This is a genomic window from Paenibacillus sp. FW101-FHT12H11, from assembly GCF_058790355.1.
Genome location: NZ_JBYTCO010000005.1, coordinates 537,814 through 595,484 on the forward strand (window position 1 = coordinate 537,814; position 57,671 = coordinate 595,484).

A 57,671-nucleotide genomic window follows, 5' to 3' on the forward strand; every position below is an offset into this window, starting at 1 on the left:
TGAGAATGACTCAGCCGGTTATCGTCAATAAGCAAATGAGGGCCTCGATCCATTAGAATCGCTGGCAAGTCGCCGAAAAGAGGGTCTGAACCAGCTTTTTTCCCTACAAAAGCTTCATACCAAGCCGTTGTATCCTCGATATCATCGGTATGCGCCAAGATACGACTAATTTTTCGTAAATAGGCATTTGCTGGCCTTGCCGGTTTTGGACCTAAATCACGATTCGCTTTACAAACCATATGAGAGTTTATATTAAAAACGGATATATACTCATCAGTAAAAGCTTCTGTTAATACCGTATGCGGTCTATTCTCACAAAATTGATGGGCAGCATGGATATCATGAGCATCGAACATCACTGTCGGTGGAGACCCCCAGGTATTTTTGTCCAGAATGATTTCCATTTCCTCCATAGCAAAAATATAAATACCATGGGTGTCCTGATCAGGCTGAGGCACGATCGGGCGCTGAAACAAATTCGCATACCATTCAATAGCGCGTTTAAGATCATGAACGGGAACAAATACGGCTGGCATAAAAGCATTAATCGGATGTGACATCTTCGTTTTCCTCCTTAGTTAGTCGTTCAACTTAAAGACACAGCGACTGTGTAATTTCTATCACGCTCATTCCACAATTGATGCAATTATATGAATACCTTCTTTTTCGGCCTCCCAAGCGAACCGTAATTCATCTCTAATCTTGCTCATTCGGCCTGCATGACTGCCTCCATATCCGAATGGAAAACTCGGATACAAGCGAGTAAACGATTCACTGACTTTCGTATAGCACGCTGCCGCTTCAGCAAGCCGCTGCTTGCGCCAGACATTGTTGCTGCTGTTATTCGACAGCTCCAGCAAATATTTAGCCGCATGCAGCCGAGCTTCGACTAGAATCGCCACTTGATAGGCATGTCCCTGCAAATCAAGTGAACCATCCTCTACTGCCTCCAGCCAGAGGCGGTAACCGTCAAGGCCGAAGGCGTAGCCAGCCAGAGGAGGCTCTTTCCCTCTTGCATGTTCAATAATCGCTCGCAATGTGGCGTCCACTGTCTGAGAAGGCGCCACTTTCCCGCGAATACCAAGCACGAACAATGGCGGTTGATCAGCCTTTCGTCCCAACTGGTCATAACGGACAATACGTTCAACTCCATTATGACCCAGATACAGGATTTTCTGCTCGCTGTCATCGTAGCCGTAGATAAACCCAAACTCATTGCTTTGCATGTTCCAAATAATCGCAGGAACATCCTGATCGATAGAGCCATGAAGAATGGATAAGATATGAACTTGTTGTTCGGGTGTTAACGTCTTTCGTTGAGGACGTCCAAAACAGGTTCCGCGAATGCCCAGCCGCTCCAGAATGCGATAGGCGGTGTAACTCCAGTCAAACGTTGAAATTCCTTGCGAATGACAGCTTGTCGCCACATTCAATCGAAACGCATCCCCTGAGATCCCCATCAGCTCCGTATGAGAAATGTGTTCCTCACCTACCGTTCGAAGCGCTTCACCAATCATAACCGATAGAAAGGCATAAGGCCGTGAAAACAACGGAAGCGGCAGCATTCTGGCGGATCTGTGACCATTCTGCTTCCGTCCCTCCAGATAACGCTCGATTTCTTTGCGGAATCGCTCTTCATTGGCTTTCACCCGAGCACGAGACAGCAAATTGTAAATATTGCTGGGTTTCATCCCGAAGCGGGCAGCCAGTTCTTCCGTCGTCGCATCCTCAAATGCATTCGCACTTAATACCTCGCGTGCCTGCTCAGAAAGCAGGCGCATGGAACTGCGAATCAGGTCTTCGCCTTCTTCTCGCTCCTGCCAGGCTTCTGGACTGAACGCTTCGCCCCCGCTAAACGCTTCCCAACCTGTTTCCGGTATTTCTTCCGTAACATATTCGCTCCGGTTAGCGGCTCCACGAATCGAATTCATCGCGATTCGGCGTACCATAATCCGAAACCACGCACCGAATTTCTCATCGTCTTTCAGAGCGTGTATGTTATCTTTTACTTTGAGAAAAGCTTCCTGGACCACGTCTTCGGCGAGAAAAGCATCGCGAACGACGGCTTGCGCCCAAGATAAGGCAGCTGAACGATATGCGCTGAGCAGCAGCTCAAAAGCAATCGGGTCTCCCTCTTTGACGCGGCATATAAGATCGGGCAATTCATTATGCTCCCCCACTGGCAACCTCCTGCCGTGTTTATTTCCCGTCTATATTCGCTAATAAAGACCGATTTTCCTACCTGTTCGCACGATAGCTGGATAGATTCCAGGATGGCCAAGTTTTGTTCTTTTGATCACTCATCACACGATCTATGGTTTGTTGAACAGAACTTAGTTCGGGATGTTTAACCTTCAGTTCCTTCAAAGCGGGAACCACGTCGGTAGAAAGTCTTCCCAAATAATCAAGATCGATGACACCTGTTTTTTCGTAACGCTCCATGTTGTTAATGGCAATCCGGTGGTCGAGATTCATGTAGTTCATCACCAAATAGGCAAGTATGGCCGTCGTTATGTAGGCTCTGGACATCGACATCTGTTCTATCCAAATCCGGAAAAAAGCTAGGATAAACAAAATGCCAAGGAAGATCATAAACCCATGCACAAGCAGTCTCGTTTGTGTAAAGCCATAAGCTTCTTCATAGAGCGAAAGCCTTCCATAAGCGGAGATTAGCATGACAATCGTGCAGGTTACCAGCAGAGTAAGCAGCACTTTTCGGATTTTTTCTCCCAATGGATTGCTTGAACGTATCCAATGTAAACCAGGGAATAGCAGCGATACATTAATCAGTGCAACAACAACCAGCTCGGCGAAGCCTCTGCGCGCATATTCCGCATACGCCACACCGGATGGCAGCAGGCCATCTGCAGCCCCGAATAAATAGGAAAACTGGATAATCGCAAATAGCACATAAACAACATTCACACATATAAGCAGCGTTCCTGCTGTAATTGGGTCAAGCTGCGCTTTGCTCCGGACGATGACTTCTGTAGCCGCAGCTGTTTCATCTTTCTGATTGTCGAATGGGTGCGATGCTTCGATAACTTTTGGGAAAAGCAGTCCCCACATGTAACAAAAAGTGTAAAGGGTAATCACGACCGCAAGAAGGATTCGTCCTACACTTCCCCCTATGGACAAGCCGCTGAACCATGTTGGAATCTCCGCGATCCAGGAAAAGAATATCTGGTCAGCTGATGCTAACAACAGGGTGACGATAAACAGGATTGGTGCTGCCAGCAGCAGACCAGCCAAAACTTTTACGACTTTTCCCCAAGTCGAATCTTTACGGTTCCCTCCGCCTGGCAGCCATGCTTTCAACATCCCGAATGGCACAGGAAGATATGTAATCGGGCTGCTGATAACATGCCTAACCATGTCTTGCAGAAATGTGGCATGGTACCACGCATGTTTGCTGTTCCTTGACAATACGACCGTTTGCATCACGATACAAAGCGGCAGGGCGATCATATTTAGCAGATGAAAAAAGTTGTTTGCGAACAAGCCATAGGTCAACGCCAACAAGCCGACCGGCACCATAAGCAGCCATCCTGCTGTACTCTGCCCTTTCCACGGCTCGAATCCGCCTAATCGGCCTTTTATTGAATAAAAATAAAGTCCATAGAAGCCGGCAACGCTTAAAAAAACAGAAATGCCCGCTGGGCGGCCAATAAATAAATATTGTACCAGCAGTCCGAATAAACAAGCGTACGCTAACATGTAGCTATATTTTCTTTGCCATGGAGCTGGATCTCTCATTGAACTTTCTCTCCTTTAGTCACAGCGGAATAGAATTGCAAGGAATTGATAATTCCTGCCTTTTATTGTAACCTTTAAAACAAGAACAAAAAGTGTAAGTTTATTTTTAGTTATTTCATATTTTATGACGGAGGCACTTAATGAAAATTCGCAAGCATTATTTGACACTTCGACATGCCTTTCCACAGCTTCAGGAAGAGTCTCCTCTTGAGACAACGCTCGAAGAGCTTGCTGCACAGTTGGATTGCACGCATCGCAATATGGTGCTTCTTCTTAAGCGAATGCAGCAAGAACAGTGGCTCACCTGGCAGCCCAAAAAGGGCCGCGGCAATCGCTCGACCCTCATTTTTCATATGCGCAAAGAACAATTGCTTTTGGAAGAAGCGAAACAGCTCGTGGAAAAGCAAGATTTGCAATCTGCACTTGAGCTGCTGCAATCGACCGAACATTCTTCTCACTTACGAGAGCAGTTCCAAGATTGGTTATCTGGTCAATTCGGGTTTCGTTCCGAGCTTCAGGGTGATCGTCGGTCGGACGTTCTGCGCTTTCCTCTGACTCAAACCATTCATGCGTTAGATCCCGCTGCCATCCACTACGCCGGAGAATCCCATCTGGTGAATCAGCTCTTCGATGGACTCGTCCTCATGGATTCGAAGGGTGAGCACATCGTGCCTCATCTGGCGCATGCATGGGAGGTTGATGAAACAAGAACCGTTTGGACGTTTTACCTCCGAAAAGGAGTCCGCTTTCACCATGGACGTGAAATGTCCGCAAGTGACGTCAAGTATGCGCTCGAGAGGCTTCAGCGCCTAGCGCCACGCGGGTTGTACAGTTGGGCCTATGCGGGAATCAAGGAGATCGTCTGCCCAAATGAGACGACCGTAGTTATCCGATTAGTAGAACGCAACGAATTGTTTCTGGGTTTTTTGAGCACGAATCGTGCTGCGATTGTTCCAGAAGATGTGTGTGATGCAGCCGGCGGTTGGATGGGCACGAACCCTGTCGGGACAGGTCCTTTTCGATTGGCGGGACATGAGCACGGCATTTGGATTCTGGAGGCATTTCCTGCCTATTTTCAAGGCCGGGGCTTTTTGGATCGTGTCGAGGTGTGGACGCTGCCAGAGAATGAACATTTGTCTGACTCTACTCAGAAGCAGCCTTTCCAAGTCATGCATAATGTACGAATTTCGGACATGGATGCTCAGCGCTGGCAGCAGGTGCGGCAATCGGGCATGACAACCAAATTCATGACCGTGAATGAGAAAAAAGTAGGTCCCTTACGAAATCCACGGATTCGCCAAGCTCTCAGTCTGGCCTTAGATCGAGCTTACTTATTAGAGCAGCTATCCGGGGATGTCATAGAAGAAGCAAACTCTTTCTTCCCGAATCTAGCGACAGAGGTACAAGAAGAACCCCCTGCTCCCTTGCCTTATCCATCGCCATCAACAACCTTTGAGCAGCTGCTTCACTCTGCCGGTTATCCAGGGGAGACGCTAACGCTTGCTACGATTCCGCAATACGAGCAGGATGCGCTTCTATTGCAGAACATGTACGCTTTATCCGGCATCAAGCTCCAAATCATGCTTATTCCTGCCGAGCAATTCAATGGCGAACTGCGCATGTCGGCTGATCTTGTTCTTTTCGCCATTATGATAGACGAGCACCGCGAACTGCGGCTTTACGATATGTACAAAAGCATGCAGCAGCATGCGGCGCTTGAGGTACAGCGCTTGCTTGATGACAGCTTGCAGCTGCTGCGTAATGAAATCGACCCGATACGCAGAAAAACGCTGCTCGAGCAGTTAGAAACACAGCTCAAGCAGCGTTACAGCTTGCTTTTTCTATATCGGAAACATCTCAAAACCGCTTACCACCCGTCGATTCGCGGCATTTCGTTCGATTCCCTCGGGTGGGTGCGATTTCGCGACATTTGGTTCACGTAACCCTATAAACTATATTTCAATGCTACGCCAGCAGGCAGCACACGTTCAATATGTTCACGAAGCGTTTCGTTCGTGTGCATTTCCTCGCTAAAGATCGCGATAATTCCGCTATCTTCCCGCGTACGGATCAAGCGGCCGATCCCCTGTCTCAGTCTTAACAACATGTAGGGAATGTCCACTTCCTCATAAGCATTCGCGGCTGCTTCCCGTTTGGCCATAAACACAGGGTCTTGCGGTGGGAACGGAAGCGCCCAAATCATCACATTCGACAGTGAAGGTCCTGGCACATCAAGTCCTTCCCATAAACTTACCGCAGCAAGCACGCTATGCTCGTCGCCTTGGAAAGACGCGATCAGATGGCTGATTTCTTGATCGCCTTCAAATAGAAAACGCAGCTTCTCACATTCGCTCCGCTTCAAAATCTCTTGCTTAAACCGTCGAAGCTCTTCGTGGGTCGGGAATAGAATTAGCGCCCGGCCCTCCGTTCTTTGCAACAGCTCGACGGCTGCTTCCATTTTTTCCCGGAAAGTGCCGCCAGAAGCCCATTTGGGTGCGAGCACTTCCATACGTTCTGCATAATCATACGGCGAGTCCACGGAGAACGATAAATACTTGTCCAATCCCAAGCTATCCGCCACATAATCAAACGTTCCCTCTACGGATAACGTAGCCGAGGAGAAAACGATTGGCATTTTAGCTGAAAACACTTGCTCTCTAAGCACTTCTTTCACTGTTCTTGGCATGACCACTAAGCTTAATCCCGTAATACTTTCCGTTGCCCAACAGATGAAAGCTTGATCATGACGGAATAACGCCAGCGCCTTCTGCATCATTTCCAAATGCTCTTCGACAATTTTGAGCTGATAATCATTCAAAGTGAACATTTCGCTCTCGAAGACAAGCTCTTCTTCAATCTGTGATAAAATATCACACAATCGGTGAATCTCACGCAGCAATTGATCATTCATCACAATCTGTTTACGGTCCGAGCCCGGGATTGGTCGGCAGCAGCTTTCCAGCACTTCGAACATGTATTCGCTTTGCTCAATCGCCTGGTCAATACAGACGGCTAACGTCTCGCGTACTTCCCCTTTTAACAACCGGACTACCAATTCTTCAAAAACCGTATGCTTTAATTTGTACGTCAAAGCTTTCTGCGCAGCCGACTCCATCAAATGTCCTTCATCGAAAACAACCGCGCAATGCTCCGGCAATAGAGGCAACTGACCTTCCCGTTTCCGCCCCTCATACGTCCAAACGTGTTCCATATAAAAATCATGAGAACAAATAATGAGATCAGCGGATTTCCGGTACGACTCTCGGGATAAGGTTTGACCGCAGCGGTGCCGTTTATCGCAGACGAAACAATCCTGATAAGCATCCCAACTGACACGTTCCCACTGCACATCGTTCAAATTTGGGTAGTCTTTCCGATCTCCGTATGCATAAAAGGATTGCAGAGCCTCACGCGTATGGACAAAGTCAGGCAAACCGGCATGCAGATCTCGGTATAAGCTTATATCTTCGTGTCCAAATCGGGCTTCATCCAGCTTCTGAAGACACAGATACTGATCAGGTGATTTGGCAAGCCGCGCATCAATGACGAGATCCAAGTGCCGCATTAATTTATCAATATCGCCGCCTGGCTTTACCAATTGCTCAATTAATGATTCGTCCGCACACGCGATGATGGCCGGTTTGTTCGCGAGTCTCGAATAACAAATCGCATATAACAAGTAAACAAGCGTTTTCCCTGTTCCTACACCGGCTTCTGCAAAAATAGTCTGTTTCTCCGCAAAAGCCCGCTCCAGTTGGAACGCCATGTAGATCTGCTCATCGCGCACTTCAAAGCCTGATTCGGGTAAAACTTCATAGAATAAATCAGCAATCCAGTCAGACACCTGCTGCATGAATGGCTGTGAATGATCATAATCGAATGGATACCGTCCCACGTTACAAGCCCCCAAAAATAGAAATCTAATCAAACTTGTATTATCTCACTAACTAGATACAAAAGCAAAGAAAGATAGAAAAAAGCTTCATTCACTCCGCTTTAACCGTGGAGATGAAGAAGCTTCCCATCTGTGATCAACTTCATTTTACATGCTGAAACGTTCCCGATATCCGCATTTGCGGCATAATTCTTCTACGACTTCCCGCCTGGAAAAGCCTTCGAACAAACGGTTCGCCCGCTCCCCTTCAACAATCTCCGAAAACGGCGTATGGTTGATATTTCCCAAATTGATAACGCCTTCCCCATCGAGACAGCAAGGAATTACCGTACCGTCAACCAGGATGCCTGCTTGATTCCGCAGGGCATGGCAGAAGCCTGGACCTTCAATCTCTTGCGCTTTCAAATCCGGCCATTGAAACTCATGATCTTGGTTCAGATATACACGTTCTGCGAGTTTCACACCGCTTCCACGCACAAATTCCTCGTCAATTTTGTAATCCAGCTCAAACTCTCTCTCCAGCATTTCCAATACTTCACGATTCCGCTGCCGCTCCTGATTCGTTTGATTATCCATTGTTAAGTTCCACAACCGGAAAGAGATAATGACATTAGACTTTGCTACAATTTCCTTGGCGAATCGTAAGATGCTCATCACATAGCCTTCTTTATCCTCCGAGCCTTCGTGGCCGTCAAAACTGTGCAAAGAGAAATTCATTTGGCGAAGGGCCGGTTTGTCCAGCAGCTTATGCCTGTTTTTATTAATCAACGTTCCGTTGGTCGTAATATTGACTTTAAAGCCTTTCTCATGGCTCAAATCAAGCAGTTCGTCAATCTTGGGATGCAGCAAAGGTTCTCCTTTGACATGCAAATAAATGTGATCCGTATGCGGCTTGATTTGATCAAGAATGTTCGTAAACGTATCTATCTTAATGAAATTAGCCTGCCGCTTCGTTTGCGGGCAAAACGTACAAGCCAGGTTGCATACACTTGTAATCTCAATATAAAACTTTTTAAACTTCTTCATGCCATGGCTCCGTTTCTAGCTGCGCTACTATGATAATAGCTATTATAACAAGCTGCTCTCCTGAAAGAAAGGAATTGAAAGAATTAGAAAATCCATTTCACAATCCATCCGATAAAATAGGCCGAAGGGATAAGAAAGACTTGCGCCAACAAAGTGCCTAGAAAACGGGATGTCATGAGCAGTGCATAAATTTTGCCCAGCTGACTGCGTTGTGACTCGTCCTGTAGCGCTTTATCGGTAATGAGCCCTAACTGTGGATCGATGAAAATGGTAAGCAGGATCGTGGCGATCCCGTTGATGAGACCTGATGCCTGGGAGGCCGTCGTTGCATACTGAGGTAACAAATGCGCCGCATACAAAGAGGACAGCACCCCCACAGAATAGAAAGCAGTTACCAGGATATTAATGACTAAAAATCTTTTGGACACGCCTAAATACCGGAACTGGCTAAGCTTGAACTTTGGTTTTTTCAAGTAATTTTTGGTGTTCTTCAACTGTTCTATCTTCACGCTTGAAATGAGTTTCGGGATAGAGCCTGCCACTTCCAAACGGGCAATAACCCGTACACTGAGGTTGATAAAAGAAGGAAATAAAGCAATCGCGATAAGCGTGCCTATGGACGATGCGAACAAAGAAATTCGCAAGTATCTTTCTAAATCAAACGTGGGTACAGCCTTGGCATAGTCGACGAAATTTGCCGTCATGGGCGCTTGAATTAAATTGGCTGTACGGGAAACGAGCACGACGATACCAACTAGCGAAAGCGCTACAGCCAGCTTGTTCACCTTCACCCCGGCAAATCGTATGGAATAGGATAACGTTTCAGCGGTATGAATGATCATCGTTAATATGAATACCAAAATGAGTGTATTCGTCATCGTCATTTGATCTTTAACTCCATCAGCCGGTTCAGCACGGCCTCCCAACGCACCTTCATTTCCTCTCTGCGCTGCATGCTCTCGAGTTTTTCTTGATGAAAACTAATCGTCGTTCTACCGGGAGAAGCGGCGGGCAGCAGCCGAATTTGCAACGTTGATGCTTCCGCCCAACTCGCAGGCTGCCAAGAGAGCCTAAGCTGTTCATTAGGTTTGACCACACGAAGAACCCCGTTAATTCCTTCTTTTGTGCAGAATGTGTGCCCTTTTTCGAAAAGGATCGTCGGAGTCTCCCCTAACCAAAGCTTGCGGCCTTGCGGCGAAGTCAATAGTTCCCATACCTTCTCTTGGCTTAAAGTAATCGTCCTTCTGACACCAATCTGAAAGCCTGCAGCCGCCGTAAGTCCTACCATATTCTCTGAATTCATTAGCTTTCCCCCTTCGCTATTTCAATCCAGCTTGCAACTGTTCCACATATTCCTTCAGCTCTATCAAATCCCTAATCGTATATTCTCGCTCAAAATCACCTGCGAAATGGCTGTCTTCTTTCCATATTCCTCTCATGCCCGCTCTTCGGCTAGCCCAAACATCATTTTCGGGATGATCACCGACATAAGCTGCTTCACCAGGCTGTGCTCCCAATCGATCTAACGCTCTATGAAAAATCTCAGGATCCGGCTTGCGCAGCCCTTCTATTTCGGATACCAATATCGTATCAAAATAAGTCAAAATCCTTAACGCTTCTATATTTTTCATCTGGAAAGTTCCGTAACCATTGGTAATCAGGCCAAGCTTAAAACCGCTTTTTTTCAAGTAGGTCAAAAGTTCATGAAGATTCGGAAACCCAACACAGTGCAAACTGAAGTGATGCATGTAATCCTCTAGCAGGTCCTCCCACTGTAAAGCAAGTTCGAATTCATGTATGAGCTGCTGATACACTTTATCTTTCCATACGTAACCTCTCTGATCTAGGGTCACAAACCTTTTTACATAAACGGATTTATCTATGTGCTGAAGCTCAACCATCCGTTGGTGCTGATTTTCAACAAAAGCTTTCAAAGATGTATCTCGATCCAGCAGCGTTCCGTCAAGATCAAAAATAATGGCTTTTAACACGGGAGCCCTCACACCTTTCTAGCTAAAAAAAGAATCTGGATATCGGAGCTCTCCGCTCCAATCCTTTAGATAACCTTCTATGATCTCACATACCATAAACACTTCATTTGGCACCTGAAACTGCTTTAACTCAAATCCAAGTGTCCTAGCAGGTACAAATCCGAATTTTTGATAATAGCTGGGGTGACCAATCAGGAATATAGCGCCGTATCCGAAATCTTTCGTTTTCCGGATGCCTTCCAGGATAAGTTGTGCGCCTACGCCTTGTTTTTGAAAGTCCGGCTTCACGGCAATTGGCGCTAATGCGATGACCTCGTGTTCTTTGTCCTCATCCACTACACGGGCTTTACTTAGCAAAATATGACCAACAATCTGATGATTCATCTCCGCCACAATCGACAATTCCGGTATAAAACCCTGGGAAGCCCGGATACGCTCAACCAGTTGAGCTTCATCTTCTCTATGTCCAAAAGCCTCCACATTCAACTGATAGACCGCTTGATGATCTTTCATTTCTTCTGATCTGATTCTCATGATCGAACCTCCCCTCAAAATCAAATATTCGTTTATCTATTAGGATTTCCCTTTAAATGTTTGTAAAAAAATAGCTAAACGAGGTTGCTTGCGATTGTAAAAGCATCCTATGTTGTACTATGTACAACCAATTGGCACTCTTAGGCCTCAACACGCCTCTATATTGTACTTTGTACAACGAATTACGCGTTAAACCGCTTACATCACATCTTTTCGCAACAAATGATTGTATATATTGCAACGAGAGGCATCATTCGCGATCAGAACACGCTGTTATGTTGTATAAAATGCAACGGATGACTCCGAATTTGATGCCGGACGCCCTTTCTTTCATCCATCCTCATACCAATCCCATCACTCCTTACCTTTCCCATAAATTTTACTGGAAAATGTGATGCTAATTTGTTCATTTCTGATGCTCATAAGCCAATAGATGGAAATGATCCTGCTATTTAACAATCATCAATAAAAAAGAGAGCCCCAAGGCTCCCTTTTCAAATCATCCCTCTGATTGCCGCTCATCCCCGTACCAAAGTTCTCGGAACGTCGTACTGCGCTGCAGCAGCTCCTCCGACGTACCTTCGGCTTCGATGCGCCCCTCCTTCATCACAATGATGTGATCGGCGCGCGTCAACGCCGTTTTGCGGTGCGAGACGACCAGACAGGTCGCATCGCTGCGACGCTGGAACATCCGCTCCCAGAGCTTCTGTTCGGTCTCCACGTCGAGCGCGCTCGACAGGTCGTCGAAGACGTACAGCTCGGCGTCGCGCACGAGCATGCGCGCTGCGGCCGTCCGCTGCGCCTGGCCGCCGGAGAGTTTCACTCCGCGCGGGCCGATGACGGTGTCCAGCCCGCCGGGCAGCTGCGCGACGTCGTACTCCAGCACCGCCGCGTGCAGCGCCTGGGGCAAGCTGTCACTTTGCTCCGCTTGCCCGAGCAAAATATTGTTGCGCAGCGTATCGCTGTACAACCGCGGCACTTGCGCGGTGTAGGCGCTCCGCGGCGGGGTGAAGAAGGTGCCCGGGTCTTCGACGGGCACTCCGTTCCACGCGATCGTCCCTTTCCCTTTGGGCAGAAGCCCAAGGAGGGAACGCACCAGCGTGGTTTTGCCAGAGCCGATCGCTCCCGTTACAACGGTGAACGATCCTCTTCGCAAGCTGAAGTGAATGTCCGAGATGCCCCTGCCGGTATCGGCATAGGCATAGCTCAATCCATTCACATCAAGCCGCTGCAGCGCAGCTCCGCTCTCTAGCAATGCATTCCCGTTCTGCTTCTCATCGCTTTTGCTCCAGAGCACTGCACTCTCGTTCTGCTTCTCACCACTCGCGCCCCCGGGCGTTTCACGCTCGCTCTGCCTCTCTACGCGCTTGTCCCCAAGCGCCACACCCTCTCTCTGCTTCCCTCTATCTTCGCTTTTCTCCGCTCTGCCCGGCTTCAAATGCAGCGAATTAACCATCGTCAGAACCTTCGCCGAAGCTCCTTGCAGTAGAAACGTTAACCGTTCCAGCGACACGCTCATCTGCTTAAAATACGTAATGAATTTCCCCACATTCGTAATAAATTGCGTCACGAAGGTCAAATAGTAGACGAACAGCGCAAAGTCCCCGACGGTAAAGGTGCCAGCTCTCATTTTTGTACCAGCTAGCAGAAGAATAAGACCAGTACCCAAGTTTACGGAATTGGAAAAAACGGAATCCAGAAGCTCCGTCATGAGACGGTCTTTGAGCATCGCTTTTCGGCGATTGTCGCCAAAGCTGCGGAAACGCTCAATGACGCGATCCTCGGCTCCCGCCACTTGGATAGCTTGCACGTTACCGAACATTTCGCTGATTTCCCCAGTCACTTTGGAAGTCGCTTCTCTGCTGGCCGCGCGGTATTTCTGCAGGCGAACCGTCGCCAGCTGCGCAGCCGTAATGACAAGCACAATCGGCAGAAACACAAGCATCGTCATTTGAGCATCAATACGTATCAGAATATAACCGGACACAATGGCAAAACAAGTCAAACCAAAGACATCAACAGACCAACTTACCGCCTCTTCCGATTGATCTACATCGTCACGGAAATGACTAATCGCTTCCCCCGGGGAAACCGGAATCGCTTGTGCCCCAGGCTGCTTCAAAACATGCTCAAGCAAATTTCGTCTCAACAGCATCCCCATCCGAAACCGGAAATGAACATCCGTTATAAACCCAATAATAATGAGGCATATACGTCCTAGAGCCGCAGCAATGAGCAGTGCGATCAAGCCCCAGACGCCATAGCCCAGCATGGAATTCCCTGTCAAAGAGTCGAAAAATTGTTTCGTAATCAAACCTGGTACGATCGGCGCCAAGTAAATTATTGTCCAAGCAATTGCATTAATAAAATAACGCCCAGGACGGTACATAATAAGCCGCCATAAATACTGGAACGTAGTCATACCAGCACCTCCTCTAGCCCTGTCGCAAGCAATTGGCTGAATCGGGAACTAGGGTCTGCGGCTAACTGCTCTCTTCTACCTGTTTCCATCACATGACCATTATCCAAAATGAGGATATGATCCGCGCGCTGTACGGTAGCTAATCGGTGCGCGATCATAATACAGGAACGTTCGGTCAACAGTTTGGATACGGCTTTTTCAATGCGTTGCTCGGTCAGAGGGTCTAGCCTCGAGGATGCTTCATCCATAATGACAAGCCCCGGTTTCGTTAAAAACACCCGTGCGAAGGCTAGCAATTGCGCTTCTCCCGCTGATAAACTGCCTCCTCCGGAGGCTAACATCGTATCCAGTCCTTCAGGCATTGACTCATACCATGAGCCGAGTCCAAGCTCCGTGAGCACATCGATAATTTCTTTATCCGTAATGGAGCTATCATAAAAGGTTAAATTATCACGAATGGTCCCCTGCATAATTTCAATATTTTGCGTCACCAGCGCGACATGTTTGCGAAGCTCCGCTAACGTGCAATCGCGTATATCCGTTCCGCCTAGCGCAATCACTCCGCTTTGCGGATCATAAAAGCGCAGCAAAAGCCTAGCCATCGTTGACTTGCCGCTGCCGGTTCGCCCAAGTAAGCCTAACACTTCTCCTGGCTTCAAATTCAATTCTACGCCTTTGAGTGTAGGATGATCCCCGTCATAACTGAACGTCACATCGCGGAATTCAACACTAAGCGGTCCTTTCGGCAGCAGCGCTCCTGGCCCATCGTTAATCTCGGATTGCGTAGCAAACAGTTCACGGATTCGGGAAATACTTGCATCCGCCTTCTGCAAATCCTCCATTTGCGTACGAATTTTCTCAATTGGCTTAGCTAGTAGCTCTGTATAAAAGAAAATTAAGTAAACTGTACCGAGGGAGATGTTCTGGCTATACCACAGATAAGCGCTAATTCCAAAAGCCATGGCATTGCCCAAAGCGAAAACGAATATCGACATATTCCACATCGCACAAAAACCTAGAAAAGCTTTGACTCGCAGTGGCAGCATTTTTCTTAACATCGTATAAAAACGATTCATCACGAATCCTACTGCCCCATTGGCGCGGATATCCTCCGTTCCTTCCAAATGCTCGCCAATAAAACCGTAAAACTCGGCATTCGCCTGCCGCCATCCTGCCCATACAGGAACTGCGAATTTACGAATCCATTGAATCATAAAAACGGCAAAGACGACGAAAAAAGCCATTCCTGCGCCAATGATCCAATTCTCCCGGAATAATAGCACAATAATGCCTGCCATCAGAAGCAGGTTTCCGAAAAGATGAATAATCATGGAGGAGAAAAAGTTCGCAAGCGCATTCACATCGCCGTCTACACGTTCGATAAGCGAGCCGGACGTATGCGATTTATGAAAGGACATATCCAGAGACAAGCAATGTGCCGCCAAATCAACACGTAGTTTATTCGTTGTTTTCCATCCGACATTTTCGCTGTAATACGTTGCGATGACCGAAACGAGCTGCTGCACAAGCGAAAAACCGATAAAGAAAACAGCTGCAGTGATCAATGGCTGCATGGCACTACCGGCTTGGGCCTGATCGATAAAATAACGGATGATTTGGGGGTTGACTAACTGCAGTCCTATAGAAGCAAATAAAAGCAGCGTCAATAAAACGAGTGTACCTTTCTGCGGGAATAAATATCGGCTTAGAAGCTCAGCGTATTGCCCCATAGAATTACTCTTTTTTGGGTTTACCTTCATTATGTAAGGTCCTCCAGTGATTATTAATGACATTAATCATTCATGTCGTTAAGTATTGTCCTCCTCTTCCAATCGTACATTCAATCATACTAAATTGAACTGCAACCGACAACGCACGTTTTCAACTGCAACAGAACTCCTTGGTGTTGGGTCGGAAGAATGTGCTGTCAAGTTGGGACATTGGATGAAATCCAATGAGATCACTTATTCATGACGCTATTTCGTAGAATATGGCCGTTCTATTGGATTTCATCCAATGAAAAGGGCGAATTCAGTCTAATATGGATGCTTTCATTGGAATGTGTCCAACAAGGATCCAGTAGAAGCGAACTTATATGGTTAAATACACCCAGCATTACTAAACATTCAACGTTTCTGAGACACTTGGCGGAGGAATTAACTCATACCTAGAGTTAAGTTGGTCAAACATACACCTTTGAGGAACTACAGGCTGCTATTCTAGCAAATTTAGACCTTTTCCGCGTTCAAGCGGAACTACAGGACCTAATTTGATCGCCTAACCCCGTTTTCTTTAGGAAAACGGACAATTAGCGGACCACAGTTCCCCCTCCCTCATGAAAAGAGCATATTTCGATGAAATAGCACCCTACGGCTCCCCTCACATGCCAAGGAGTGACTGCGCAAGCGATAGCGCAAATCCCTTGGGGTGAAGTACGTAACCTACGGTTACCCCTTCAAACAAAAATAACCGCAACCGCTCGCGATTTTTTTCAAATGCAAGAATAATCCCCCAAAACTCAGTGGACGCATTGTATAATAGAAAAATACCATGACGGCTCTCAAGTAAACTTCACTAACAAACAGGCGGTGGATGAGAATGGTTCAGACTCTTTTGCAATTAACCGTGAATGATATTTTGCAGCGCCCTCCGTTTCAGAAAGCCGAAACCATCGCAAGTGAAGAAGCCTTGAACCGCATTGTTCGCTGGGTTCACATTATGGAAGTGCCGCACGTCGGACAACTATTGAATGGCCATGAACTCATCCTCAGCACCGGAATTGGCTGGCATGATAACGAAGAATTAAGCCTTTCCTTCCTCCAACAACTCATCGACAGCGGAGCATCCGGGCTATGTATTGAACTGGGGACATATACGAAGCAACCCCTCGAACGTCTGAAAGAGCTCGCTATGCGCGAACATTTTCCACTCATCCTTTTCCATGAAGAAGTGCGTTATATTGATATTACACAAGATTTGCACGCTTATTTCATCCATCAGCATTATTCCATGGTGTCCGAGCTGGAAGCCCTATCTACGCAGTTGAATCAACTACTCCTCTCAGGGAAGGGGTTACAGCCGCTTTTACAGCTATTACACGAAACGACACGCGCCCAAGTCGCCTTTTTTCCTTATGGAGAGGAAGCACGGTTTATTCCCAAATTACCGAGAACCGATGCAGATCTTTTTTATGAAAAATGGATATTTGGCGAAATCTTCCGACTCCCTGACATCAAATGCAAGCTCGCCCATCGCCCTATTCTTGCCCTTGAACGCATGTTTGCTGATCTTCTTTTATATGGTGAACAGGAGTTAAGCGAATTCCAAATTCTTGCGTTAGACCGGTTTGCAACGGCCATTGCACAAGAAATGATGAGAACAACCTACATGGAGGAGAAAAAGCGGTACAAGCAGGATCTTTGGGTCACAGATTGGCTGAACGGAAAGCATACAGAGCAAATCATTCGGGACTACATGCTCGCCCTGAAACCCAATGTGAAGCTAGAGCAAGCTGTTGTGTGCGTGTTCGAAAGCAGAGCTGTACGGGAAGACGTGATCGATCATGAAGCGCAGCTTCTCCAAAAACAAATGGTGGCGCGCTCCATCTTCGAAGGTGAAGGCTTCTATCTGGTCCCACACTTTACCAACGCTCTGTTCGTTTTCATCCTGCTTGATCAGCTAGGGGCATCCCCTTTTCAAGATCGAATGATGAGGGCTATCCAACGCTTGCAAAAGACAGATCACCTGCAGGAGACAGCGCTTTTCTCACCTTTTTTCGGGATAGGCAAAAGAATCAGTGATCCTTCGCTCCTCAAGTTAAGCTATCAAACCGCCCTGGATACGATTGATATTCAGAAAGACATCGGGGTACTGGAACAACCATTCTACGATGAGCTTCACGTGGGCAAAGTCATCCTGATGATGAAACAAAGTGGTTCATTAGCGTCCTTTATTGAAGAATATCTTGGTCGTATCCTCCACTATGATCGGGAGAAAAACGGCCAACTTTTGAAAACGCTGAAAATGTATTTAGCTTTAAGCGGCTCCAAGCAGGAGACAGCCAAAGAGCTTTTCATCGTGAGACAAACCCTATACCACCGCCTGGACAAAATCGCCCTTCTGTTAGGCGAAGATTATATGCGCCCCGACAAAAGAATGGCCATAGAGCTTGCGCTCCATGGCTACGAATACATACATGGCATCATTGCTTAGATCTGTTCCTTGCCCTGCCGAATGAGCAGCGTGGCATAATATTTCCTCGCATTCGCTGTCTTCAGATGCAGGGTGGCTGTTTCGCCGCCGGGGTGTTCGAATTGCAGCCATGCGCCGCTCAAATCTTCCTTCACCCCGACAATTTTAAATTTCTGCGCAACAAAACCATCGAGTTTTTGCTTCTCCAGCATAAATTGTGCATGTTCAGACATGCGTTGCACCCCTTTGACCCGCGGTATCTTGCTCAGGCTTAACCTGAAGTGGCTCAGATGGATAGGTCTTCCTTTTCACAAATTGACCAATTCCCGGAGTGCCCACAAACTGTTTATTCTGAATTACGTACTCCCCTCTAGATAGCACAGTAACAGGTTCTCCAGTGATTTCGAGACCTTCAAACGGATTATAGTCCACATTCATATGGTGAGTGTCGGAAGATATAACACGAGCTGCATTCGGATCAAAAATAACAATATCGGCATCACAGCCCACGGCGATTGTTCCCTTCTTAGGGAATAAACCGAACAATTTGGCACTTCGCGTTGACACGATATCGACAAATTGGTTCAATGTTATCCGCCCCTTCAGGACGCCTTCCGAAAACAGAATCGAGAATCGATCTTCAATACAAGGACCGCCATTCGGGATTTTGCTAAAATCACCTAACCCAAGCTCCTTCTGACCTTTGAAGTTAAAGGAACAGTGATCAGATCCCAGCGTTTGAAGCTGTCCGTTTTTAAGTGCAGTCCATAGTGCATCTTGATGCTCTTTAGGTCGAAGCGGTGGCGACCATACATATTTTGCGCCTTCGAAATCCGGCTTCTCCAAGGAGGTTTGATCCAGCATTAAATACTGCGGACAAGTCTCGCCCCATACATCAATTCCTTGATTCCGCGCTTCGGCAATTTGCTGAACAGCTTCCTCGCATGTCACATGAACAACATACAATTGGGAATTTGCCAAAGCGGTTAATTTGGCTGCGCGCCCTGTTGCTTCTCCTTCAATCAAGGATGGACGTGTCAGTGCATGGTAAATCGGTTCTGTATTTCCTGCATCCAACGCTTCTTTGATCAAATAATCAATCACGTCGCCGTTCTCCGCATGTACCATGACCAGTGCACCATGCCGTTTCGCTTCGAGCAATGTTCGATAAAGCGTACCGTCGTCGGCTTGAAACACATTTTTATACGCCATGAAAACTTTGAGCGAAGTGATCCCTTCGTCATGGATCATTTTGGGCAGCTCAGCCAGTACTTCGTCGTTTATTTCAGCAATCATCAGATGGAAGCTGTAGTCAATTACAGCCTTGCCCTCCGCTTTGTTATGCCAGGTTTGAACAGATTCACTCAACGGCACGCCTTTATTTGTCAGGCAAAAATCAATGATCGTTGTCGTTCCTCCAAAAGCTGCCGCCTTCGTTCCTGTCTCGAAGTTGTCGGCTGTAACCGTCCCGCCAAAAGGCATATCCAAGTGCGTGTGCGGATCGACGCCGCCTGGGAACACATAATAACCCTGCGCATCGATGATTTCGGCGCCTTCCAGCTCAAGATTTAGCCCAATCTGCGAAATGATGCCGTTCTCGATCAGAACGTCGGCCTGATATTGATCGGCAGCCGTCACAACCGTGCCATTCTTAATCAGTTTGGCCATCGTTATACAGCCTCCTTTTTGCCTACATTCCCTTCGCCGAGCCTGCCAATCGCCTCTTGCCTTTCGTTCCATGTCAAGGGAGGTTCCGTGCCAGCCACCTCAACCATCGTTATGGCACCTTCTACTGGACAAACAATAGCGCATAAGTTGCATCCGACACAGTCTTCTTCTCGAACTTGCAAATACGACTCTCCCGTATCACTGGTCAGCATATCGATGCATTGATGAGAGGTATCCTCACAAGCAATATGACATTTATTGCAGTTGATACAAGTGTCGTTATCAATTTTGGCGACAACGGCATAGTTTAAATCCAAATTTCCCCAGTCCGAATAACGGGGAACGGATTTACCGATTAAGTCCATCACGCTAGCGAGCCCTTTTTCATCTAAATAGTTGTTTAAGCCATCAATCATATCCTCTACGATTCGGAAGCCATGATGCATAGCCGCCGTACATACCTGCACCCCTGTAGCACCCATCAGCATAAATTCAACGGCATCTCGCCAATTGGAGATACCGCCAATTCCCGAGATTGGAATGCCAACCTCTGCATTGCGTGCGCAATCTGCGACCATGTGCAGCGCGATCGGCTTTACTGCAGGACCGCAATAGCCGCCATGAGAGCCCTTCCCTCCGACATGAGGGATCGTATTCCACGTATCAATGTCGACCCCAGCTAACGAATTGATCGTATTAATCAGGGATATTGCATCCGCTCCGCCTCGAACTGCGGCCTTCGCCGTACTTGTAATGTCCGTAATATTCGGCGTCAGCTTCACGATGACCGGTGTCCTCGCCGCTTCTTTCGCCCACATCGTTTGCGCTTCCACAAGGTCGGGCTGCTGCCCGGAGGCCGATCCCATGCCGCGCTCCGCCATCCCGTGCGGGCAGCCAAAGTTCAGTTCAAGTCCATCCACACCGACGGCTTCGACCTTCTTTACAATTTCATGCCACTTTTCACGTTTGGGTTCAACCATTAGTGAAACAACAAGCGCATGATGGGGAAAACGCTTCTTCGTCTCGTATATTTCTTGTAAATTGACTTCAAGTGGGCGGTCCGTAATCAATTCAATATTGTTAAATCCAGCGACACGTTGTCCATTGAAATGTACCGCAGCAAATCGTGAAGAGGTATTGATAATGGGGTCTCCGAGCGTTTTCCATACCGCACCGCCCCAGCCGGCTTCGAATGCCCGCTGAACTTGGTAACCTGTATTGGTCGGAGGCGCCGATGCCAACCAGAAAGGGTTTGGTGAAGTTATGCCTGCTAGATTGATGCGTAGATCTGCCATGCCGTATCCCTCCAGTATGATGTACGATTATTGACCAACTATCAGGCAGACTCGTTCTGAGCTGTTGTCACTTGTTTGTAGATCGCGTAAGCGGCTTGCTTCCCTTGCTGAGCGGCTGAAACAACCATCGCCTCCCCTTGCCCCTCCCCGAAAATAACATCTCCCGCCGCAAATATTTTGGGATTTGAGGTTTGACCTGTCTCAGGATTTACCGTCACTGTCCCGCGAATATGTGATAGCTTGAACTGATCAATTAGGGATGCATGGCGCGTTTGTCCGATCGCTTTAATGACCGCGTCAACCGGAAGGATGAACTCTGACCCGGCTACAGGGACAGGTCTCCTGCGCCCCGCTTCAACATCAATCAGCTCCATCAGGATGCATTCCAAGGCTGTTACATTGCCGTTAGCATCGCCAATTATGCGACTGGGAGCTGTCAGCCATCTGAATGCTACGCCATCCATTTTGGCAAAATCAAATTCAAAATCATACGCCGTCATTTCCGCTTGCGTTCGCCGATACACAATCTGCACCTGCTCTGCGCCAAGCCTTACCGAACAGGTGGCTGCGTCAATCGCCGTATTTCCTGCACCGATGACGGCTACACGCTTCCCGATCAGGTTCGTATCCAGGTCTGCGGCTGATTTCGTTGCTTCAACGAAGTCTATGGCATCGTAAACGCCCGTTAAGGCTTCGCCTTCAATGCCAAGCATCGGCACCTTCGACATCCCGACCGCCAGCACAATAGCGTCATAATTTTCTAACAGGGATTCCGTCGTAATATCTACGCCAACTTGTGTATTCATTTTAAAATCAACCCCAAGCTGGCGAATCTGCTCTACTTCCCAATGTGAAATTTCCTGAGGTAATCGGAAAGAGACGATACCGTATGTATCTAATCCTCCTGCTTGTTCTTTCGCTTCATATATCGTCACCTGAAAGCCGAATCGGGCTAACTCTCGGGCAGCCGAAAGGCCGGCGGGACCGCTACCAATGATAGCAACGGATTTCCCGATGCTTGCTCCAGCTTTGAATAGGACGACCTCGTTTTTCATCGCCCAATCTGTCGCGTAGCGCTGCAATTGTCCGATTAGAATAGGCTTGGACGATTGATTAAGCACGCAAGCCCCTTCGCAGAGCTCCTCTGTCGGGCATACCCTGGAGCATGTAGCTCCAACCGGGTTTGCCTCCATAATAGTGCGGGCAGAGCCTTTGAGATTGCCAGAGGCGATCTTTTTAATAAAAGAAGGAATTTCAATCCCTGTCGGACAGGCGCGTACACAAGGAGCATCATAACAATACAAACATCGATTCGATTCTTCGATCGCCTCTTTCGGCTTCATGCCCGCTTTGACTTCGGCGAAATTACGTTTCAAATCATTTAGTGAAATAAATGATGACCCCATTTGCCACACCTCCGCGCGTATAGGCTAACTAATTGATGCTGCCATCAAGTCTGCGATCCCTGATTTCCTAGAGCGATTCGGCGAACTGTGCGATACAGCAGCTCAGTACCTAATGCGATGTCGTCAGGACTTGCATATTCCCTCGGATTATGGCTGATTCCCTCCAAACATCGAACGAATATCATCCCGTAATCGCACACATGCGACATCGCCAGAGAATCATGAAACGGACCGCTCATGAGCTCCGGCGGAGAAATTCCCAGCTCTCCTGCCTCCTCGCGCAAGCTCTGCATGATCCAAGCGGCGCAATAACGCGGTTCACTGTTCGTATCCTCCCGAATGGTATACGTAAGCCCATGTTCGCTGGAAACGTTCTCGATCACACTCAACAATTCGGTTTCGAGCGCATTGCGACGCAATAAATCAATATCGCGCAAATCAATCGTGAAGGACACTTTTTCGGGAATGATGTTGCGAGAATCCGGAAAAACCGTAAGTGAACCTACCGTTCCAACCGTAGGAGCATTAGGCACTTGCTGCACAAGCTCGTTGAGAGCAACGATAATCTTAGCGCTTCCCAGCAGGGCGTCATGACGCATTGACATCGGGACCGAACCTGCATGACCCGCAAACCCGGTCATCTCAACGGTAAGCCATAACGGACCCGATATGCCTGTAACGATCCCGATGGGCTCATTCAATGCTTCGAGAACCGGCCCTTGTTCGATGTGAAGCTCCAGAAAAGTGCCGATACGTCCTTGTTGAAACTCATAATTTTCGAAATTCGCAGGGTCACAACCGAACTCGACTAATGCTTCCCGGCGTGTAACACCGCTTTTATCCGTCCGCTCAAGCTCGTTCTCTTCCAACTTGCCGGTCATGCCACGGACACCGAACAGACCTTTATTGAAACGACATCCTTCTTCGTCACAGAACGCTACAACTTCAATATCGCATTCAGGTGTTTGACCCGATTCCACCAGGGTTTGAACCACCTCAATCGCGCCAAGCACGCCAATCGCGCCGTCAAATCTGCCGCCATAGGGCTGTGAGTCGATATGAGATCCAAGCATAAGCACTGGAGCATCCGGATTACGGCCTCTCAACTTCCCGATGAGATTAGCGAATGGATCGATGTGCGCTTCCATTCCTGCCTCTTCCATCCATTGTTTCACGAGTTCCACGCCTTCCCGATCTTCCTTGGAGAGCGCCAATCGACAGACGCCAGTCTCTCCGATTTTTCCAATTTGCGAAAGATCATGAATATGCTGATGCAAGCGTGAAGTGTCAATTTGCAGCCGAGAGCTTGTAGACAATGTCCTTCATCCTTTCTCCTAATTGGCATCAAACACAGCAAGTAAAGTGTCTACGATAAAAGAAATATCGTCGTCCGTGGAAGAGAATGGCGGGCTTAAAGTAAGAATGTTGGCATAGCCAGGCACAGTATCGCCATTTTTTCCGATCAGCAGCCCTTTTTGCTTGCAAGCAGCTATAATGCTCATCACGCGCTCTGCCGTTGCAGGCTCTTTGGTCTTCACATCTTCAACCAGTTCAATCCCCATCGCCGATCCAAAAATTCGGATTTCACCTATGTGCGGATGTTCCAGTAAAGGTTTCAAGCCGTCTTTAAAAGCGTCTCCGATCTGAGCGGAACGTGCCACTAAATTTTCATTTTCTAAAATTTCAATATTTTTCAAGGCAACAACACAAGAAACCGGATTTCCACCGAACGTGTTAATATGGCGTAAATGGCTTGTGGGGTCTTGGTTGTTTTTGAACGAATCATATAATTCGGTGGAAACAGCCGTAGCGGATAAAGGTGAGTAAGCGCTTGTCATGCCTTTGGCCATCGTCACAATGTCAGGTCTTACACCGAAATTGAAATGGCCGAATTTCTCACCGGAACGGCCAAACCCGCAAATCACCTCATCAACGATGAGTAAAACGTCATATTTATCACAGATGCTGCGAACTGTTTTCAAATACTCGTCCGGCGGAACAATCACGCCGCCCCCCGTAATAACCGGCTCCATAATGACGCCAGCAACGGAATCTGCGCCTTCCCAAACGATGACATCCTCGATGGCTTTAGCGCACTGCAAGCTGCAGCTCCCCTGCTTTTGGCCGAAAGGACAGCGGTAGCAGTAAGGAGGTGGAACATGCTGGAATCCTACACCAAGCGGTTCATATTTCAGCTTTCGCTGCGCTTGCCCCGTTGCTCCTAAAGCCCCCATCGAATTCCCATGATAGGCGCGATGTCTGGAAATGAACTTGTGTTTCGTTGGCTTCCCATTCTGATGATAGTATTGCCTCGCGATTTTGAAAGCCACTTCATTGGCATCCGAACCTGAGTTTGAGAAAAAAATGCGGTAATCACCATCCAGCCACTCATTGATTTTTGCTGCAAGCTCAATTGACGGGATGTGAGATTGCACCATGGTGGCATAGGCAAGCTTCATCATTTGTGCAGCGGCAGCTTCGGCAATTTCCTTCCGTCCATGGCCTACATTCACGCACCATAACCCGGACATGCCGTCCAAATAACGATTGCCATCCACATCCGTCACCCAGCTCCCTTCACCGGAAGCAAGGATCATGGGATTTTCGTTATGTGCAGACATATGATGCCACACATATTTGCGATCTTTCTCAAGCAGCTCCTCCTTGGTGGGCAGATTACTCATTTCATTACTCTGCATAGTCAGCCTCCTCCCCTCGTAATCTTTGCAAAAAAATCCCTATCTTATTTCTATGTGCAAAAAGAGAGAGACATCCCTTGGAGTCACTGTTAAATCTTTATTTTCATTCCTTTTTGGGAGACTGCCCATGGTATATGCTGGTTCGAATGTCGGCGGAAAGCATTTGAAACGGCTCCGATTCCCGTATTTGTGCGGTGCGTTCCTCTCCTAGATCAACGCAGTGAATCGAATGTATACGCCCGGGATGAGCCGTTAAAACAATGATTCGATCAGATAAAAAGACGGCTTCGGACACGCTGTGTGAAACAAAAACGATGGTTTTCTTCGTTTTCTTCTTAATCGCAAGGAGCTCGACTTGCAGCTTATCCTTCGTAAACGCATCCAACGCTGAGAAAGGTTCATCCATAAATAAAATGGGAGGATCCAAAGTTAAAGCACGGGCAATCGCAACTCTTTGCTGCATACCAACGCTTAACTGCCAAGGGTAATAATCTTTGAATTTCGTTAAACCTACCGTTTCAAGCAGTTGATCGACCGTATGTCTATACTCCGAGCGGTTTTGGCCTAGTACCTCTAGGGGAAGTTCAACATTCTCCTGCACAGTTCGCCACTCAAATAAACTTGGTTGCTGCAGCACAATGCCAAATTTTCTACGCAAACGAACTTCCCGCGGATGTTCTTTCTCCATCAGAATATGGCCGCTGGACGGTTGCAAAAGGTCTGCCATGATTCGCAGCAGCGTTGATTTCCCACAGCCTCGAGGGCCAAGTAAGGATATGAATTCATTCTGGTGCACATCGAATGTAATGTCCTGAAGGACCGTCACCTGCCTCCCTCTTTTACCGAACACCTTGCATACGCCATCCAATGATATTTCCACCTTTTGCCGAGAAAGCTCTGAACTCATCCTGCTCCTCCTCAACTTGCCTATCCTCGCGTTATAAATGTGTAATTTACAATAACTGTATATGTTATATTATATAACACCAGAGATTTATTTCATTATACAAAGTGTTCCGAAATACCTGAATGAAAGTGACAGAATGTAAAATCCCTCCTCTCGAATTCAAATAACCCTGTCTCATTCATGAGTCAGGGTTATCATATACATTACATAAATAATATTATGTAAACAAATTTTCGGGCTACATTTTAACCGTTGGTTCCAGCACTGTAAGTGTGTTATCAAATGTATTGAGATCCACCATAGCTCCGATTGGAATTGCTGCCTTGTAGTACCCATGCGCTGTACTCAAATTCGTCATAAGAGGTTTGCCTAGCGGATACATGACACCGTTGATTAGATCATCGTAAGTCGTTGAATACGAAACGGAACAATTCGTGCATTGGCCCATGATAATTCCCTGACAATGTTGGAACTTACCGGCCATGATCAATTGCGTCAAATAACGATAAATCGTGTTTGTTGGTTCATGTGTCTCTTCGATCATCACGATTTTACCTGTTGTGTTGATTTCATACGGTGTTCCCAGGGATCCTACGAACGAGGTTAAATTCCCACCGACAATTTGCCCTCGTACATTGCCTTGAATTAAGCTTTTCAGTGGAATCCCAGGTGGATTTTGAATCACCCTTGTTGGTGATAAAGTCGACGTCGCCGCGAAAAACTGATCAAAGCTATACTTAGGTGTGTTAGGATCAAAATCAATTAAAAGAAGACTTTGGAACGTAATTAAGTTTGAAAATTGATTGAGGATATTCAATAAAATCGTGATATCGCTGTAACCTGTTATAATTTTTGGATTTTTGTTAATCAATTGATAGTCTAAATACGGCAAAATATCTCTTACCCCTGTGCCTCCCCTGGTCGGCAGGATCATTTTGACCTGATGATTCGAAATCATGGCCATAAAATCTTCTGCACGCTGCTGAGCCGTTGAAGCAACAATTCCATCGTAAGAATACGCATATTTCCCGACAAGCACCTCAAAACCCATACCTTCAAGCGTCGATATTCTTGCATCAATGATACTAGCGTCAAGCGGACTTCCTAAAGTAACAATTCCTATGGTGTCACCGCCGCGTAACATGGGGGGCTGAATGGTCATTTGCATGCCTCCTACCAATGCCCTTGTATTGCAAAGGTTTAATCTCTCTGTTGCCTTATATGCGCAAAAAGAGAAATATATGACTTTGATGACTATTTTCCATGTCCTTATATCCCCATTCCAGCTGGGATGAACGCTGTAACGCGATTCATTGCCTCTTGCTTTTGTTTATCGGCAACGTGCGTGTAGATCTGAGTTGTTTGTATGCTCGCATGACCCAACAATTCCTGCAGCGTTCGAATATCCGTTCCTGCGAGTACCTGCATCGTAGCAAAAGTATGCCGTAACTTATGGCTGGAAATAGACTTTCCTTGCAGTTCAGCGTAGTGCTTTTTCAGCTCCTCGAAATGTTTCTCCGCAATCGTTTGAATCATCCGAATACTAATCCGGCGCCCGAATTGTGATACGAAAAAAGGCTGCTCGCCTTTACTCCGTGAATCCAGCCGCTCTGCCAGCGCTTTATTCAACACTTTCACCAATTCATCCGGCAGCGGAATCAAGCGCCATTTCCGACCTTTACCATAAACAAGCAGTGATCTGGTCGTCAAGTTAAAATCCGCGGTATTTAATCGGTGCAATTCACTAACCCGCAACCCCGCATAACTCATCAGCAGAAACATCGCCACATTGCGAATTTGATATTTCCCCTCGATCGATTGCAGGAAAACGGACAGCAGCTGCTCGCTTAGAAATGTTGGGATCTGATTTTTCTCTACCTTCGATTTCTTTATGTGAAGAGATGGATTGCTTGACGCCAATTGAAGATCGATTAAAGCTGTGAAAAAAGTCCGGATCGATGACAAGTATCGATTACGTGCAGCATCGCCTGCCCCTCCCTGACGCATTTTAGTTAAAAAACGCATGATATCAATCGCCTCTATGCTGGACAACGATTTTTCCATCGACGAAAGAAATAAACGTACATCCCCCAGATAAGCTTGCTGTGTTCTTTTGGTAAACCCCTGATCCTTCATCCAGGTATCAAACAGCTCTAAATAGTCGTCATCATACTCCAATCCTTGTCCCATCCTCGTTCACTCCGTCCGTTAGAATCTAAGTTGCGTTAAATATAGATTTAGTGCAATTTTTTCGGCAGAAAAAAGCGGCCAAATTAGGCCGAAAAGAGAGCTAATCTCTAGGATATTCCACTTTCATAATGTCCATAAAAGGTACTTTGTCTACTTCCCCATTGCTTGTTTCGATATGTACACGCCCCGTACGTGAATCCATCGTTGTGATAAGCCCGCGTACAAACTCTTCACGTCCCCATACCGTAAGTTGAATCTCTGAGTTTTCCATCTTCGCTTCCGACAGTTGATTCCCGATTTCTTCCAAAACAAATTCGTCGCGCGTTGGTCTTTTTGCCACTTTCGCTTTTGCCATTCTCGTTCCCCCTGCGTCCTAATCACCTAGCCGGTGTTATAATTTCTTTCACTCTTCCTACTTGTCCATCGGTTAGTCTTACTTTAATCCCATGCGGATGTGTCGGCGAATTCGTTAATAAGTCTTTCACAATTCCACGTGTAAGCTTGCCGCTCCGCTGATCTTGTTTCAAGACAATATTGACTTCGATTCCCGGCAGGACATCTTTCCGATTTTGCCCATTCATGTTGTGAGAGTCGCCTGCTTTCTTTCCAGATTGTGCTTCATTATACCACATATTTCACGCTTTCCCTACCGGAAGTGCGAACATATGTAAAACCCTTTACAGCTCACAAGTTAACTTATACGATGAGGGATATATCCTACATAAAATGAAGGAGCTTTTCCTATGAGTCGATCATGGCCTTTGCCTGCAAAACCGTGGATCATGCATCAAATATGGAATGACTTGCTATTCGCTCATTGGCCCGTTCCTCTCGAAATCATTAGAAATCTTCTTCCTTCTTCAATTCCAATCGATACTTTCGAAGGAACAGCTTGGGTAGGCGTTGTTCCTTTTCATATGACAGGCGTTACTCCCAGGGGCATTCCGGCATTGCCTTATTTCTCATCCTTCCCGGAAATCAATGTCCGCACCTACGTCACGATTCACGGGAAACCCGGCGTATACTTTTTCAGCTTAGATGCCTATAACAAATTTGCTGTAGAAGCGGCGCGCACTTTGTTCCATCTTCCCTATTTTTATACACACATTGAAGTGAAGCAAACATCAAATAACACTACGTTCTACCATAGTGTTCGTCAAGATCCGCGCGCGCGGCAAGGTGAGTTTCTAGCGGAGTACCCCCCATCTCCCCCATTCGGCATGCAGTAGTTGGAACATTAGAGTACTGGCTTACGGAACGTTACTGTCTATATTGCCAGGATCGCCGCGGAAGGATTTATCGAGGAGAGATCGATCACGAACCATGGCCTTTGCAATCGGCTGAGGCTGAAATCTCCATGAATACGCTCCCAGCTTCGTTTGGAATCAAACTACCGGAGCAATTACCCGTCTTACATTTTGCCAAACAATTAAAAGTGAAAATATGGGCTCTTGAGAAACTAAATGAGCATTTTAGCGACAAATAGTATTTAATATTGTAGTTTGAAATTAATTAATGACATTAATGATTAAGATCATTAATAATTGTTTGGATTGAAAAAACTGTATAACTCATCCGCATAAAATCGAAATCGCTAAAATCGTCAATACTATTTCCATGGATAAAATGTTCAGATATAATGAATATAATTAATGTCATTAAATTTAATTAAAATCAGAAAATTCCTTGAAGTATTACGGAGGTAATATACAACATGCCAAAGATCATGGACTATATGATCAGTCCTTATCCATTAAGGATCATTACTTCGCCTATCGATTCCAGCAAGCTAAAGCTGCAATCTTTGATAATTACAAACGTTGGCCACTTGCCAGGACGCATCTCTTTTCGACATCAAGCCACTTTCTCCAAATGGGCATTTATTTACTTAGCTGGTGGTAACGGCTCCTATCAAGCAAATAACGGGCCGGTACAACGTGTGGAAAGCGGCAGTTTGCTCTTCTTGCGACCCGGTGTCATTTATAATTACGGTCCCGATCAAGACGGCTTCTGGGATGAGTTTTATTTTACTTTTGAGGGCACTCGTATCGAGGAATGGCTTGGCAGTTGGTTGACCCATGTCGATGAAGCGAAACAAGTCGGCCATGAGGATGCTACCCAACACAACCGGATCGAACGCATTTTCATGCTAATGGAAAGCGGATTGCCTGATAACATGGATCGCGCCGCGCTGCTTGTGGAAACGCTGCTTTTTGAATTTATGCTAAAAGCGCAAGCAACAGCACAAACGACAAAAACACAACAAGTCATCGACATTATGGATGACCTCGGGGACTCTCTCTTTCAGCCTTTCGATGCGAAAAGTATCGCCAAACGGCATCACATCTCGCTTTCTACGCTGCGCAGAGTTGTGAGTGAGTATACAGGGTATCCACTCAATGGTTATATCAACCGTTTGAAGATCGCTGAAGCGAAAAACATTCTCCTCAATACGGAGGATTCTGTCAAAGAAATAGCCGATTCGTTAGGGTTTAAAGACGTCTTTTACTTTTCGCGTTTATTTAAAAAATACGTCGGCGTGGCCCCTCTTATTTACCGAAACAATATGCAGCTTTAAATTTGTTTACATAATATTAGTTATGTAACTATTTAAGTATCTTTTTTTAAAAAATCAGTGCTTCGTCCTAGTACGACTTGTCATCGAGCTACATATGATATCTCAGTAGTAAATCTTCCCAATCGGGAGGTGAATCCAAATGACACTAGCACTTACAGGATGGATGCTCTACGCAATGTTTGTAGTTCTTGGTTTAATGGGCCTAAGCTTCTTATACAGCTTATACAATGCTCTCAAAGCCGGTTCGTTCTCCAGCGACTTATTTCTCTCTTATTTGAAAGATTTATTGTTCTATGTGTTCCCATTATTCATGCTCTCCAATATGATGGCCCTTGACCCTACAGGTTTCTTGCTGTTAATCGGTTATTATCTTGGCGCACTCGGAGTCGCACTCAAATATTTGGGAAGCTTTAAAAAATAATTTGTAATCGCATTCACAATATGCGAATGATATGGCTCATCTTAAGAGCCAAAAGCAGCCATGAGATCATGGCTGCTTTTTTCATGCAAAAATCAAGATATTACAAGTCCGCCATCAACACCAATAATCTGTCCTGTGATCCAACCTGAATCTTTGTCGGCCAAATTAACCACCCAACTTGCTACATCATCTGTCACACCGCGACGCCCAAGGGGAATCATCTTACGCTCTCGTTCCTTCACCTCATTGATCTGGTCCTCGTTAGCCTGTAAAGTACTCTACTTTGCAGACTAACTGTTTTTTCATCCGTCTGACCCAAGATATTTCAAGATAAACCTAATAATAAACAAGCTCTCCTCTAGCTATGCTTTCATTTTGAGACTGAATATACAAAGTATCAGTCTGTTTCGTTCTTTTTAACTATATTGCCAATTTCACATGGAAAGCGTGCCTTGCAGGCTAAAAGTTTTGCAAAAAAGCACAACAGCCCCTAATATTTGCTTGATTGTAGGCTAAACTGGTTATGGAGTTTAAATCCATATCAATTCAGAGCTAATAAGCAAAATAGGAGCTGTTTATTATGAGGCATACCAAAATGCATGCGTTTAGACGTGTCTATGGGCAAATCTCTGTTGCTGTCGTAGATGTCTGACTTGGGTAACTTTTAAAAGAATAAAAGCAGACTTCTCATTCTCTTCCTTACATCAAGTAAGCGTTCGAACCGGCGAGCCAGCTAGATAAGCTCTAATATCCTCAACCACATCTCTATAAAAAGCCTGATAATTCGCTTCCGAGACATAGCCGATATGCGGAGTAGTAAGCAGATTAGGTAACGATCTGAACTTATCGTCTTTCGGCAGCGGTTCCACCTCGAACACGTCTACTGCGGCGCCGGCAATCCAACGATTTTGCAAAGCATCGGCAAGTGCTTCTTGATCTACAATAGGCGCACGGGATGTATTAATCAAGTATGCTGAAGAACGCATACGCTTTAGATCCGCCGCGCTGATCAGCCCTCTTGTCCTGTCGCTGAGGACAAGATGAATCGACACAAAGTCGCTGCTCTCAAGCAGTTCCTCCTTCGACTTGGCGAATCTCACGCCAACTTCATCGGCTCGCTCTTGCGTCAAATTCTGGCTCCATGCCACGACGTCCATGCCAAAAGCTTGGCCAAACTTGGCGATCTTGGTGCCAAGTTTGCCAAGGCCCAGTACGCCAAGTGTCTTGCCGTACAAATCTGTTCCAATCGTGCTCTGCCATTGACCGCTGCGAATAGCGTTATGCTCTTGCACGATGTTGCGCGCAAGCCCTAGAACCAAAGCCCAAGTAAGCTCAGCGGTAGCATTGCCTGCGCCACCCGTACCGCAAACGGTGATGCCTTGCGCTGCGGCAGCGTCCAAGTCGATTGACGCATTCCGCATGCCTGTCGTAACAAGCAGCTTTAAATGGGGAAGCCGCTTGAGGAGAGCTGCGCGAAAAGGAGTCCGTTCGCGCATAATCACGACGATTTCGCAGTCAGCGATTTGCTCGACAAGCTCGTCCGGCTGATCGATATGCTGATGGATGCTTTTGACCTCCACTTGGTCCGTAATCGTTGACCAATCCGCAGTTTTTAAAGCCACTTGCTGATAGTCGTCTAATATTGCACAGCGAAGCTTCATTATGTAAGTGCCTCCTTCATCATACATGTAAGTATACCAATTTTAAGTATATTCCTGTCGCGAGTGCCATGCAAACCGTGCGCAATTTCGATGTTCATTTTCCCGAAAAAATAAACACTGATCACAATGAAGTGTCAGTGTCTATTCCTAGCTTATCTAGTAACCGTCAGCGGAGATATCGCCCAATCGGACGAAACGCCACGCAAACCGATACGCCCGATAAGAAACGCATTCGGATCGGTCCATCGGAGCAAAGGCTCTTTGCTGGCATCGGAAAAAACGGCAATCGTTGGTCCTTCCAGCTTCACGGTTACCTTCCGGGTTTGGCCAGGCTCAAAGGTTAGCGAACCGGCGGCTTCTCCGACGGCATTTTCATAACTGACGCGGCTTAGATTAACTTGACCGTTATGAAACGAAAGCGCATAACCCATGAACGCATCTTTGACCTGATCTTTGAACTCCGATTCATTTGTCGTCCTCAGCAGAATTCCCGCCTCGTCCGCAGTAGCTTTTTTCATTGTCATCTCAAAGCTGACGATATAGTCCGCCCAGCCCCATTCGCCGCCGAAACGATTGACAAGCCCTACTTGGTTCGGTTTAACAACCGACTGCTCCGGGACCGGCACGGTTAGATTCGCTTCGACATACCTAAGCGTAGTCTCGCCTTTCAATTGGCGCAGAGACAGCCATTGTGTCCCTTGCTTCAACTCTAATACCCCCAGTGGTATTTTCGTCCAATCCGAATCGGCTGCAAAGAAGGAGGAATCGAGCTTTATTTTCTTCGACGCTCCATTCGTTTCGACCAGTATAGTCGACCCTGCCGAGTCTTTGGACACATTCACAGCCAGCAAATAGCTGCCGTCCTGCCGACTATTGACTGGGTATCTGAGCCCATCGCCATTACCAGACAAGCTCACGGCATCACTCCCGTCCGGAGTAATTCCTGAAAGGATCCCCGGATGCCCCTCTTGAATACCATGAACCGCTTCCATCGTACCTGGCAGCGGTTTTACAACTTTCCGATCGCTGCTGCCATTAAATTCGTTGGAAAAAGCCGTGTAATGCAAGCCTGGCTTTGTTTCCTGAGGCCACAGATAGCCAATGCGTCCGGCCTTCGCCACCTCGCTGGAATACTCAATCTTAAGCAGCCCGTCCCAATAAATCATCGTACCAGACATTCCTGTCTCAACCCGGATTGTATGGAGTTTCGTAAGATCCGTGCCCTGCGGCAGCTTCTTCGTGGAAACAACCGCTTCACTGCCATTCACACGCTTGATAAGCGCAAGTTCCATTGAAGCTCCATTAATACGTGTTGCCCAGTAGTTTTCCGAATCGGTGTAGGCGAATAATGTTTCCAGCAAGTTTGGCGCATCATCCTGCTCCCCCACTTGGAAATTATATTCAGCCGTATAGTCGCTGCCAGTGCCCATTCGACTCAGCAACGTCTCTCCACCTTTCGTTGAACTGATCTTCTCCCACTTGTCTGTGGGAGGCGCTGCACCTGGCTCATCTCGGAATTCAGGCATTTCGGGTGCTTCCTGCAGTGTTCCGTGCGTCGGTCCTAACACGGACATCTTATCGCCGTTGAATACAAGCCGATCCAGATTCATTTTGCGGACGGGTGGTCCTTCCGCAGAGCGTCCTATCAGGTTGTGATAGACGATGTAATATGAATCCATATTAGGTCCCATGACTGTTGCACTGTGACCAAGGCCATTGAAATCGTTCGCCGTGGAAATCAGGATCGGATTATTCTCAGGAATGGTATAGGCGGCAGCGGGTGATTCATGATTAATCCCGTAATTAACGCGATAGCCCTTGCTGAAAACGTGATTACCCGTGTACGTTATGAAATATCGTCCGTTTCGCTTGATGATCATCGAACCTTCCGTCCAGTGCCCTAAGGAAGCGTTCAATTGTTTTCCTGCGTCAATTGTCAATGGATTGGGCATCGAACTTATCATAATACCGCCGAATTTGGCGTGAGTAAAATACCATTTCTCATCATCATCGATAAAAACAGAACCATCAATCGCGAAGCCCAGATTATCCGTCTTTTTCACGAAGGGTCCGGTAGGCTTGTCACTTTGTAAGACGTAATGTCCTTTACCCGCCGGCGAAGTGTACATATAGAACGCACCGTTCCAATAGATAACTTCCGGCGCATAAGCACCCTCACTGACAGGTTCCTCCGTAACCAAACCTTCGTATCGCCACTTCACTAGATCATCCGAACTCCAGGCCTTAACGCCGACTCTTCTGTCCTTCGTGCTGCAATATAAATAGTATTTACCGTTAAAACGCAGAATGTATGGGTCTCCTATGCCGTAATCCTCCCACTCCTGATCCAAAACAAAGGGATTCTGGTAGGTTTGCCCCAAGGTTACCTCCATCCTGTTCGCCTCCTCCCGCCCCTGAAGTTGGGATTGCATAACAACTGCCACAATGACCAGGATTGCGGCACACATTGCTAACGCTATAATCCATACTTTATTCCATCGCAATCGGTTGTCTTTCCTTCCCATTAGCGATTGATTTCTAGTACATAGATAGACGACGCTTTCAATGGACAAGTCACTTGCGATTTCGTAATCGCTAGATCATGGGATTTACAGACCACGGTTTCAGGATTTAACGCGTCATTAATACTTTCATAATGATCCGCAGTGACTTCCAGTAAGCTAGCGGTTCCTGTTTCAACAAAACCGCCGAGTTGAATATCCGTCGTCGTATCTTCGAGACCTCGATTCACGATAAAAATGGTCAGCTTATCTCCCAGAGCATTCGTACAAGCCACAACATCCAAATTCGGCAGAGCATTTAAATGAGGAACTTGGATCGGGCTGTTTACTTCAAAACATCCGCAATCGATATGGGTTTCAACAACATGGCTGAGATCACGGTTCGCATACATTTTCATGACATAATAGGTCGGTGTGCCGTAAATCGTTAAGGAATTTTCGCTTCTTCCAGAGGATTTCCCTCGAAACTGGTCCGCATAAAAGTCTCCTACGCGAATGCATCCGCCAAGCCAACCATTCACTAGATCCGAGAAGCTGCCGATTTCTATCAAATCGCTATTTCGGATAAATTCATTCAAATTCGCTGCATTTGCCACGGCTGCTTCAAGTGTGTGTTCGTTAGGCAGACCTTTGCGAATCGTGTTCGGATAATACATGGTGTTGTATTCCGTTACAGCTAATTTAATATGTGCATACCGATCAGATGAGGCGAAGAGTTCCCTCGTTTGACGTACGGTTTCTCTTGTCCATTCGGGAAAAGAAACGATAGCTTTGTAGCGATCTTCTCTTAACGTACCGTGATTCATTCCAAAACGGTTACACCCGTGATACAAATGTAAAGTTAAGAAATCAACGTGCTCAGCGGCTTTTTCCAGTAAGGTTTGATTCCAATCCATTTTGTCATGACCGCAGGCAAGCAATTTAATTTCGGGATCGGCCGCTTTCATGGATTCGGCAAATCGCGTATAGCGTTCTGCGAACTGTTCTGCTGTGCAATGGCCTACCTGCCATCCTCCCCATACTTCGTTCCCGATCTCCCAATATTTCACATCATATGGCTCGGTATGCCCATTAGCCGCCCGAAGTTTCCCCATCGGTGTATCCACGCCGCCATTGCAATATTCAATCCACTCCGCTGCTTCTTCAGGTGTTCCAGATCCATCATTTACACAGATAAGCGGTTCTACCTTCAACTCTCGACAAAATGCGATAAACTCGTCTGTTCCAAAATATTTATTCGTCCAGCCACCCCAAGCTTCATTAATGACTGCAGGGCGCTCATACACAGGACCGATAGCCTGCTGCCAATGATAGGCACTAATATAATTCCCGGCAAGCCGCATCATGCCGGCGTTCAGGCCTCTCGTCATCTCCATCACTTCTTTGCGAACATTGCCTACGCTATTAGAAGGGAGCAGTGAAATATGATCCAACCAAAGCATCCCCGTGGAAACATGATCCAACCAGCGTTCATGCTCCGATGGCACATATAATCTGAACTCAGCATTTTCACAATCCCGTTGTACCTGGAGACTTGCTTCATAATGCTTCCAATTATGGCTTTCAATTTTGATACGTGTATGTCCGAGCACTTCGCCACTCGTTTTATCCACGATTTCCGCAATAACGAATTTGATTTCTATAGAAGCTCTTGCATACAGCGCAAGTGTATAGCCAGTTTGATCTTGTTGGACGGCAATCGTTTGTTTAATCCCGGCAAATCCCTCGTCATCGCTATAAATTCTGATCCGCTGACTATGACCGGAGTGATGAGCTGCCGCAGGTTCAAGCCCATACAGCGTGCTTTTCCCATTTGTAAAAGGACGCCAGTTCCCTGATAGCCCCCTGTACGCGACATCCGTACTTTCAAAATCCATATCTCTCAGCGGATAAGCCAACATCGCATCCATATGATCTCGGATATCCTCTACAAAATGACCGAATATATAAGGATTAATTGGACTAGTACCGACTTGATTTGTATTCACTTGAATGCTAGCTCTAGATTGCACCATAAACGCAACGCTTCCTTTCACGTTCTATCCTTTTAATGAGCCAATCATAACGCCCTTCACAAAATGCCGCTGTACGAATGGATACATCAACAATACCGGCAAGCTGGAAATGATAATAACCACATATTTAATGCTTTCAGCTAAAAGCACTTTAGATTCAAGCCCAACGTTGCTATCGGCTGCATCTGACTGACTAACCATGAGTACTTCACGCAGCACAAGCTGCAGCGGATACAAATCTTTACTGCGAATATAGATTAAGGCATTAAAATAAGAGTTCCAATGACCGACAGCATAGAAAAGGATCATGACGGCCATAATCGGTTTCGATAGCGGTAAAATCACATGGGTCAACAGCTTCCAATTCGAACATCCATCGATATTTGCGGCTTCCTGAATCTCCCAAGGAATGCTGGTTTGAAAATACGTTCTCATAACAATTAAGTTATACGTAGCAATTGCACCAGGGATAACTAATGACCACATCGTATCCACCATGCCTAAATTTTTCACGAGGAGATAGGAAGGAATGAGGCCCCCGCTGAAAAACATCGTAAGCGTTACAAAAAACATGATACCGCCACGTCCAGGCAAATCCGGTCTTGACAGTGGATAGGCGGCAAGTGTCGTCATCACCAGGTTGATTACTGTACCGATTAACGTATACAGAATCGTATTTCCGTAACCGTTCCAAATCTGATCGTTATGAAAAACGTTCCGGTATGCTTCTAACGTGATCTGCTTGGGCAGCAAGATGACATCGCCATTCAGCACTAGTGCGGGATCGCTGAAAGAGGCGCTTACGATAAAGATGAGTGGATACAACACGATAACTACAATTAAAGCGGCCAGTATGTTTACAACAGCATCAAATACTTTTTCATCCGAGCTCCTCTTTGTGAGCGTTTGCATCTCCATCATTAGGCTCCTCCTACCATAAACTTGTTTCCGCCTTTTTACGGGCAAAGCGATTCACAAGGATCAACAGCGCAAGGTTGATTATGGAGTTGAACAATCCTATAGCAGCTGTATAGCTGTACTCGCCTTTCAAAATACCCGCTGAGTAGACGAAAGTGGAAATGACATCGCTGGATTCCAAATTCAAATTATTTTGCATGAGCAAAATTTTCTCAAACCCAACATTCATGAAGTGTCCCAAATCGAGGATCAATAAAATGACGATAACCGGTAGAATACCCGGTATAGAGACGTGCCAGATGCGACGCAGCCGGCTTGCACCATCCATTTTTGCGGCTTCATACAGCTGCGGATTGACTCCACTCAGGGCTGCAATATAGATAATTGATTGCCACCCCATATTTTGCCAGATATTGGAGCTAATAAAAATCGACTTAAACCAGCCCGCAGAATCGAGAAATCGTACAGGTTCTCCGCCAAAGGCTTCAATGATTGAATTCAATGGACCGCCTCGAGGAGATAAAAAGAGCATCAGCATTCCCACCATTACAACGATGGAAATAAAATGCGGAATGTACGTAATGTTTTGCACCACTTTACTGAATGCTTTATTACGAATTTCTGTAACCAGTAAAGCAAGCAGAATCGGAATCGGGAATGCAAATAATAAGGAAAATAAATTAATAGAAATCGTGTTCCACAGGAGTCTCCAGAAATAATAAGATTCTACAAAACGCTTGAAGTGATCAAACCCTACCCATGGGCTGCCATTGATCCCCTTCGCCGGGCTGAAGTTTTTGAAAGCGATCTGCAGACCGTATAAAGGCCCATAATGGAACACAAGATACCATACAATTGGAATGAGCAGCATTAGGTATAGATCATATCGACTGCTCACAGATTTCAAGAGGCTGGAGCGCCTCGATTTGGGTCGAGACGCAGTGCCCGCTGTATTTGCCGTACTGTTCATCTGTCGTCCTCCAGCCGTCAACACTTATTTTTGCTGTTTGAGTTTATCGTAAGCTTCTTGATACAGTTTCTGAAGCTCGTCAATTTTCATTTTCTTCAAAGTGCTTTGAAACTCGCCCCACTTATCAAAACTTAGGGCACCCGCGATAAACTTCGTGCTCTGCTCCTCGTAATATTTATCAATATCATTACGCAAAATGTTAATTTGTTGGGCCGTTTGCTCATCAAACATCGGTGATGCATAACGAATCTTCGGCATGTACGGATCCAGCTTCTTTTGAGCTTCCTGAACCTGAGGCGGATTGATGTATGAAGCCACCTTCTCGCTGATCAAATGCGGCGCTCCTCCTCCAGCGTAAGGGGTGATTTTGCCTTGATTACCGGAATTCAGGAAAGCTTCTGTATAAAATGGAATGCCATCACGCAATTCATAGTTCTCGCCCTTGCGACCGAAACGCAATAAAGTAGAGCCTTCATCGCCAAAGAAATAATCAACCCAACGCAGCGTAGCTTCGGGATTTTTGTTTACAGAGGTAATGGCAAAAGCACCAAAATCCCTCGGAACCGGTTGCGCCAACTGCAGTCTATCACCATGAGGCCCTTTCACTGGAGCTATACCGATGTATTGATCCGCCACTTTCGTATCCAGCATCGGATTATTCGTCTGATCAAAGAAGAAACCGGTATTTCCTGTCCCTTGCTTAGCCAAATACTGGGCTTCCTTCTGCGTAAATAGCTCTGAATCCAGCAATTTCTCGGAATACAGCTTATTTAGGTACATTAATAATTCTTTGTTCCGATCGCTGCCCATCCAAATATTCACTTTGTCATTGTCCAAGTTAATGTTATATCCTAATTGAAAATCCAAGCCAAAGGATCCCGCCATGATAGGAACGATGCTGAGGCCATTGCGCGCTGTCATCGGGATTTCATCCTGTTTGCCATTGCCATTCGGATCTTTATCCCGGAAAGCTTTCAGTACTTCGTACAGTTCGTCCGTCGTCTCAGGTTCTTTCAGGTTCAGCTTCTTCAGCCACACTTGATTCATCCAACGTTTATCCGTTCTGGCAGCGTTTACAGTTACGATTCCAGGCAAGGCATAAATGTGACCCTCAGGTGTCGTGATCGCAGAACGAATTTCCGGATATGTATCCATCAGCTTTTTGATATTCGGCGCGTACTTATCAATCAAACTCTCAAGAGGAATTAATTGACCTCCGGAGCCGTATCGAATTGCCTCTAATGGTGTCAAGCCTGAGCGGTACAAAGCATCAGGAAGTTCATTCGATGCGAAAAGCAGATTCTTTTTCTCGTTAAAACCATCCGTTGGCGCTTCAATGAACTCAACTTGAATGTTGCTCATTTTCTCGTAATCCTGAAACACCGGCATGTCTTTAAACGGTCCGTTGACAGGCGCAATTCGTGTGAACATTTTCAGCTTCAACGGTTCTTTGACAATCGGAAATCCTTCTGCAGATGCATTACTTGATGTTTCCCCTTTGGATTTGCCATCTTTCTCTGTACTTGGTTTATCCGTGCTGCAAGCCGATAAGGTCATGCTGGAAACAACTAAAGTAGAAAGCAGTACTGTCCCCCATTTTCTTTTCATTCATTCTTTCCTCCGATCATGTTGTTTTCCCCTTGTAGGAAAGCGTTTTCTAAGGGTTGATCTCATTATAAAGAATGATTTCATCCTTCTGATTCAACATATATGACATTTCATTCTACTTTTTTGATGTTTTCAAATGATCGATATAGGCTTGCGGTGTCATTCCCGTTATGCTTTTAAACACTTTAAAAAAGTAAGTATAGCTCAAAAAGCCAACCTCACTGCTTATTTGCTTGAGCGCGTAAGCATCGGATTCCATGAGCATACAGCTTTTTTTAATACGGACGCGATTGATATATTCTGTAAATGTCATTTGCGTTTCCTCTTTGAACAATCTGCTTAAGTAGGACGGATTTAGATTGAGAGCACCGGCTGTGCTTTCCAAGGAAATATTGGCGGCATAGTAATCCGAAATGTATTGGACCGCTTTGCCAATATGACGTGAGTAGGATCCCCCAGCTTGCTGTTCCTTAATGAAATCAACAATCCGTGCGTAGTAAGACAATACCCACATTTCGATTTCGGAAACACTGCTCATCCAACCAAATTCATTCCGTGTAGGGATAAGCTGCACATTTTCCGTGGCGATATGAGAAAATTGCCGTTTCAGCGACATCTCCACGAGTCGAAGCAATTCGCTGACTATGGTTTGTACCGTCATAGCGTACACCGGCTGATGTCTGACAGTGGCAAAAATAGTTGTAATCGTATGGTGAATCCTATCCCCGTCGAGCTGCTCCAGGTAAAGGAGCAGATGCTTCTTCTCTTCTACAATCAGAGCATCTCTTAGTGTCGCAGGGTGCATACCTTGATATAAAATATCATATATCTCTTGATCGGCCTTACGGTAACTGGCGACAAGCTGCTTTAAACTCCCGCTTCGCGGGCCAATGATACAGACACATTTCAAATTAAGAAATTTCTCCAGGGAATGCGAAAGCGCGCTAGCAGCTTGATTAATTTGGCTCGTTACCGCCAGTTCACTTCGCTCCTCGGATGAAAACAGAATAATAAATCGTCCTTCCCCTACGTAACCTACCGTTCGTTTCTGAACATCTCCAATTGCCATTTGCATCACATCCGTCACTTGCTGCACGAACCTATTTTTCTGAACGTCATTCAACAACTCCGTGACTAGCAGAAACGGTACGATTTGGACGGAGGCAGTTCCATAATTGACGGCATGCGTGTAGAGGTCATTGTCTTTGGCATAAGCCAGCAATGATTCTTCGGCCCCCTCCATATCTCTAGCCAAATTCGCTACATGTTCGCGCAGTATGACCGGGCTTAGACTTTCGATGATTTGAGTTTGCACGCTGCGTGCTTTATGCTCCCGCGCTTCACTCTGCAGCTCCATGACGGCTCGATCCAGAAGCGCTAAGAGCGCACTTGCGTTCAAGCGATGTTTGAGCAAATAATCCATGGCTCCATTCATTAGACAAGTACGAACATAATCGAAATCGTCGAAGCTGCTCAGCATAATCATTTTAACCATCGGAAATTGCTCTTTGATTCGGCGGCTGAGTTCTACCCCATTCATCGCCGGCATGCTCACATCCACAATGGCAATGTGCGGAGTATGCTGCTCCATCATAGAAAGGGCTATAGCGCCGTTCTGCGCTTCTCCGCAAATGGTGAATCCATGTTTTTCCCAGTCCAGCATTCCCTTCACATCGTTGCGGGCTAACGCCTCATCGTCAACCAATAAGACCTCAAACATCTTTCACCCCTCCTGTTCACTTCACGTTATCATTGGAAATCTGATCTGCACAGTCGTGTAGGCATCAGGTTCACTATCTAGAAAAACTCCGTATGGCTCTCCGAAAAGACGAACGATACGCTCATGTACATTGCGCACTCCCATGCCGCTGAAGCGTGTATTCGTGTTCGCTTCGAAGAGCGCCTTGATCTGATCTTTCGACATCCCTTTGCCGTTATCTCGGACATCTATTCTCAATTCCTTGCTCTCCTCATAGATGCGAATCAACACTTCGCCCTCGCACTCCGAGCCGGAGAGCCCATGAATAATGGCGTTCTCCACAAGAGGCTGGAGCATCAGTTTCAACACGCTAAGCTGCAAAAGCTCATCATTTTCAACTTCAATCATCAGATGGACGGGTTCTACATATTTGTATTTTTCAATGGTCACGTAGCTACGGACATACTGAAGTTCTTCTTGCAGTGTAAGAAATTCATTCGTATTTCCAAGCACACCGCGCATGAGCTCAATCAATGATTCAGATACTTCAACAATGTTCGGCACCCCGTTTAGCTTAGCTAAATATTTCACCGTATTCAAAGTGTTATATAGAAAATGAGGACGAATTTGAGCCTGCAGAACAGCCAATTCCGCTTCACGTTTCTCCTTTTCCGTTGTCATGATTCCCTCAAGTAAACGCTTTAATTGTTCCACCATGCTTTTGAAAACTTGATACAGCTGACCGATTTCATCCTTGGAATGGATTTCGACAGACGGCAGCGACATATTGCCCTCCATGACATGCATCATCATCGACCTTAACCTGCGAATATTTCTCGTCATGCGGGAAGAAACCTGTAAGGTGCCAATGACAATGATGATAAAAACGATAATAGCTACAGTGGCTAACATATGACGGATTCGCGCCGTTTCGGTTAATAGCGACTTCATGGGTACGAGCGCAAGCGTAGACCACCCTGTATACTCAGATTTGCGCAAGACGACGAGATAAGAGGTTTGGTTAATGATCCTTTCAACCGAACCGTCTGTACCGTTAAGTTCCTGATTAAGCTTAATGATCGTTTCTTTATCAAGAACGCTTGTGCTCGGTTGATAAATAAACTCGTTTTTCCTGTCTACGACATATAACATACTATCCGACGTAGGTTTAACATCATATATTTTCCTAACAATTTCGTCATTCAAATCGAACATGACCATACCGATTAGATTCCGGTTATAACGGAGCTCACGCCCGGTTACAATCGAATTATTAAAGCCGGTTTGATGAAAATAGGCGTGGCCCGATCCATTTTGCAGCAAATCGTCCATCATCGGGGTGAATAAAATGTTCTTGTCGAGCCACGGGGAGCCCACAAAAAACACCTTTTCATTCAAGCCGATAACGGCTACCCTCGATATGTACGGCTTATAGGCAATCAGGGCGGATAAAAATTCCTCGATTCGTTTTTGTTCCTGAAACCACTCGAAACTCGGCTCCTCCGTCTTGCTAAGCAGTGTGTCCAATACGGTTTTATTCGTAGCAACCACGGTGTTTAATCGGCTTACTTCTTCTAATCGGAGATTCAAGGATTCATCTGCCTGACGGATACTTTCCGTCACAGACGTGATCGCATTGTTCTTGACCGTTTCTCTCATATACAAATAAACGATGCTCGTAACGGCCACGATGCCCAGCAGTGTTACCAAGCTGAAGGCGACGAAGATTTTCCCCTGAATGCTTACCGTAGGTGAAATTAACTTCTTCAAGGAGGAAAACTTCATAGGTAGGTGCTCCCTTCTACTACGCTTAGATTAGAAAAAAACATGAACCCAGCCCGGCAGCCCGAGCTTGATTCATGCTTTTATATTACTCACAACTAGGCGTTATGCATAGCCCTTGTCCATCTTCCTCCGCTTCAAGAAGCACGATTCCCGGGCGTGTCCGGAAAGGTGCCGTGCGATCGTTCCCAAAAAAGGTGGACCAAAGCCTGCCGTCTCGATCGATAAACATCGTTCCGTGGCCTCCATGAGGCACCCCTACACGCCTAGGTGTATAAGGGCCATAAATGTGATCCGCTACGGCATACATTAAATCGTAAGTGCCGTCTACCCGTTTATCGCCATTCCATTCCGCCGCACCAAGGATATACTTCCCTTGATATTTTACGATGAAAGCACCTTCATAACCGACGCGCTGTCCGTCTGAACACAGCAGCTTGCGGGGCTCTTCCGCGAATCCCGTCATATTCTTTTTCATTCGAGCTATTTTCCCATCCTGCCAGACAAAATACACCTCGCCATCGCTATCCTGGAAAAAGCTTGAATCAATATCCGTATTCGTCATGCGGCCCATATCGATATAAGGACCTTCAGCGTCTCCGGACAAACTTTTGATTAACCCGGTACCCCCGCCTTGTAGGGAATATGTGATCCAGAATGTCTCATACAAATAGATCATTTCCGGTGCCCAGAGACACGGTTTCTCATAAATATGGTTCTCCCATGAACCGTTCTCGGATAGATCCCACACTTTAGCAACATGATGCCACTCCTGCAAGTCAGATGACCTCCACAAGTGCAGCTGATTATTCCGGTCCCAAAAGTTGCGATGCGGTTTATCGGATGTCCCTGTCAGATAATAAGTGCCATCAGGTCCGGTGCTTATATGAGGATCTCGAATTGGAAAATCAGCGACAGGTTTGAGACCGCCCACTGCCCCCTTCTCCAGCACCACGGCCTCCGTCGGCCTTATGAATCCAGGACTGGCAAAAGTCATTGGAACGACAGCCGGATAATGCTCAACCAATGAATATTCGCCACTACCTGTAAATGAGGCATAAATCTGATGTTCGGGTCCATCGAACAGACTTATTTGCCCGCCATGGGGAAGCGCCAAATATCTCCGGCTGTAGGGGCCATAGATGGAATGGCTGACAGCAACAAACGTATCCACTGCTTCGCTGCCCATCCGAGTAAAACGATCGGCACAAAACATGGCGTAGGTTCCCTCTTTTTTGTATAAAAAAGCACCATACGTACCGATTTGCAACTTGCCGGTATACGATGCATCATCCTCGCGTCCCGCTATTTTCCACGGTTGTACCTCAATCATTCTCGGATTTTCTGCAAAGCCGGTCATATCCTCTTTCATACGAGCGATTTGACCATGACTGTAAACCCAGTAGACAGCTCCGTCTTCATCCTCAAATAACGAGGCATCCTGCCCATCCGTTGTCATCTTTCCCATATCTTCGTATGGCCCCAACGCGGAATTCGACGTGGATCTAAGCAATCCCGTGCCGCCTTGGCTTAACCCGTATGTAACCCAAAACGTTCCTTTAATGAAACGTATTTTCGGCGCGCAAATGCCAGCTGTGTCCGTCCCCTCTTTTTGCCATGTCCCCTCCAGCTCTAAGCTCCATACGCTTACTGGTTCTGTCCATGTCTTTAAGTCCGTCGAAGTCCACACCAGCACATTAGCGCCATCAACCGTTCCCGTCAAATAATACGAATGCTCCGGTCCGGTACAAATATTCGCGTCCTTCAAAGGAACATCGATTAATCGTTCAATGCTTACCGCATTTTCTGAATAGCTGGTACAGGCAGCCCATTCCGTTTCAGGATGTGGAGGCTGTATGATAAAATCGTTTTTCATTGGATTCTTCCTTTCCTAATCGCCGTATGCCTAAGATAAGTATACCGTGCTTTGTCCAAACTCTTAATATAGAAAGCTGCGCATGAGGTGAGGAAAACGGACATCGAACAAATCACGGCATCTTTTCAGGAGAGTAGCCATAATAGTTGCGAAAAGCTCTTGAGAACGAATATAGACTAGGATAGCCGACACTATAAGAGACTTCCGTGATCGTCCGATCCTTTAAAGATATTAACGCAGCAGCCTTTTCCATTTTGAGACGATATAAATAACGATTTGGCGATACGCCGATCCGCTTCTTGAAAATATCAGAAAAGTATGATCGATGGACCCCCGCCTCTTCAGCAACCTCTTTGATGCTGATTCCTTCCAACGCATGCAGCTGCATAAAATCAAGGGACCGCTTTAACCAAGGAAGGTCATCTACGTTGTTCGTTTTCTCATCGATTATTGTCTTGCCCCCTTTCATAAGGGCAGCAAAGATTCCATACAATTGCTCCTGAAGTCCGGTTGAAAAGCCGATGTCCTCCGCTTCATCCGGTTGATCTGAGATGAACTGCAGGAAAGCATACAGTTTTGTCCAGACTTCCCGGTTGCATCTTGCACGTAATACGGGAGTCGTTTGTGTTAATCCAAGCGAATGCAGCAGCGCCAAAGCTTGCTGACCTTGAAAAGCTATCCAAACAAGCTTTAAAGTCTCTTTTTGTTCGTAGATACGGTAGGAATAGGATTCATCCGGGAAAAAACAGCAAAGATCATTCGGTTGAAGAATCGCTTCCCCACTTTCAGATTGAAGAAGTAATTGACCTTCCACTACGAAGTGCAGGCTGTAGCATTCAATTCTTTTAGGACCGACCTGATAGTTCGGTTTGGCAACGTTATGCCCAATACGAATACACCACAAGCCGCTCATTTTTATAAACTCATTAGGATTTAAATAATGGTGTTGTGCATATTCGTGGGGAAATTCCTGCATTCCATATTCACCTCAAGACTTGATAGATAACTTTAAGATTATAATACCTAACAAAATGTTAAACGTATACGTTTCTATGATATTTTAAATTCAACAACTCTACCTTATTATTAATATAGAATTTCGAAACATGGAGGAGTTATTGGATGAAGAAACCTAATATTTTGTTAATCACTAGTGACCAGCAGCATTGGAATACGTTAGGTGCTTTTAACTCGGAAATCAAGACGCCGAATTTGGATCGTTTAGTGAAGGAAGGAACGACATTTACGCGGTCCTATTGTCCAAACCCGACTTGCACGCCGACCAGAGCTTCCATCATTACAGGCATGTATCCAAGCCAACACGGAGCATGGACACTTGGCACAAAGCTGTTAGAGAATGTGCATACGGTCGGCGAAGATTTTCGTGAAGCCGGTTATAATTCCGCACTTGTCGGTAAAGCTCATTTTCAACCTTTAGCTTCTACAGAACAATACCCTTCTCTCGAAGCTTATCCGATCTTACAAGATCTTGATTTTTGGAAAAAGAATAACGGCCCCTTCTACGGCTTCGATCATGTAGAACTAGCCCGTAATCATACGAATGAAGCGCATGTCGGCCAACATTACGCCCTGTGGATGGAAGAAAAGGGCTGCATGAACTGGCGTGATTATTTCCTGCCGCCAACCGGGACGATGGATCGCTCCATTCTTCACAAATGGCCTATTCCAGAGCAATATCACTACAATACCTGGATTGCTGAGAGAACCAACGCGCTTCTGGAGCAATATAAAGAAGAAGATCAAAGCTTTTTTCTTTGGTCCAGCTTCTTTGACCCACATCCGGATTATTTGGCACCTGAACCGTGGGATACCATGTATGATCCCGATCAGCTGACGATTCCAGAAGTCACGCTTGGCGAGCATGACCAAAATCCACCTCATTTTCAATTAACCCAATTGGAAAATCCTGATTTTCAACCCTGGCAGGAAGGTGACTATGCGGTCCATGGCTATCATTCCCATTCAGCTTTGTATTCCGAGCAAGACCGCAAACAACTGGTCGCAACCTACTATGGCATGATCAGTCTAATGGACAAATATATTGGTAATATTTTGGATAAGCTTGATGAACTAGGTCTCGCGGAAAATACAATCGTAGTATTTACAACGGACCATGGGCACTTCTATGGTCAACACGGCCTCCAGGCCAAAGGCGGCTTCCATTACGAGGATCTCATTAAGATTCCGTTCATGGTTCGATATCCCGGCCAAGTTCCTGCTGGAGTTACTTCGCCTGCCATTCAGTCATTGGTAGATCTGGCCCCTACCTTCCTTTCACTATGCGGTATTACGATTCCTCACCATATGACAGGTGTAGATCAGTCACAAGTCTGGCGCGGTCAGCAAAGCCAAGCCAGGGATCATGCGATTTGCGAGTTTCGTCATACCCCAACGACGATTCACCAAAAAACCTATGTGGATGAGAGATATAAAATTACCGTGTATTATAACCAAACGTATGGGGAAGTTTTTGATTTGCAAGAAGATCCGGGCGAAATCCGCAATTTATGGAATCTTCCAGAATACCAGACCCTGAAATCGGAGCTTTTGTTGAAATATGCGTGGGCGGAACTAGGTAAAGAGTCTATGGCGATGCCTCGGGTTTGGCATGCGTAAAGAGGATGAAGAACGTGAATAAGCTCGGGAAGCATGGTCCTATCTATCATCTGCCGCGGGTAGGAGACCCTCCTCCCCTAAGCGTACAGTTCTTGGGGGTAAATTACTGCGAATCGGATTATTGCAATATTCGCGAGCTTGCGCAGGTAACCGTTTTCGGTTTGGTACGCTCAGGACAAGGAAACGTTACGGTTGGTACACGAACCTTGACTGCGCGTCAGGGAGATGTCTTCATCCTCCCTGCAGGCTGCTATCATGAAGTTGCCTCAGACTCACAGAATGAGGAGCAATGGAGCTACATATGGTTAAACATTAGCGGCAACTGGATTCTTAAGATGCTCGAAGCGTACCAATTGCTTCCCCATATCGTCGTGCAGAATAGCGGATTAGACTCTCTTTTTCACGAGGCAATTGACAACGCTAAACATAAATCCGCGCAGGAGCTGCAAACTGAGCTTCAGATTATCCTTATGCGAATCATCGTTTGCCTCTCTGAGGTATTGCGAAAACAAGGCGATACTTTAACGTCAACAGTTCAATCTATCAAACAATTTCTGGATAACAGTGTCTTCTCTCCTTACGATACATCTGAGCTCTCTACTCAAATTGGTGTTTCTACCAGACACATGAATCGCTTATTTAAAAAAGAAGTGGGAACTACCCTTTATAACTATGTCATTGCTAAAAAGATAGAATCCGCTAAACGAATGCTGGTTGACACTCAATTGACCATAAGTGAAATTGGATACAAGCTGGGATATTTCGATCCCCATTACTTTTCGAACCTGTTCCACAGCAAAACAAATGTGAGACCTAGCGACTTTCGCAAGACATTTCGTGAAATGCTATAGAAATACCCGCGAGGACTTTTTCTTCGCGGCCTTTTTTTTGACTTTGAATGGGCACTTCATTCACTCAACGGAGTAAGCTTACATGACATGTAAATTTTAATTGATCAAATGCTTCGGATAAGGTAAAACTATTATAATAAACTTTTTTAACTATACTTGATTATGAAGGCGGATGAGATTGTGATAGTACAGGTCGATAACGAAACAATTGCAAGTGAATACGTACACGGCGTATACGAAACAGTGGTAAAACGTAATCCTCATGAAAAAGAGTTCCACCAAGCAGTGAAAGAGATCCTTGAATCCCTGATTCCTGTTCTCTCCAAACATCCGAAGTACATGAAACATGGTATCCTTGAACGAATCGTCGAGCCGGAGCGCTTGGTCACATTCCGCGTGCCATGGGTGGACGACCAAGGAGTTACACATGTGAACCGCGGTTTCCGTGTGCAATTTAACAGCGCGATTGGACCTTACAAAGGCGGTTTGCGTTTTCACCCTTCCGTTAATGCCAGCATCATCAAATTTCTAGGGTTTGAACAAACCTTCAAAAACTCCCTTACTGGACAGCCAATTGGCGGCGGTAAAGGCGGCTCCGATTTCGATCCTAAAGGCAAGTCCGATAATGAAATCATGCGATTTACGCAAAGTTTCATGACGGAGCTTTATAAATACATGGGGCAAGATACAGACGTACCTGCCGGCGATATTGGCGTTGGCGCGCGGGAAATCGGCTTCATGTTCGGTCAGTACAAAAGAATTCGCGGTGCTTACGAGGCTGGTGTTTTGACTGGCAAGGGGATTATCTATGGCGGTAGTCTGGCACGTACAGAGGCAACGGGGTATGGTTGCGTTTACTTTGTAAATGAAATGCTACAGTCCAAAGGCCTTAGCTTTAAAGACAGCACTGTCGTTGTTTCCGGTTCAGGCAACGTGGCGATCTATTCCATGCAAAAAGCGATGCAGCTAGGCGCTACAGTCGTTGCTTGCAGCGATTCCAATGGTTATATTTATGATAAAAATGGAATCGACCTAGACACCGTACGCCGCTTGAAAGAAGTGGATAGAAAGCGAATCAGCGATTATGTCAACGAGCACCCTACTGCTACTTACCATGAGGGTTGTGACGGCATTTGGACGATTCCATGCGACATTGCTCTACCGAGCGCGACGCAGAACGAAATCAACGAGGAATCGGCTAAAATCCTGGTAAGAAATGGCGTACAAGCGGTTGGCGAAGGCGCGAACATGCCATCCACTTTGGAAGCCATTGAGGTATTCCTGAAGGCAGGCGTGCTCTTCGGACCTGCTAAGGCAGCGAATGCCGGTGGTGTTGCCGTATCCGCGCTTGAAATGTCTCAGAACAGCATGCGCTACTCCTGGCAATTCCATGAGGTAGACGATAAGCTTCATGCCATTATGAAAAATATTTATAAAAGCGCTGTTCAAGCCGCAGAGGAATACGGCCACCCGGGCAATCTGGTTGTTGGCGCTAATATTGCAGGCTTTACAAAAGTCGCAGACGCGATGATTGCACAAGGTGTTGTCTAGGCTCTAGAAGATCAGGTTGCCACATAAGCTGGCAGCCTGTTTTTAGTTTTCACGGAATGTCTTTATGAAATTTTTCTGGTCCTTCGTAAACTGATACCCTCGTCGCTCATAGAAATGGTGAGCCTGTACACGCGTTGGATGCGATAACAGTTTGATCCCCGAATACCCGGCATCCTTGGCCCACTGTTCAAGGCTTTCAATCAACAGGCTGCCAATCCCTTGACCCCGGTACTCCACATTGACAACGAACCCCAGGATGTTGACTAGCGAGTCAGCAAACAGTAATTCATAGGGACTGCCATGAATATATCCAATCACCTCGTTCTGTTGTTCGTACACAAAGATGACATCTTTTGTTTTGGTTGTAAGGGTGACTAACTTCTCTTTTACTTTCTCTTCCGTAAAAACAGATAGATTCGGATTAAAATGTTGGTTCAACAAATAAATATTCTGATAATCAGAAATCCTGACTTCTCTGACATTCGTATCTCTCAACTTGGAAAACCTCCATTCTTTACATGTCGTGTCACATTTTCGCCAAATAAGGAACATCTCCATGTACTATTCGCTCTTCTTTTTCATTAACCTCCCCTTTTACAAATTTTTAAAATACTAGAATAGACCCCTAGCTGCGAGCTAAGGGCCTTCGTTTAACCGACTTCGTCGTCCGTGCGTTTCTCCCTACGAAATTCACGTGGCGGCATCCCCGTGAATTTCTTGAACATCCGATTGAAGGAATTAATGTTCTGATATCCTGAGCTGCTGGCGACATCCTGTATTCTCAGATCCGTTTCCAACAGCATTTGCTGCGCCACCCGGATTCTTACGCCATTAATATAATCAATGAAGTTTTCCCCCGTCTTCTCCTTGAAGTATGTGGACAAATAGCCTCCAGTAATATGTAGGTGCTCCGCTACAATATCCAGCGTAATATCTTGAGCAAAATGCTTGTTCACGTAGTCCACAACAAAATCAATGACAGGATCTTCATTTTTTTGATTACTTCGAATCTCCTCACAGGCTGCAACAAGCAGTTGACTGAAAAATTTGCGATAATGCCGACCGGAATAAAAGCTCTGACTCGTGCTCAATCCGGCGATAACGGGTTGTATGGCACGTTCGTCTAACCGCAGCACATGGAACGCTTTGCGCACCTTTTGTACAATATCAATTAAAAATTCGTGATATTGCAGCACCGTTTCACACTTGCGTTCCATAAGAGCAAGCTGGCGATCCAGCAGATGTAGCAACTCTTGCGTATTTCCTGCTGCCAGATTGCAGTCGAATTGCTGTTCTTGTGCAGACGTTAGCAAATGTACAGATTGACGACCAACATGCTGACGTACAATTTGCGTATCTTCGTTCAACTTTCGTTCTTGCAGCAGTTTAACCGTCTGCTCATAAGCCTCCGTGAAATCAAACGACTGTGGAAATGCCGGTGAGATCGCGATGGTCAGGAAATAGAAATCAGCGTCATGAGCCACGACGCTCAATAATTCTGTCATATAGGCATCCAGACGAGAATCGTCAATTTCATTAATAACCGATAGCATTTGCCGACTCTCGATTTGAATCGTTAATGAAGCGGGGAATACCTTGAGCAAGCTATGATTGATAAACGTATAAATGCTATAAGTTAAAGGGCCCGGCTCTTCTTTCATTTCCTCCCAGAACCTATCTTTGTACGTAATCTCGTACACGACGAAACGATATGCCTGTGTGGAAATCATATCAATGGCTCCTGGAGAGCCGCTATAGATTTTCTTCAGTTTATTCAAGTAACTGTACGACAAAAGCTGGATATTCTTTTGAGCCAGATCCGACTGAATCCTTGCATTCGTCTGCAGCATATCGTCCAGTTTCTGACCAATTAGTTTAAACTCACGAATATTGCTTTTAAATCGAACATCCTCTCCCCCTGCCGTCTGCAGCGAGGAAACCAACTGCTTAACAGGCCGGTTAAAGCGCACACTGAATAGAACGGATATGACGACACTCACGATCAAGGAAAGAATGAGTAGAACAAATAGTGTCAGATTAAGTTTGGAAATCTGCTTCGAAATGCTAGCACTAGGTATGATATTTATATACGTGTACCCGCTGTTCTGTCCGGTCTGATAAAAGTAATAGGTATTGTCACGCAGCAAATACGTTTTGTCTGCCGTCAGTTCTGGAAGTTCCTCGCGTTTAGCCAACCCTCCCGTTGAAAACAAAGGTAAACCTTGCTTGTCCAAGATAATGAAATTGGCATTCACAGAACGATGAAAAGCTTCGAATAGCTGATTCGCATCCATCATCGCAACGATGTAGAAGTCCTCATTTTGCCAGTGCTTAAGGACATAAGGGATAAACAATCCTTTGGTTGTCACATCACCGGCTTTATGAAAAGAATGCTCATAAAATTTGGACATGGGAAACATCTTGGCACTATACGTTTCGTTGAATTGCTTTTGCCAGAAAGAATCCGGGTAATCGGTGCTGGCATAGAACTTATCGAACAACGAAGCTCTGTCATTGGTCCCTATTCTGCTTAACGTTAATGAACCTTCCTTGAAAACAATAATGGCATTGTCTACATAGATCAAAGGATTACCAACAACCTTGATAATCTCCTGCTTGACCCTATCCAACAGCGCATAACGAGCATTCCCGCTGGCCTTCTGAAGACGATCCACGTCATCGTTAAAATAAAGAGCATACATTTGCTTCTGAACGAGTTGAAAATGTTCCTCATATCTCTCAGAGGTAAATCGGATGTTCTGAGCGTTATAACTAATGATTTCGTTTCTAATATTGTTCTGGAAAAATGTAAATGACAAATAATTAAAAGACATCAGCAGCACAATGACTGTGAGAAAGCCTAGCAGCAACCGAATGAGCAAGGAAGACGTTCTAGATTGGACTCGCGAAAGTAAACGTATCCTACTCCCCTCCATATCTGTTTTATGGTCTTTCCTATCTCAATGTATTTATCATCTACGATAAGTCTTACTTAAATAATACGGAAAAAAGCCTATTTTGCCTATTCACTTTTTCACGAAAACTTAACATATTTACGAATTTCATAGAAGAGGGGACAATTCGGAATTATTATGGATTACATTCTATACGAACGGTGCTATGCTAATTTCGAAATAACAAGAACACCAACATCTTCAAGCACTCATGATCGGGGGGGATACTCAAATGAATAAGTTAGACGCAGCTGGAGCAAATCCGGAGACTTCCTTACCGGGCGTTCCCGGTCGAACTGTTCTGATGTGGAGGAAGATCGCAAAAAGCAAGAGCTTGCTTCTCATGTTCTTACCTTGCTTGCTGTATTACATAATTTTCAAGTATTTGCCAATGTTCGGAATTGTCATTTCGTTCAAGGACTATAACCTGTACAAAGGGATATGGGCCAGTCAGTGGGTTGGACTTAAGTATTATAAGATGTTCTTTCATAGTCCGGATTTTTGGATCATTTTGCGTAATACATTTCTACTTGGCATCAATAAACTTATTTTCGGATTTCCTGCCCCTATTATCTTGGCCTTGCTTCTTAATGAGGTCAAGAACATGGTATTCAAACGTTTTGTTCAAACCGTCAGTTATTTACCGCACTTCATCTCTAATGTCGTAGTTGCAGGAATGGTCGTTTTGTTCTTATCCCCTTCTCAAGGTTTTGTTAACCACATGATTCAATCCTTTGGCTTCGAACCGATTCATTTTATGATTAAACCTGAGTTGTTCCGATTCATTTATGTCGGTTCAGAGGTTTGGCAGCATATTGGATGGGAGGCCATTATTTATTTAGCTGCGCTTTCTTCCATTGATCCTTCCCTCTATGAAGCTGCTGATATAGACGGTGCCAGCCGCTGGAGAAAGCTTTGGAACGTCACACTGCCGGGAATTTCCACGACCATCATCATATTGTTCATCCTAAATGTCGGTCGAGTGCTGGAAATAGGATTCGAAAAAGTGTTCCTGCTATATAACCCTGCCACCTATGCTACCGCCGATATTCTAAGCACCTATGTGTATCGTACAGGGCTCGTAAGCGGTAATTTCAGTTACGCCGCCGCTATAGATATGTTCACTGGGATTGTATGTTTTTTCTTCATCTATAGCACGAATGCACTAAGCCGGCGCCTATCACAAACAAGTCTGTGGTAACCCTTGAGGAGGATTCTTCCATATGACACGCTCCAAAATCACTTTATTTTCAGTCTTTAACATCGCCATCCTTCTAGGAGTTGTGCTGCTGACGCTGTATCCATTTATCTACATGGCCGCTGTTTCACTAAGCAGCAACATTCATGTGCTCAAAGGAGAAATCAGCTGGTACCCAAAAGGCTTCAATATTGACATGTATAAGGTCGTTTTAAAAGATCCGCGCATTGGCACCGCCTACTGGAATACGATTGTTTACGTCGTGTTGGGCACTACCCTTTCACTTGTTATCACATCGTTAGGGGCTTACGCTCTTTCCAAAAAAAATATGGTATTCGGGCGCGGATTTACAATGATCATTATATTCACCCTATTCTTCAGCGGTGGGATGATCCCTACTTTTCTAGTTGTAAAAGAACTCGGCGTTATCGACACAGTCTGGGGCATGGTACTTCCTGGCGCTGTAAGCACATGGAATTTGCTCATCATGCGCACCTTCTTCTCCAATATCCCGGCAGAACTGGAGGAATCGGGACAAATGGACGGACTGAGCGATTTCGGCGTTTTCTTCCGAATCGTTGTCCCTTTGTCTCAAGCGGTATTCGCCACTATCGGTTTGTTTTACGCGGTAGGATTATGGAACAATTTTTTGCTGCCGCTGCTATATTTACGAGATCAAGAGCTTTTCCCCTTGCAGGTCATTCTGCGCAACATCGTTCTTGCCGGCCAGTCGAACCAAGCGGATATTGCCGCAGTTGGCGATGCCAATGTTGTGCTGGAGGAACCGCTGAAGTTCGCAACGATCATGGTTTCCACAGTTCCCATCCTTCTCGCCTACCCTTTCCTGCAGAAGTATTTTGTCAAAGGTGTTATGATCGGGGCGGTCAAGTCTTAGGTGTAAAGAGCAATAACCCAAGAATGTTTAGTGAGAAATTAGAAAAATGAAAAGGAGAGGTTCACGCATGAAGAAATGGACTACGACACTTGGATCACTATTAATCAGTGCCTCGATGTTGGTTGGCTGCTCAGGAACTACATCTACCCCAACAACGACGGACGCTGGCAGTTCAACAAATCCTGCTGTCAAGACGGAAAAACCCAAAAATACGTTTACCATGTTACTAGAGGTTCACCCGAATTGGCCGTATAACAAAGACTGGGTTGTCTGGAAGTGGATTGAGGAGAAAACCGGTGCCACTTTCAATGTTCAGCTTCCGTCCGGTGAACTGAAGGATACCATTAATCTGAATGTAGCCTCTGGTAACATGCCTGACATCACCTTTTTCAACCCTCGCGCAGACGCTGATAAATTTGGGCAGCAAGGGGTTCTCGCCAACATTCTGGATTATAAAGATGTTATGCCGAATTTAACCGCTTGGCTGAAGAAATATCCGGACATCGCGAAAGCTGCTTTGGCCGCTGACGGTAAAATGTACATGCTTCCCAATGAAGGATTCGGTGAAACGAATCGTGTCATCTGGATGTATCGGGAAGATATTTTCAAGAAAAACGGTCTTAAACCTCCTGCCAATTATGAGGAACTGATTACTGTAGGCAAGAAGCTGAAGGAACTATACCCTAATAGCTATCCATTCTCCTTCCGAAGCGGAGCTAATCTTGGAATCCTTAACTTTGCCACCGCACAATTCGGTACAATGAATGGTTTGTTCCAGGATGAGAAAACCGGCAAGGTGCGCTACGGTCCTATCGAGAACGAATACAAGAAAATGATTGAGTTCTTCCAACGTATGCAAAAAGAAGGGCTTATTCCGCCGGACTGGCTGACTTTCAACGTGCAACAATGGCAAAATGCCGTATCGAATGACCAAACGTTCATGATACTCGATTATATCGGTCGTCTGGATCTGTTCAACATCCCTATGAAAAAGACGAATCCTAGCTTCAATCTTGCATTCATGCCTCCTCCTGAGGGCGTTCCAGGATTTAGTGTAAACCCTTATACCCACATTCTGGAAACAGGCATGACCTTCTCTTCCAAATCCAAGAAAGTCAAGGAAGCGCTCCAAGCCTTCGATTGGTTTTATAGTGAGGAAGGGAAAGAACTGCTTAGCTGGGGCAAAGGCGACGAAGTGTACATCACGGAGAACGGGCAAAAGAAATTGCGCCCTGAATATCTGGATATAACCGATGTTCGCAAAAAGACGGGACTCGCGACGAACGGAACCTACACTTGGTTTAATTATGACGCTCATCTGATTCCTGCTACGCAAGAGCAGCGTAATGCCTATGATTTGGCACGCAAACATGACAGTGTCTACCATGTGAGACCACAGTACATTGAAAGCGAGCTTTCCAATGTTTCCTTGCTGCAAGCAGCCGTAGACAAGCACCGCAACGAGCAAATTACCAAGTTCATACTAGGTCAACGCAGCATGGATGAGTGGGATCAATATGTTGCCGAAGCTAAAAAGATTGGTGTAGACGAACTG

47 protein-coding genes (2 of these 47 only partly in view) are annotated in these 57,671 nt (G+C 46.0%); 12 read left to right on the forward strand and 35 right to left on the reverse strand.

Annotation, left to right across the window (positions count from 1 at the left end):
* The 3 genes from AC3WTJ_RS19280 to AC3WTJ_RS19290 form a co-directional block, all read right to left on the reverse strand.
* A protein-coding gene (locus tag AC3WTJ_RS19280; RefSeq protein WP_492523188.1) for a VOC family protein crosses the window boundary here: on the reverse strand, positions 1 to 560 show its 5' portion. It extends 220 nt beyond the left edge of the window; 560 of the gene's 780 nt are visible here — the first part of the coding sequence; the start codon lies at positions 558 to 560; its stop codon lies beyond the left edge, outside the window.
* A gap of 66 nt (positions 561 to 626) precedes the next feature.
* Positions 627 to 2,180, reverse strand: a complete 1,554-nt coding sequence (locus tag AC3WTJ_RS19285) for an RNA polymerase sigma factor (protein WP_492523189.1) — start codon at positions 2,178 to 2,180, stop codon at positions 627 to 629.
* Positions 2,181 to 2,238: 58 nt separating this feature from the next.
* Entirely contained in the window at positions 2,239 to 3,756 is a 1,518-nt protein-coding gene (locus AC3WTJ_RS19290; protein ID WP_492523190.1) for a DUF4153 domain-containing protein, read from the reverse strand.
* Positions 3,757 to 3,896: 140 nt separating this feature from the next.
* On the opposite strand from AC3WTJ_RS19290, the gene AC3WTJ_RS19295 reads away from it, so the two are divergent.
* Positions 3,897 to 5,699, forward strand: coding sequence for an ABC transporter substrate-binding protein (locus AC3WTJ_RS19295; RefSeq protein WP_492523191.1), 1,803 nt, complete (start codon positions 3,897 to 3,899; stop codon positions 5,697 to 5,699).
* A 2-nt stretch (positions 5,700 to 5,701) separates the two neighbouring features.
* Here AC3WTJ_RS19295 and AC3WTJ_RS19300 read toward each other — a convergent pair whose 3' ends face one another.
* From AC3WTJ_RS19300 to AC3WTJ_RS19335, 8 genes are all read right to left on the reverse strand, one after another.
* A complete protein-coding gene (locus AC3WTJ_RS19300; RefSeq protein WP_492523192.1) occupies positions 5,702 to 7,651 on the reverse strand; it encodes an ATP-dependent DNA helicase in 1,950 nt (649 codons plus the stop codon).
* Between the two features lie 147 nt (positions 7,652 to 7,798).
* Positions 7,799 to 8,677, reverse strand: a complete 879-nt coding sequence (locus tag AC3WTJ_RS19305) for a radical SAM/SPASM domain-containing protein (RefSeq protein WP_127458297.1) — start codon at positions 8,675 to 8,677, stop codon at positions 7,799 to 7,801.
* A gap of 83 nt (positions 8,678 to 8,760) precedes the next feature.
* Complete coding sequence (locus AC3WTJ_RS19310; protein WP_127458303.1) at positions 8,761 to 9,555, reverse strand: lipid II flippase Amj family protein; 795 nt, start codon at positions 9,553 to 9,555, stop codon at positions 8,761 to 8,763.
* Between the two features lie 2 nt (positions 9,556 to 9,557).
* Positions 9,558 to 9,980: an SRPBCC family protein gene (locus tag AC3WTJ_RS19315; protein ID WP_492523193.1), complete on the reverse strand. Its 423-nt coding sequence runs from the start codon at positions 9,978 to 9,980 to the stop codon at positions 9,558 to 9,560.
* Between the two features lie 16 nt (positions 9,981 to 9,996).
* Positions 9,997 to 10,668 (reverse strand): HAD family hydrolase, encoded by a 672-nt coding sequence (locus AC3WTJ_RS19320; RefSeq protein ID WP_492523194.1) that lies wholly within the window; start codon positions 10,666 to 10,668, stop codon positions 9,997 to 9,999.
* Between the two features lie 18 nt (positions 10,669 to 10,686).
* A complete protein-coding gene (locus AC3WTJ_RS19325; protein WP_492523195.1) occupies positions 10,687 to 11,202 on the reverse strand; it encodes a GNAT family N-acetyltransferase in 516 nt (171 codons plus the stop codon).
* Positions 11,203 to 11,701: 499 nt separating this feature from the next.
* The gene (locus AC3WTJ_RS19330; RefSeq protein WP_492523196.1) at positions 11,702 to 13,624 is read right to left on the reverse strand and encodes an ABC transporter ATP-binding protein; all 1,923 of its coding nucleotides are present in this window, start codon (positions 13,622 to 13,624) and stop codon (positions 11,702 to 11,704) included.
* Positions 13,621 to 15,384, reverse strand: coding sequence for an ABC transporter ATP-binding protein (locus AC3WTJ_RS19335; RefSeq protein WP_492523197.1), 1,764 nt, complete (start codon positions 15,382 to 15,384; stop codon positions 13,621 to 13,623). The genes AC3WTJ_RS19330 and AC3WTJ_RS19335 overlap by 4 nt, the downstream gene beginning before the upstream one ends.
* Before the next feature lie 838 nt (positions 15,385 to 16,222).
* Between AC3WTJ_RS19335 and AC3WTJ_RS19340 the strand changes: the two genes are divergently transcribed.
* Entirely contained in the window at positions 16,223 to 17,836 is a 1,614-nt protein-coding gene (locus tag AC3WTJ_RS19340) for a PucR family transcriptional regulator (RefSeq protein WP_492523198.1), read from the forward strand.
* On the opposite strand, the gene AC3WTJ_RS19345 is transcribed toward AC3WTJ_RS19340, so the two are convergent.
* The 11 genes from AC3WTJ_RS19345 to AC3WTJ_RS19395 form a co-directional block, all read right to left on the reverse strand.
* Positions 17,833 to 18,048 (reverse strand): hypothetical protein, encoded by a 216-nt coding sequence (locus AC3WTJ_RS19345; protein ID WP_492523199.1) that lies wholly within the window; start codon positions 18,046 to 18,048, stop codon positions 17,833 to 17,835. The two genes, AC3WTJ_RS19340 and AC3WTJ_RS19345, sit on opposite strands and share 4 nt — an antisense overlap.
* A complete protein-coding gene (gene hydA / locus AC3WTJ_RS19350; RefSeq protein ID WP_492523200.1) occupies positions 18,041 to 19,483 on the reverse strand; it encodes a dihydropyrimidinase in 1,443 nt (480 codons plus the stop codon). Before hydA ends, AC3WTJ_RS19345 begins: the two co-directional genes overlap by 8 nt.
* A gap of 2 nt (positions 19,484 to 19,485) precedes the next feature.
* Positions 19,486 to 20,778: an NAD-dependent dihydropyrimidine dehydrogenase subunit PreA gene (preA, locus tag AC3WTJ_RS19355; RefSeq protein WP_492523201.1), complete on the reverse strand. Its 1,293-nt coding sequence runs from the start codon at positions 20,776 to 20,778 to the stop codon at positions 19,486 to 19,488.
* Between the two features lie 41 nt (positions 20,779 to 20,819).
* Positions 20,820 to 22,184: an NAD(P)-dependent oxidoreductase gene (locus AC3WTJ_RS19360; RefSeq protein ID WP_492523202.1), complete on the reverse strand. Its 1,365-nt coding sequence runs from the start codon at positions 22,182 to 22,184 to the stop codon at positions 20,820 to 20,822.
* A 44-nt stretch (positions 22,185 to 22,228) separates the two neighbouring features.
* Entirely contained in the window at positions 22,229 to 23,500 is a 1,272-nt protein-coding gene (locus AC3WTJ_RS19365) for a M20 family metallo-hydrolase (protein ID WP_492523203.1), read from the reverse strand.
* A gap of 18 nt (positions 23,501 to 23,518) precedes the next feature.
* Positions 23,519 to 24,883 (reverse strand): aspartate aminotransferase family protein, encoded by a 1,365-nt coding sequence (locus AC3WTJ_RS19370; RefSeq protein ID WP_492523204.1) that lies wholly within the window; start codon positions 24,881 to 24,883, stop codon positions 23,519 to 23,521.
* A gap of 103 nt (positions 24,884 to 24,986) precedes the next feature.
* Positions 24,987 to 25,790: an ABC transporter ATP-binding protein gene (locus tag AC3WTJ_RS19375; protein WP_492523205.1), complete on the reverse strand. Its 804-nt coding sequence runs from the start codon at positions 25,788 to 25,790 to the stop codon at positions 24,987 to 24,989.
* A 238-nt stretch (positions 25,791 to 26,028) separates the two neighbouring features.
* Positions 26,029 to 26,952, reverse strand: a complete 924-nt coding sequence (locus AC3WTJ_RS19380) for a S66 peptidase family protein (RefSeq protein ID WP_492523206.1) — start codon at positions 26,950 to 26,952, stop codon at positions 26,029 to 26,031.
* Between the two features lie 107 nt (positions 26,953 to 27,059).
* Entirely contained in the window at positions 27,060 to 27,980 is a 921-nt protein-coding gene (locus tag AC3WTJ_RS19385; protein ID WP_492523207.1) for a tyrosine-type recombinase/integrase, read from the reverse strand.
* Between the two features lie 100 nt (positions 27,981 to 28,080).
* On the reverse strand, positions 28,081 to 28,335 hold the full coding sequence (locus AC3WTJ_RS19390) for a YolD-like family protein (protein WP_492523208.1): 255 nt from the start codon (positions 28,333 to 28,335) through the stop codon (positions 28,081 to 28,083).
* 22 nt (positions 28,336 to 28,357) lie between these two features.
* On the reverse strand, positions 28,358 to 28,561 hold the full coding sequence (locus AC3WTJ_RS19395; protein WP_127458302.1) for a YwbE family protein: 204 nt from the start codon (positions 28,559 to 28,561) through the stop codon (positions 28,358 to 28,360).
* A gap of 162 nt (positions 28,562 to 28,723) precedes the next feature.
* Between AC3WTJ_RS19395 and AC3WTJ_RS19400 the strand changes: the two genes are divergently transcribed.
* From AC3WTJ_RS19400 to AC3WTJ_RS19415, 4 genes are all read left to right on the forward strand, one after another.
* Complete coding sequence (locus tag AC3WTJ_RS19400) at positions 28,724 to 29,209, forward strand: YqjF family protein (protein ID WP_492523209.1); 486 nt, start codon at positions 28,724 to 28,726, stop codon at positions 29,207 to 29,209.
* Positions 29,194 to 29,466, forward strand: a complete 273-nt coding sequence (locus AC3WTJ_RS19405) for a DUF2071 domain-containing protein (protein ID WP_492523287.1) — start codon at positions 29,194 to 29,196, stop codon at positions 29,464 to 29,466. The genes AC3WTJ_RS19400 and AC3WTJ_RS19405 overlap by 16 nt, the downstream gene beginning before the upstream one ends.
* Positions 29,467 to 29,694: 228 nt before the next feature.
* Positions 29,695 to 30,558, forward strand: a complete 864-nt coding sequence (locus AC3WTJ_RS19410; protein WP_492523210.1) for a helix-turn-helix domain-containing protein — start codon at positions 29,695 to 29,697, stop codon at positions 30,556 to 30,558.
* A 139-nt stretch (positions 30,559 to 30,697) separates the two neighbouring features.
* Entirely contained in the window at positions 30,698 to 30,979 is a 282-nt protein-coding gene (locus AC3WTJ_RS19415) for a hypothetical protein (RefSeq protein ID WP_127458280.1), read from the forward strand.
* Between the two features lie 92 nt (positions 30,980 to 31,071).
* Here the strand turns inward: AC3WTJ_RS19415 and AC3WTJ_RS19420 are convergent, their stop codons facing one another.
* From AC3WTJ_RS19420 to AC3WTJ_RS19470, 11 genes are all read right to left on the reverse strand, one after another.
* Positions 31,072 to 31,230: an SDR family oxidoreductase gene (locus tag AC3WTJ_RS19420; RefSeq protein ID WP_492523288.1), complete on the reverse strand. Its 159-nt coding sequence runs from the start codon at positions 31,228 to 31,230 to the stop codon at positions 31,072 to 31,074.
* Positions 31,231 to 31,683: 453 nt separating this feature from the next.
* The gene (locus AC3WTJ_RS19425; RefSeq protein ID WP_492523211.1) at positions 31,684 to 32,640 is read right to left on the reverse strand and encodes a D-2-hydroxyacid dehydrogenase family protein; all 957 of its coding nucleotides are present in this window, start codon (positions 32,638 to 32,640) and stop codon (positions 31,684 to 31,686) included.
* Positions 32,641 to 32,792: 152 nt separating this feature from the next.
* Positions 32,793 to 35,033: a family 43 glycosylhydrolase gene (locus AC3WTJ_RS19430; RefSeq protein WP_492523212.1), complete on the reverse strand. Its 2,241-nt coding sequence runs from the start codon at positions 35,031 to 35,033 to the stop codon at positions 32,793 to 32,795.
* Positions 35,034 to 35,164: 131 nt separating this feature from the next.
* Positions 35,165 to 37,177 (reverse strand): alpha-L-arabinofuranosidase family protein, encoded by a 2,013-nt coding sequence (locus AC3WTJ_RS19435; RefSeq protein WP_492523213.1) that lies wholly within the window; start codon positions 37,175 to 37,177, stop codon positions 35,165 to 35,167.
* A 24-nt stretch (positions 37,178 to 37,201) separates the two neighbouring features.
* Complete coding sequence (locus tag AC3WTJ_RS19440; RefSeq protein ID WP_492523214.1) at positions 37,202 to 38,098, reverse strand: carbohydrate ABC transporter permease; 897 nt, start codon at positions 38,096 to 38,098, stop codon at positions 37,202 to 37,204.
* 10 nt (positions 38,099 to 38,108) lie between these two features.
* A complete protein-coding gene (locus AC3WTJ_RS19445; protein ID WP_492523215.1) occupies positions 38,109 to 39,065 on the reverse strand; it encodes an ABC transporter permease in 957 nt (318 codons plus the stop codon).
* Positions 39,066 to 39,089: 24 nt separating this feature from the next.
* Positions 39,090 to 40,673 (reverse strand): extracellular solute-binding protein, encoded by a 1,584-nt coding sequence (locus tag AC3WTJ_RS19450; RefSeq protein ID WP_492523216.1) that lies wholly within the window; start codon positions 40,671 to 40,673, stop codon positions 39,090 to 39,092.
* Between the two features lie 115 nt (positions 40,674 to 40,788).
* Positions 40,789 to 42,393, reverse strand: a complete 1,605-nt coding sequence (locus tag AC3WTJ_RS19455) for a response regulator (protein WP_492523217.1) — start codon at positions 42,391 to 42,393, stop codon at positions 40,789 to 40,791.
* 21 nt (positions 42,394 to 42,414) lie between these two features.
* Complete coding sequence (locus AC3WTJ_RS19460) at positions 42,415 to 44,157, reverse strand: cache domain-containing sensor histidine kinase (RefSeq protein WP_492523218.1); 1,743 nt, start codon at positions 44,155 to 44,157, stop codon at positions 42,415 to 42,417.
* An 85-nt stretch (positions 44,158 to 44,242) separates the two neighbouring features.
* A complete protein-coding gene (locus AC3WTJ_RS19465) occupies positions 44,243 to 46,030 on the reverse strand; it encodes a family 43 glycosylhydrolase (protein ID WP_492523219.1) in 1,788 nt (595 codons plus the stop codon).
* 112 nt (positions 46,031 to 46,142) lie between these two features.
* Positions 46,143 to 47,006: an AraC family transcriptional regulator gene (locus AC3WTJ_RS19470; RefSeq protein ID WP_492523220.1), complete on the reverse strand. Its 864-nt coding sequence runs from the start codon at positions 47,004 to 47,006 to the stop codon at positions 46,143 to 46,145.
* A gap of 146 nt (positions 47,007 to 47,152) precedes the next feature.
* Here AC3WTJ_RS19470 and AC3WTJ_RS19475 point away from each other — a divergent pair, with 146 nt between their 5' ends.
* From AC3WTJ_RS19475 to gdhA, 3 genes are all read left to right on the forward strand, one after another.
* On the forward strand, positions 47,153 to 48,667 hold the full coding sequence (locus tag AC3WTJ_RS19475; protein ID WP_492523221.1) for a sulfatase family protein: 1,515 nt from the start codon (positions 47,153 to 47,155) through the stop codon (positions 48,665 to 48,667).
* Between the two features lie 14 nt (positions 48,668 to 48,681).
* Positions 48,682 to 49,518 (forward strand): AraC family transcriptional regulator, encoded by an 837-nt coding sequence (locus tag AC3WTJ_RS19480; protein ID WP_492523222.1) that lies wholly within the window; start codon positions 48,682 to 48,684, stop codon positions 49,516 to 49,518.
* Between the two features lie 180 nt (positions 49,519 to 49,698).
* Complete coding sequence (gene gdhA, locus AC3WTJ_RS19485; RefSeq protein ID WP_246069088.1) at positions 49,699 to 51,069, forward strand: NADP-specific glutamate dehydrogenase; 1,371 nt, start codon at positions 49,699 to 49,701, stop codon at positions 51,067 to 51,069.
* A gap of 42 nt (positions 51,070 to 51,111) precedes the next feature.
* Here the strand turns inward: gdhA and AC3WTJ_RS19490 are convergent, their stop codons facing one another.
* Both AC3WTJ_RS19490 and AC3WTJ_RS19495 read right to left on the reverse strand, forming a co-directional pair.
* Entirely contained in the window at positions 51,112 to 51,564 is a 453-nt protein-coding gene (locus AC3WTJ_RS19490; RefSeq protein ID WP_492523223.1) for a GNAT family N-acetyltransferase, read from the reverse strand.
* A gap of 155 nt (positions 51,565 to 51,719) precedes the next feature.
* Positions 51,720 to 53,951 carry a helix-turn-helix domain-containing protein gene (locus AC3WTJ_RS19495; RefSeq protein WP_492523224.1) on the reverse strand — a complete coding sequence of 744 codons (2,232 nt, stop codon included), beginning with the start codon at positions 53,949 to 53,951 and terminating at the stop codon, positions 51,720 to 51,722.
* A gap of 376 nt (positions 53,952 to 54,327) precedes the next feature.
* Between AC3WTJ_RS19495 and AC3WTJ_RS19500 the strand changes: the two genes are divergently transcribed.
* From AC3WTJ_RS19500 to AC3WTJ_RS19510, 3 genes are all read left to right on the forward strand, one after another.
* On the forward strand, positions 54,328 to 55,224 hold the full coding sequence (locus AC3WTJ_RS19500; RefSeq protein ID WP_492523289.1) for an ABC transporter permease: 897 nt from the start codon (positions 54,328 to 54,330) through the stop codon (positions 55,222 to 55,224).
* A gap of 22 nt (positions 55,225 to 55,246) precedes the next feature.
* Positions 55,247 to 56,116, forward strand: coding sequence for a carbohydrate ABC transporter permease (locus AC3WTJ_RS19505; RefSeq protein ID WP_492523225.1), 870 nt, complete (start codon positions 55,247 to 55,249; stop codon positions 56,114 to 56,116).
* A gap of 67 nt (positions 56,117 to 56,183) precedes the next feature.
* On the forward strand, positions 56,184 to 57,671 hold the 5' portion of the coding sequence (locus AC3WTJ_RS19510; protein ID WP_492523226.1) for an extracellular solute-binding protein. The gene runs 39 nt beyond the window's last position; 1,488 of the gene's 1,527 nt are visible here — the first part of the coding sequence; the start codon lies at positions 56,184 to 56,186; the stop codon falls past the right edge of the window.

What these genes read in the sequence shown, in the direction of transcription:
- AC3WTJ_RS19290 (WP_492523190.1), bottom strand. Translation starts at nt 3,756, where the DNA reads ATGAGAGATCCAGCTCCATGGCAAAGAAAATATAGCTACATGTTAGCG.
- AC3WTJ_RS19295 (WP_492523191.1), top strand. Translation starts at nt 3,897, where the DNA reads ATGAAAATTCGCAAGCATTATTTGACACTTCGACATGCCTTTCCACAG.
- AC3WTJ_RS19305 (WP_127458297.1), bottom strand. Translation starts at nt 8,677, where the DNA reads ATGAAGAAGTTTAAAAAGTTTTATATTGAGATTACAAGTGTATGCAAC.
- AC3WTJ_RS19310 (WP_127458303.1), bottom strand. Translation starts at nt 9,555, where the DNA reads ATGACGAATACACTCATTTTGGTATTCATATTAACGATGATCATTCAT.
- AC3WTJ_RS19315 (WP_492523193.1), bottom strand. Translation starts at nt 9,980, where the DNA reads ATGAATTCAGAGAATATGGTAGGACTTACGGCGGCTGCAGGCTTTCAG.
- AC3WTJ_RS19325 (WP_492523195.1), bottom strand. Translation starts at nt 11,202, where the DNA reads ATGAGAATCAGATCAGAAGAAATGAAAGATCATCAAGCGGTCTATCAG.
- AC3WTJ_RS19330 (WP_492523196.1), bottom strand. Translation starts at nt 13,624, where the DNA reads ATGACTACGTTCCAGTATTTATGGCGGCTTATTATGTACCGTCCTGGG.
- AC3WTJ_RS19335 (WP_492523197.1), bottom strand. Translation starts at nt 15,384, where the DNA reads ATGAAGGTAAACCCAAAAAAGAGTAATTCTATGGGGCAATACGCTGAG.
- AC3WTJ_RS19340 (WP_492523198.1), top strand. Translation starts at nt 16,223, where the DNA reads ATGGTTCAGACTCTTTTGCAATTAACCGTGAATGATATTTTGCAGCGC.
- AC3WTJ_RS19345 (WP_492523199.1), bottom strand. Translation starts at nt 18,048, where the DNA reads ATGTCTGAACATGCACAATTTATGCTGGAGAAGCAAAAACTCGATGGT.
- hydA (WP_492523200.1), bottom strand. Translation starts at nt 19,483, where the DNA reads ATGGCCAAACTGATTAAGAATGGCACGGTTGTGACGGCTGCCGATCAA.
- preA (WP_492523201.1), bottom strand. Translation starts at nt 20,778, where the DNA reads ATGGCAGATCTACGCATCAATCTAGCAGGCATAACTTCACCAAACCCT.
- AC3WTJ_RS19360 (WP_492523202.1), bottom strand. Translation starts at nt 22,184, where the DNA reads ATGGGGTCATCATTTATTTCACTAAATGATTTGAAACGTAATTTCGCC.
- AC3WTJ_RS19370 (WP_492523204.1), bottom strand. Translation starts at nt 24,883, where the DNA reads ATGCAGAGTAATGAAATGAGTAATCTGCCCACCAAGGAGGAGCTGCTT.
- AC3WTJ_RS19375 (WP_492523205.1), bottom strand. Translation starts at nt 25,790, where the DNA reads ATGAGTTCAGAGCTTTCTCGGCAAAAGGTGGAAATATCATTGGATGGC.
- AC3WTJ_RS19380 (WP_492523206.1), bottom strand. Translation starts at nt 26,952, where the DNA reads ATGACCATTCAGCCCCCCATGTTACGCGGCGGTGACACCATAGGAATT.
- AC3WTJ_RS19385 (WP_492523207.1), bottom strand. Translation starts at nt 27,980, where the DNA reads ATGGGACAAGGATTGGAGTATGATGACGACTATTTAGAGCTGTTTGAT.
- AC3WTJ_RS19390 (WP_492523208.1), bottom strand. Translation starts at nt 28,335, where the DNA reads ATGGCAAAAGCGAAAGTGGCAAAAAGACCAACGCGCGACGAATTTGTT.
- AC3WTJ_RS19395 (WP_127458302.1), bottom strand. Translation starts at nt 28,561, where the DNA reads ATGAATGGGCAAAATCGGAAAGATGTCCTGCCGGGAATCGAAGTCAAT.
- AC3WTJ_RS19400 (WP_492523209.1), top strand. Translation starts at nt 28,724, where the DNA reads ATGAGTCGATCATGGCCTTTGCCTGCAAAACCGTGGATCATGCATCAA.
- AC3WTJ_RS19410 (WP_492523210.1), top strand. Translation starts at nt 29,695, where the DNA reads ATGCCAAAGATCATGGACTATATGATCAGTCCTTATCCATTAAGGATC.
- AC3WTJ_RS19415 (WP_127458280.1), top strand. Translation starts at nt 30,698, where the DNA reads ATGACACTAGCACTTACAGGATGGATGCTCTACGCAATGTTTGTAGTT.
- AC3WTJ_RS19425 (WP_492523211.1), bottom strand. Translation starts at nt 32,640, where the DNA reads ATGAAGCTTCGCTGTGCAATATTAGACGACTATCAGCAAGTGGCTTTA.
- AC3WTJ_RS19430 (WP_492523212.1), bottom strand. Translation starts at nt 35,033, where the DNA reads ATGGAGGTAACCTTGGGGCAAACCTACCAGAATCCCTTTGTTTTGGAT.
- AC3WTJ_RS19435 (WP_492523213.1), bottom strand. Translation starts at nt 37,177, where the DNA reads ATGGTGCAATCTAGAGCTAGCATTCAAGTGAATACAAATCAAGTCGGT.
- AC3WTJ_RS19440 (WP_492523214.1), bottom strand. Translation starts at nt 38,098, where the DNA reads ATGATGGAGATGCAAACGCTCACAAAGAGGAGCTCGGATGAAAAAGTA.
- AC3WTJ_RS19445 (WP_492523215.1), bottom strand. Translation starts at nt 39,065, where the DNA reads ATGAACAGTACGGCAAATACAGCGGGCACTGCGTCTCGACCCAAATCG.
- AC3WTJ_RS19450 (WP_492523216.1), bottom strand. Translation starts at nt 40,673, where the DNA reads ATGAAAAGAAAATGGGGGACAGTACTGCTTTCTACTTTAGTTGTTTCC.
- AC3WTJ_RS19455 (WP_492523217.1), bottom strand. Translation starts at nt 42,393, where the DNA reads ATGTTTGAGGTCTTATTGGTTGACGATGAGGCGTTAGCCCGCAACGAT.
- AC3WTJ_RS19460 (WP_492523218.1), bottom strand. Translation starts at nt 44,157, where the DNA reads ATGAAGTTTTCCTCCTTGAAGAAGTTAATTTCACCTACGGTAAGCATT.
- AC3WTJ_RS19465 (WP_492523219.1), bottom strand. Translation starts at nt 46,030, where the DNA reads ATGAAAAACGATTTTATCATACAGCCTCCACATCCTGAAACGGAATGG.
- AC3WTJ_RS19470 (WP_492523220.1), bottom strand. Translation starts at nt 47,006, where the DNA reads ATGCAGGAATTTCCCCACGAATATGCACAACACCATTATTTAAATCCT.
- AC3WTJ_RS19475 (WP_492523221.1), top strand. Translation starts at nt 47,153, where the DNA reads ATGAAGAAACCTAATATTTTGTTAATCACTAGTGACCAGCAGCATTGG.
- AC3WTJ_RS19500 (WP_492523289.1), top strand. Translation starts at nt 54,328, where the DNA reads ATGTGGAGGAAGATCGCAAAAAGCAAGAGCTTGCTTCTCATGTTCTTA.
- AC3WTJ_RS19505 (WP_492523225.1), top strand. Translation starts at nt 55,247, where the DNA reads ATGACACGCTCCAAAATCACTTTATTTTCAGTCTTTAACATCGCCATC.